The 54,692-nt window shown below is 63.8% G+C and carries 57 protein-coding genes and 1 tRNA gene (1 of these 58 running past the window's edge); 28 read left to right on the forward strand and 30 right to left on the reverse strand.

From position 1 onward, the window contains the following. Window positions 1-97 precede the first annotated feature (97 nt). Window positions 98-1,081, reverse strand: a complete 984-nt coding sequence (locus M2S36_RS15050) for a TauD/TfdA family dioxygenase (RefSeq protein ID WP_207830840.1) — start codon at window positions 1,079-1,081, stop codon at window positions 98-100. Between the two features lie 181 nt (window positions 1,082-1,262). Here M2S36_RS15050 and azu point away from each other — a divergent pair, with 181 nt between their 5' ends. Both azu and M2S36_RS15060 read left to right on the forward strand, forming a co-directional pair. Further along, on the forward strand, window positions 1,263-1,712 hold the full coding sequence (azu, locus tag M2S36_RS15055) for an azurin (protein ID WP_233687536.1): 450 nt from the start codon (window positions 1,263-1,265) through the stop codon (window positions 1,710-1,712). Between the two features lie 32 nt (window positions 1,713-1,744). Further along, the gene (locus M2S36_RS15060; RefSeq protein ID WP_333957388.1) at window positions 1,745-3,397 is read left to right on the forward strand and encodes a cyclic peptide export ABC transporter; all 1,653 of its coding nucleotides are present in this window, start codon (window positions 1,745-1,747) and stop codon (window positions 3,395-3,397) included. Between the two features lie 245 nt (window positions 3,398-3,642). Here the strand turns inward: M2S36_RS15060 and M2S36_RS15065 are convergent, their stop codons facing one another. Then, window positions 3,643-4,578, reverse strand: a complete 936-nt coding sequence (locus M2S36_RS15065; RefSeq protein ID WP_063912961.1) for an aspartyl/asparaginyl beta-hydroxylase domain-containing protein — start codon at window positions 4,576-4,578, stop codon at window positions 3,643-3,645. 173 nt (window positions 4,579-4,751) lie between these two features. Then, complete coding sequence (cysK, locus tag M2S36_RS15070) at window positions 4,752-5,726, reverse strand: cysteine synthase A (RefSeq protein WP_207830838.1); 975 nt, start codon at window positions 5,724-5,726, stop codon at window positions 4,752-4,754. Window positions 5,727-5,860: 134 nt separating this feature from the next. Between cysK and M2S36_RS15075 the strand changes: the two genes are divergently transcribed. The 3 genes from M2S36_RS15075 (at window position 5,861) to M2S36_RS15085 (ending at window position 9,200) form a co-directional block, all read left to right on the forward strand. Next, entirely contained in the window at window positions 5,861-6,934 is a 1,074-nt protein-coding gene (locus tag M2S36_RS15075; RefSeq protein ID WP_207830836.1) for a DUF748 domain-containing protein, read from the forward strand. A 228-nt stretch (window positions 6,935-7,162) separates the two neighbouring features. Further along, window positions 7,163-8,008: an AAA family ATPase gene (locus M2S36_RS15080; protein WP_013973748.1), complete on the forward strand. Its 846-nt coding sequence runs from the start codon at window positions 7,163-7,165 to the stop codon at window positions 8,006-8,008. 13 nt (window positions 8,009-8,021) lie between these two features. Beyond that, window positions 8,022-9,200, forward strand: a complete 1,179-nt coding sequence (locus M2S36_RS15085) for a vWA domain-containing protein (protein WP_013973749.1) — start codon at window positions 8,022-8,024, stop codon at window positions 9,198-9,200. Window positions 9,201-9,314: 114 nt separating this feature from the next. On the opposite strand, the gene M2S36_RS15090 is transcribed toward M2S36_RS15085, so the two are convergent. Genes M2S36_RS15090 through M2S36_RS15105 form a run of 4 tightly spaced genes read right to left on the reverse strand, consistent with a single transcriptional unit; the run spans window position 9,315 to window position 12,987 of the window. Beyond that, on the reverse strand, window positions 9,315-10,232 hold the full coding sequence (locus tag M2S36_RS15090) for a biotin-dependent carboxyltransferase family protein (RefSeq protein WP_207830834.1): 918 nt from the start codon (window positions 10,230-10,232) through the stop codon (window positions 9,315-9,317). Then, window positions 10,229-10,915, reverse strand: coding sequence for a 5-oxoprolinase subunit PxpB (gene pxpB / locus M2S36_RS15095; RefSeq protein WP_207830832.1), 687 nt, complete (start codon window positions 10,913-10,915; stop codon window positions 10,229-10,231). The genes M2S36_RS15090 and pxpB overlap by 4 nt, the downstream gene beginning before the upstream one ends. After that, window positions 10,912-11,691, reverse strand: a complete 780-nt coding sequence (locus tag M2S36_RS15100; protein ID WP_207830825.1) for a 5-oxoprolinase subunit PxpA — start codon at window positions 11,689-11,691, stop codon at window positions 10,912-10,914. The genes pxpB and M2S36_RS15100 overlap by 4 nt, the downstream gene beginning before the upstream one ends. Before the next feature lie 9 nt (window positions 11,692-11,700). Next, entirely contained in the window at window positions 11,701-12,987 is a 1,287-nt protein-coding gene (locus tag M2S36_RS15105; protein WP_207830823.1) for an MFS transporter, read from the reverse strand. Window positions 12,988-13,115: 128 nt separating this feature from the next. Between M2S36_RS15105 and M2S36_RS15110 the strand changes: the two genes are divergently transcribed. Continuing rightward, window positions 13,116-14,027: a LysR family transcriptional regulator gene (locus M2S36_RS15110; protein WP_063912969.1), complete on the forward strand. Its 912-nt coding sequence runs from the start codon at window positions 13,116-13,118 to the stop codon at window positions 14,025-14,027. A gap of 134 nt (window positions 14,028-14,161) precedes the next feature. Here the strand turns inward: M2S36_RS15110 and M2S36_RS15115 are convergent, their stop codons facing one another. The 3 genes from M2S36_RS15115 to M2S36_RS15125 are packed head-to-tail and all read right to left on the reverse strand — an operon-like array spanning window position 14,162 to window position 15,987. Continuing rightward, a complete protein-coding gene (locus M2S36_RS15115) occupies window positions 14,162-14,683 on the reverse strand; it encodes a DUF2937 family protein (protein ID WP_207830821.1) in 522 nt (173 codons plus the stop codon). Between the two features lie 9 nt (window positions 14,684-14,692). Continuing rightward, window positions 14,693-15,466 (reverse strand): class II glutamine amidotransferase, encoded by a 774-nt coding sequence (locus M2S36_RS15120; protein ID WP_013973756.1) that lies wholly within the window; start codon window positions 15,464-15,466, stop codon window positions 14,693-14,695. A 14-nt stretch (window positions 15,467-15,480) separates the two neighbouring features. After that, window positions 15,481-15,987, reverse strand: coding sequence for a hypothetical protein (locus M2S36_RS15125; protein ID WP_063912972.1), 507 nt, complete (start codon window positions 15,985-15,987; stop codon window positions 15,481-15,483). Window positions 15,988-16,113: 126 nt separating this feature from the next. On the opposite strand from M2S36_RS15125, the gene M2S36_RS15130 reads away from it, so the two are divergent. After that, window positions 16,114-18,156, forward strand: a complete 2,043-nt coding sequence (locus tag M2S36_RS15130) for a S9 family peptidase (RefSeq protein ID WP_333957393.1) — start codon at window positions 16,114-16,116, stop codon at window positions 18,154-18,156. A gap of 158 nt (window positions 18,157-18,314) precedes the next feature. Here the strand turns inward: M2S36_RS15130 and M2S36_RS15135 are convergent, their stop codons facing one another. Beyond that, window positions 18,315-18,593, reverse strand: a complete 279-nt coding sequence (locus M2S36_RS15135; RefSeq protein ID WP_207830815.1) for a hypothetical protein — start codon at window positions 18,591-18,593, stop codon at window positions 18,315-18,317. A 132-nt stretch (window positions 18,594-18,725) separates the two neighbouring features. On the opposite strand from M2S36_RS15135, the gene M2S36_RS15140 reads away from it, so the two are divergent. From M2S36_RS15140 to M2S36_RS15150, 3 genes are all read left to right on the forward strand, one after another. Continuing rightward, window positions 18,726-19,097 (forward strand): YajD family HNH nuclease, encoded by a 372-nt coding sequence (locus M2S36_RS15140; RefSeq protein WP_003259546.1) that lies wholly within the window; start codon window positions 18,726-18,728, stop codon window positions 19,095-19,097. Window positions 19,098-19,169: 72 nt separating this feature from the next. Further along, window positions 19,170-19,640 (forward strand): RNA methyltransferase, encoded by a 471-nt coding sequence (locus M2S36_RS15145; RefSeq protein ID WP_015271348.1) that lies wholly within the window; start codon window positions 19,170-19,172, stop codon window positions 19,638-19,640. Between the two features lie 62 nt (window positions 19,641-19,702). After that, window positions 19,703-20,041: a DUF2892 domain-containing protein gene (locus M2S36_RS15150; RefSeq protein WP_207830813.1), complete on the forward strand. Its 339-nt coding sequence runs from the start codon at window positions 19,703-19,705 to the stop codon at window positions 20,039-20,041. A 130-nt stretch (window positions 20,042-20,171) separates the two neighbouring features. On the opposite strand, the gene M2S36_RS15155 is transcribed toward M2S36_RS15150, so the two are convergent. After that, entirely contained in the window at window positions 20,172-21,380 is a 1,209-nt protein-coding gene (locus tag M2S36_RS15155) for a hypothetical protein (RefSeq protein ID WP_233687531.1), read from the reverse strand. 41 nt (window positions 21,381-21,421) lie between these two features. Beyond that, complete coding sequence (locus M2S36_RS15160; RefSeq protein WP_063912977.1) at window positions 21,422-21,871, reverse strand: YcgN family cysteine cluster protein; 450 nt, start codon at window positions 21,869-21,871, stop codon at window positions 21,422-21,424. A 144-nt stretch (window positions 21,872-22,015) separates the two neighbouring features. Between M2S36_RS15160 and M2S36_RS15165 the strand changes: the two genes are divergently transcribed. Continuing rightward, a complete protein-coding gene (locus M2S36_RS15165; protein WP_241105915.1) occupies window positions 22,016-22,609 on the forward strand; it encodes a nitroreductase family protein in 594 nt (197 codons plus the stop codon). Between the two features lie 131 nt (window positions 22,610-22,740). Here M2S36_RS15165 and M2S36_RS15170 read toward each other — a convergent pair whose 3' ends face one another. The 5 genes from M2S36_RS15170 to M2S36_RS15190 all read right to left on the reverse strand — a co-directional run bounded on the left by M2S36_RS15170 (window position 22,741) and on the right by M2S36_RS15190 (window position 27,467). Next, window positions 22,741-23,673, reverse strand: a complete 933-nt coding sequence (locus M2S36_RS15170) for a D-2-hydroxyacid dehydrogenase (RefSeq protein ID WP_207830807.1) — start codon at window positions 23,671-23,673, stop codon at window positions 22,741-22,743. Window positions 23,674-23,675: 2 nt separating this feature from the next. Next, on the reverse strand, window positions 23,676-23,969 hold the full coding sequence (locus M2S36_RS15175; protein ID WP_063912980.1) for a YcgL domain-containing protein: 294 nt from the start codon (window positions 23,967-23,969) through the stop codon (window positions 23,676-23,678). Continuing rightward, on the reverse strand, window positions 23,966-25,099 hold the full coding sequence (gene rnd / locus M2S36_RS15180) for a ribonuclease D (RefSeq protein ID WP_207830805.1): 1,134 nt from the start codon (window positions 25,097-25,099) through the stop codon (window positions 23,966-23,968). Before rnd ends, M2S36_RS15175 begins: the two co-directional genes overlap by 4 nt. Before the next feature lie 200 nt (window positions 25,100-25,299). Then, window positions 25,300-26,937, reverse strand: a complete 1,638-nt coding sequence (locus M2S36_RS15185; RefSeq protein ID WP_233687529.1) for a phosphoethanolamine transferase — start codon at window positions 26,935-26,937, stop codon at window positions 25,300-25,302. A 164-nt stretch (window positions 26,938-27,101) separates the two neighbouring features. Further along, the gene (locus M2S36_RS15190) at window positions 27,102-27,467 is read right to left on the reverse strand and encodes a 5-carboxymethyl-2-hydroxymuconate Delta-isomerase (protein ID WP_063912983.1); all 366 of its coding nucleotides are present in this window, start codon (window positions 27,465-27,467) and stop codon (window positions 27,102-27,104) included. A gap of 117 nt (window positions 27,468-27,584) precedes the next feature. Between M2S36_RS15190 and M2S36_RS15195 the strand changes: the two genes are divergently transcribed. Then, window positions 27,585-27,821, forward strand: coding sequence for a YdcH family protein (locus M2S36_RS15195; RefSeq protein WP_063912984.1), 237 nt, complete (start codon window positions 27,585-27,587; stop codon window positions 27,819-27,821). 123 nt (window positions 27,822-27,944) lie between these two features. Here the strand turns inward: M2S36_RS15195 and M2S36_RS15200 are convergent, their stop codons facing one another. Next, window positions 27,945-29,126 carry a trans-sulfuration enzyme family protein gene (locus M2S36_RS15200; RefSeq protein ID WP_063912985.1) on the reverse strand — a complete coding sequence of 394 codons (1,182 nt, stop codon included), beginning with the start codon at window positions 29,124-29,126 and terminating at the stop codon, window positions 27,945-27,947. Window positions 29,127-29,218: 92 nt separating this feature from the next. On the opposite strand from M2S36_RS15200, the gene M2S36_RS15205 reads away from it, so the two are divergent. Next, on the forward strand, window positions 29,219-29,680 hold the full coding sequence (locus M2S36_RS15205) for an Lrp/AsnC family transcriptional regulator (protein WP_046616476.1): 462 nt from the start codon (window positions 29,219-29,221) through the stop codon (window positions 29,678-29,680). A gap of 115 nt (window positions 29,681-29,795) precedes the next feature. On the opposite strand, the gene M2S36_RS15210 is transcribed toward M2S36_RS15205, so the two are convergent. After that, window positions 29,796-32,126, reverse strand: a complete 2,331-nt coding sequence (locus M2S36_RS15210) for an FdhF/YdeP family oxidoreductase (RefSeq protein WP_333957396.1) — start codon at window positions 32,124-32,126, stop codon at window positions 29,796-29,798. 339 nt (window positions 32,127-32,465) lie between these two features. On the opposite strand from M2S36_RS15210, the gene moaA reads away from it, so the two are divergent. Beyond that, entirely contained in the window at window positions 32,466-33,470 is a 1,005-nt protein-coding gene (gene moaA / locus M2S36_RS15215; RefSeq protein ID WP_333957397.1) for a GTP 3',8-cyclase MoaA, read from the forward strand. A gap of 20 nt (window positions 33,471-33,490) precedes the next feature. After that, window positions 33,491-34,390: a bestrophin family protein gene (locus M2S36_RS15220; RefSeq protein ID WP_207830788.1), complete on the forward strand. Its 900-nt coding sequence runs from the start codon at window positions 33,491-33,493 to the stop codon at window positions 34,388-34,390. A gap of 119 nt (window positions 34,391-34,509) precedes the next feature. Here the strand turns inward: M2S36_RS15220 and moaB are convergent, their stop codons facing one another. Further along, complete coding sequence (gene moaB, locus M2S36_RS15225) at window positions 34,510-35,049, reverse strand: molybdenum cofactor biosynthesis protein B (protein WP_003259533.1); 540 nt, start codon at window positions 35,047-35,049, stop codon at window positions 34,510-34,512. A gap of 140 nt (window positions 35,050-35,189) precedes the next feature. Between moaB and M2S36_RS15230 the strand changes: the two genes are divergently transcribed. Then, on the forward strand, window positions 35,190-36,077 hold the full coding sequence (locus M2S36_RS15230) for a LysR family transcriptional regulator (RefSeq protein ID WP_333957399.1): 888 nt from the start codon (window positions 35,190-35,192) through the stop codon (window positions 36,075-36,077). Here M2S36_RS15230 and M2S36_RS15235 read toward each other — a convergent pair. Continuing rightward, complete coding sequence (locus tag M2S36_RS15235; protein WP_207830783.1) at window positions 36,065-36,847, reverse strand: AraC family transcriptional regulator; 783 nt, start codon at window positions 36,845-36,847, stop codon at window positions 36,065-36,067. The genes M2S36_RS15230 and M2S36_RS15235 overlap by 13 nt on opposite strands. 378 nt (window positions 36,848-37,225) lie before the next feature. Here M2S36_RS15235 and M2S36_RS15240 point away from each other — a divergent pair, with 378 nt between their 5' ends. The 5 genes from M2S36_RS15240 to M2S36_RS15260 all read left to right on the forward strand — a co-directional run bounded on the left by M2S36_RS15240 (window position 37,226) and on the right by M2S36_RS15260 (window position 43,768). Continuing rightward, window positions 37,226-38,842 (forward strand): APC family permease, encoded by a 1,617-nt coding sequence (locus tag M2S36_RS15240; protein ID WP_333957400.1) that lies wholly within the window; start codon window positions 37,226-37,228, stop codon window positions 38,840-38,842. A 23-nt stretch (window positions 38,843-38,865) separates the two neighbouring features. Further along, window positions 38,866-39,792, forward strand: a complete 927-nt coding sequence (locus M2S36_RS15245) for a 4-hydroxyproline epimerase (RefSeq protein WP_207830780.1) — start codon at window positions 38,866-38,868, stop codon at window positions 39,790-39,792. Window positions 39,793-39,836: 44 nt separating this feature from the next. Next, the gene (locus M2S36_RS15250; RefSeq protein WP_063912993.1) at window positions 39,837-40,784 is read left to right on the forward strand and encodes a dihydrodipicolinate synthase family protein; all 948 of its coding nucleotides are present in this window, start codon (window positions 39,837-39,839) and stop codon (window positions 40,782-40,784) included. 156 nt (window positions 40,785-40,940) lie between these two features. Next, the gene (locus M2S36_RS15255) at window positions 40,941-42,518 is read left to right on the forward strand and encodes an aldehyde dehydrogenase (NADP(+)) (protein ID WP_233687525.1); all 1,578 of its coding nucleotides are present in this window, start codon (window positions 40,941-40,943) and stop codon (window positions 42,516-42,518) included. A gap of 2 nt (window positions 42,519-42,520) precedes the next feature. Next, a complete protein-coding gene (locus M2S36_RS15260; RefSeq protein WP_233687524.1) occupies window positions 42,521-43,768 on the forward strand; it encodes an NAD(P)/FAD-dependent oxidoreductase in 1,248 nt (415 codons plus the stop codon). A gap of 123 nt (window positions 43,769-43,891) precedes the next feature. Here the strand turns inward: M2S36_RS15260 and xenA are convergent, their stop codons facing one another. Beyond that, window positions 43,892-44,983 carry a xenobiotic reductase XenA gene (gene xenA / locus M2S36_RS15265; RefSeq protein WP_333957401.1) on the reverse strand — a complete coding sequence of 364 codons (1,092 nt, stop codon included), beginning with the start codon at window positions 44,981-44,983 and terminating at the stop codon, window positions 43,892-43,894. A gap of 50 nt (window positions 44,984-45,033) precedes the next feature. Between xenA and M2S36_RS15270 the strand changes: the two genes are divergently transcribed. After that, a complete protein-coding gene (locus tag M2S36_RS15270) occupies window positions 45,034-45,369 on the forward strand; it encodes an ArsR/SmtB family transcription factor (RefSeq protein ID WP_207830768.1) in 336 nt (111 codons plus the stop codon). Window positions 45,370-45,536: 167 nt separating this feature from the next. Here M2S36_RS15270 and mqo read toward each other — a convergent pair whose 3' ends face one another. Both mqo and M2S36_RS15280 read right to left on the reverse strand, forming a co-directional pair. Then, a complete protein-coding gene (mqo, locus tag M2S36_RS15275; RefSeq protein ID WP_207830766.1) occupies window positions 45,537-47,174 on the reverse strand; it encodes a malate dehydrogenase (quinone) in 1,638 nt (545 codons plus the stop codon). A 328-nt stretch (window positions 47,175-47,502) separates the two neighbouring features. Continuing rightward, complete coding sequence (locus M2S36_RS15280) at window positions 47,503-47,694, reverse strand: YhfL family protein (protein ID WP_003254720.1); 192 nt, start codon at window positions 47,692-47,694, stop codon at window positions 47,503-47,505. 254 nt (window positions 47,695-47,948) lie between these two features. Here M2S36_RS15280 and M2S36_RS15285 point away from each other — a divergent pair, with 254 nt between their 5' ends. The 5 genes from M2S36_RS15285 (at window position 47,949) to M2S36_RS15305 (ending at window position 50,466) form a co-directional block, all read left to right on the forward strand. Then, window positions 47,949-48,566 carry a LysE family transporter gene (locus tag M2S36_RS15285; RefSeq protein WP_063913001.1) on the forward strand — a complete coding sequence of 206 codons (618 nt, stop codon included), beginning with the start codon at window positions 47,949-47,951 and terminating at the stop codon, window positions 48,564-48,566. A 333-nt stretch (window positions 48,567-48,899) separates the two neighbouring features. Further along, a complete protein-coding gene (locus tag M2S36_RS15290) occupies window positions 48,900-49,163 on the forward strand; it encodes a hypothetical protein (protein ID WP_333957406.1) in 264 nt (87 codons plus the stop codon). Window positions 49,164-49,301: 138 nt separating this feature from the next. Next, complete coding sequence (locus M2S36_RS15295; protein ID WP_025340252.1) at window positions 49,302-49,574, forward strand: DUF3077 domain-containing protein; 273 nt, start codon at window positions 49,302-49,304, stop codon at window positions 49,572-49,574. A gap of 299 nt (window positions 49,575-49,873) precedes the next feature. Further along, window positions 49,874-50,119: a type II toxin-antitoxin system RelE/ParE family toxin gene (locus tag M2S36_RS15300; RefSeq protein ID WP_370464315.1), complete on the forward strand. Its 246-nt coding sequence runs from the start codon at window positions 49,874-49,876 to the stop codon at window positions 50,117-50,119. Then, window positions 50,116-50,466, forward strand: a complete 351-nt coding sequence (locus tag M2S36_RS15305; RefSeq protein ID WP_085590631.1) for an addiction module antidote protein — start codon at window positions 50,116-50,118, stop codon at window positions 50,464-50,466. The genes M2S36_RS15300 and M2S36_RS15305 overlap by 4 nt, the downstream gene beginning before the upstream one ends. A 97-nt stretch (window positions 50,467-50,563) precedes the next feature. Here the strand turns inward: M2S36_RS15305 and M2S36_RS15310 are convergent. The 5 genes from M2S36_RS15310 to dapA form a co-directional block, all read right to left on the reverse strand. Further along, window positions 50,564-50,653, reverse strand: a tRNA-Ser gene (locus M2S36_RS15310). Between the two features lie 91 nt (window positions 50,654-50,744). Next, window positions 50,745-51,455, reverse strand: a complete 711-nt coding sequence (gene purC, locus M2S36_RS15315) for a phosphoribosylaminoimidazolesuccinocarboxamide synthase (protein ID WP_004375217.1) — start codon at window positions 51,453-51,455, stop codon at window positions 50,745-50,747. Between the two features lie 30 nt (window positions 51,456-51,485). Next, window positions 51,486-52,244: an MBL fold metallo-hydrolase gene (locus M2S36_RS15320; protein ID WP_207830762.1), complete on the reverse strand. Its 759-nt coding sequence runs from the start codon at window positions 52,242-52,244 to the stop codon at window positions 51,486-51,488. Further along, window positions 52,245-53,366, reverse strand: coding sequence for an outer membrane protein assembly factor BamC (bamC, locus tag M2S36_RS15325; protein WP_063913005.1), 1,122 nt, complete (start codon window positions 53,364-53,366; stop codon window positions 52,245-52,247). It lies immediately after the preceding gene. 15 nt (window positions 53,367-53,381) lie between these two features. Next, window positions 53,382-54,269, reverse strand: coding sequence for a 4-hydroxy-tetrahydrodipicolinate synthase (gene dapA, locus M2S36_RS15330; RefSeq protein ID WP_063913006.1), 888 nt, complete (start codon window positions 54,267-54,269; stop codon window positions 53,382-53,384). A gap of 259 nt (window positions 54,270-54,528) precedes the next feature. Here dapA and M2S36_RS15335 point away from each other — a divergent pair, with 259 nt between their 5' ends. Further along, window positions 54,529-54,692: the beginning of a glycine cleavage system protein R gene (locus M2S36_RS15335; protein WP_013973793.1), read on the forward strand. The gene runs 397 nt beyond the window's last position; 164 of the gene's 561 nt are visible here — the first part of the coding sequence; the start codon lies at window positions 54,529-54,531; its stop codon lies beyond the right edge, outside the window.

Here is a 54,692-nt window from a genome sequence, read left to right on the forward strand (position 1 = left end):
TGGCCCGAAACAGATGTAGGAGCGAGCTTCGCTCGCGATGCGCCGCGCGGGCGGCGCTCGATCTCACAGGCGCCACACCTGCCAAGGCGAACACCTGTCAGCCCAACACCTCCCTATGCCCCTGCGCCATCGCCACCACCACCTTGCGCTTGCCGGTAAACGGCGACCGCGCATGCGCCGCGAGCATGTTATCCAGCATCAGCACATCGTTCTCCAGCCAAGGGAAGCTGATGGTGCATTCATCCAGCACCCCACGCACTTCATCCAGCAGCGAATCCTCGATGGTCGTACCGTCGCCGTAATACACGTTACGCGGCAGGTCCTCTTCCTCGACGATGTCCATCAACGACTCGCGCACTTCTGGCTGCAGGTTCGACACATGGAACAGGTGCGCCTGGTTGAACCACACGTCCTCCCCGGTCACCGGGTGACGCGCCACCACCTGGCAGCGCTGACGGGTGCGCAATTCGCCGTCATCCTTCCAGATGCACTCGATGGCATGCGCCCGGCAATAGGCCTCGACCTGGCGCGGGTCCTCAGTGTTGAACACCTGCGACCATTCCACATCAAGGCCGTTGCCGTAGTTGCGCACGTACATCAGCCCCTTCTCCACCAGCCGCTCACGAATACGCACCGGCATGCGCCGGTACACCTCGCGGCTGTCGGCAATCGGCGTCTGGCCACCGGTCTCGGCGGGGATCACGCTGTAGAACCAGATCTTCATCGGCCATTCCAGGGTATAGGCCTGCTCGTTGTGCAAGGGGATGCTCTGGTGCGCCGGGTACTCGGTGGAGGTGTACACCCCCTTGGTCACGTTGCTGCGCGGGGTGGAGCCAAATTCGTAATTGAGCAACGGGTGGCCGAAAGAAGCGGCGAACTGGCGGAACGCTTCGGCGCCACCCACCTCGAACCCGCGAAACAGGATGCCGCCGGCCTGCAGCAGGTGCTGGTCCACCAGCGGCTGCAACTCGGCAAAGGCTTCCAGCAGGTCGATACCCGGCTCCGGCGCGCGTACCAGCAGCGGCAGGTTGCCGCGCGCGGCGTCCAGGGGTTCGATCGCAAAGCTCAGCAGTTCACTCATGTCCGGTCACCTCAAGCCAGGGCCGCATAGGCGGCGAAATCGGGATGTGCGCCATGTCGGCGCCTGACTAGATGAACGAGCGGGGCATAGGGAAATTCACCAGGGCCACACACACAGGTAAAGCTGGCACGCGCCGGTTCGTCTGAACGATGTGCACCCGTTTATCGCCCAGGAACCGTACATGACTCGCCAGCTTCTGCTCCTCGCCCTGCTCGCCGCGCCCCCTGCCGCGTGGTCGGCAGAGCCATGCGCCGTGGAAATCCATGGCACCGACCAGATGACCTTCGACAAGGCCGCCATCAGCGTGCCCAAGGCCTGCACCGCGTTCACCGTCACCCTCACCCACCCCGGCGCCATGCCGAAGAACGTGATGGGCCACAACTGGGTGCTGAGCACCCAGGCCGACATGCAGGGCGTGCTCGACGACGGCCTGAAAGCCGGCGAAGCGCAGGACTACGTGAAGCCCGGCGACACCCGGGTCATCGCCCACACCCGCCTGATCGGCGGCGGTGAAACAGACAGCGTCACCCTCGACACCCGGTCGCTCAAGGCCGGTACCGCCTACAGCTTCTACTGCTCGTTCCCGTTCCACAGCACCTTGATGAAGGGCACCCTGACCCTCGGCAGCTGACCCCGCCCACTTCACCAGCGAGATCACGCTTCATGAAAACCTCCTCCCCCGGGGCCATCCGCGAATTGCTGGGCCTGCTGAAACCCTACCGCCCGGCGGTAATCGTCTCGGTGCTGCTGGGCATGCTCGGCGGCCTGGCCGTGACCGCCCTGCTGGCCACCGTCAACCAGGGCCTGCATGCGGCGGGCGGCATGAGCCAGGGCGTGATCCTGGCCTTCGCCGGCCTGTGCGTGCTGGCCTTGGTCAGCAGTGTGGCGGCCGACAGCGGCACCAATTACGTAGGGCAGAAAGTCATCGCCCGATTGCGCAAGGACCTCGGCGCCAAGGTGTTGTCAGCGCCAATCGAACAGATCGAGCGTTACCGCACCCACCGCCTGATCCCGGTGCTGACCCGCGACGTCGACACCATCAGCGACTTTGCCTTCGCCTTCGCCCCGCTGGCCATCTCGCTCACCACCGTGACCGGCTGCATGGCCTACCTGGCCTGGCTGTCGTGGCCGATTTTCCTCATCACCCTGGCAGCCATCGGCATCGGCAGCGGCGTGCAGTACATCGCCCGGCAAAAAGGCGTTGCCGGTTTCAACGCTGCCCGCGATGCCGAAGACAACCTGCAAAAGCACTACTCGGCCATCGCCGAGGGCGCCAAGGAGCTGCGCATCGACCGCCGCCGCCGCCACGCCATGCTGACCCGCAACATCCAGGGCACCGCCGACTTCATCGCCAACACCCATATCCGCGCCATCAACATCTTCGTCGCGGCCAAGAGCCTGGGGTCGATGCTGTTCTTCGTGGTCATCGGCCTGACCCTGGCCCTGCAATCGCTATGGCCGAGCAACGACCCGGCGGTGATGAGCGGCTTCGTGCTGGTGCTGCTGTACATGAAAGGCCCGCTGGAAACCTTGATCGGCAACCTGCCTATCCTCGGCCGCGCCCAGGTGGCGTTCCGCCGCATCGCCGACCTGTCCGAGCGCTTTTCCTCGCCCGAGCCGCACCTGCTGCTGGAGCCGCCGGTCAAGCGCGCCGCCCCGGCCAGCGCGCACCTGGAGCTGCACAACGTCGAGTACGCCTACCCGCCGGTGGACGGCAACGAGCCGTTCCGCGTCGGGCCGGTGAACCTGAGCATCGAGCCGGGCGAGATCCTGTTCATCGTCGGCGAGAACGGCTGCGGCAAGACCTCGCTGATCAAGCTGCTGCTGGGCCTGTACACCCCGCAACGCGGCGAAGTGCGCCTGAACGGCAAGGCCGTCGGCCCGGAGGGGCTGGATGACTATCGCCAGCTGTTCACCACGGTATTCGCCGACTATTACCTGTTCGACGACCTGCCCGAGCACGAGCACAGCCTGCCCAGCGATGCCACGCGCTACCTGGAACGGCTGGAGATTGCCCACAAAGTGAGCGTGCGCGATGGCGCCTTTACCACCACCGACCTGTCGACCGGCCAGCGCAAGCGCCTGGCACTGGTCAATGCCTGGCTGGACGGGCGGCCGGTGCTGGTGTTCGACGAATGGGCGGCGGACCAGGACCCGACCTTCCGCCGGGTGTTCTACACCGAGCTGCTGCCGGACCTGAAGCGTTTGGGCAAGACCATCATCGTGATTTCGCATGATGACCGGTATTTCGATACGGCGGACAAGGTGGTGCACCTTAGCCGAGGGAAAGTGGTCGAGGCGTTGGAGCCGGCTTGAGACAGCAAAGGGGGGCTGCGCGCCCCCTCATCAACCACAATCTGTAATCGCTCTATAGTCTGTCTATAATTCCCTATAAACACCGAACCAGAGTGGTTTCCTGAGAGGACGCCGGGGGCGCTTTGCACCCCTATCGCGACACAAGGCCGCTCCCACAGGTGCTGCGCAATTCCAGGGAGTGGCGCGGTAGCTGTGGGAGCGGCCTTGTGTCGCGATGGGCTGCAAAGCAGCCCCAACAGGCAGAATCAGAACAACCAGCGATACAGCAGATACGCCACCACCGCCGCCAATACAGGCCGCAGCACGCGGTAGGCCTTGGGGTTGGCGCGCTTGAACTGCTTCACCTGGCCACTGATCCGGTTGCTGAAGCGCTTGCTCCAGGCATACGCCTGGTTGATCCCGCCCACACGCTCGTCATCGGTGTTCTGCGGCGCAGTAGCACGGCCGAGGAAGGCGCTGACCTGGCGGTTGATGCGGGTCATCAGCGGGCTGCTCAGCGGGCGTTCGATGTCGCAGAACAGGATCACCCGGGTGACGTCGGTCTCGTTCTTGACCCAGTGCACGTAGGTTTCGTCGAACATCACATCCTCGCCATCACGCCAGGCATATTCCTCGCCATCGACGTAGATGCGGCAAGCATCGGAGTTGGGGGTGGACAGGCCAAGGTGGTAGCGCAGGGAACCGGCGAACGGGTCGCGGTGCGGGTTCAGGTGGCTGCCGCCGGGCAGCAGGGCGAACATCGCACCCTTGACGTTGGGGATGCTGCTGACCAGCTCGACGGTGCGCGGGCACAGGGTTTCGGCAGAAGGCAACGGTTTGTCGTACCACTTCAGGTAAAAGCGCTTCCAGCCTTTCTTGAAGAACGAACCAAAGCCGGCGTCGTTATCCTTCTCGGCGGCGCGGATGTAGCCCTCGTCGAACAGGCGCATGGCCTCTTCGCGGATTTCCTGCCAGTTGTCCTTCAGCACGTCCAGCTCGGGGAAGCGCTGGCGGTCCAGGTAGGGCTTGGACGGTACGCCGGAGAACAGGTACATCAGGCTGTTATAAGGGGCGAACAGCGCCGAATGGTTGACGAACTGGCGCAACACCGGCAGGCGAGCCTTGCCGCGCAGGTGCACGAACAGCACGCTGCCGAAAAACACCAGCAAGACACCCGCCTTGGCTGCAAAGGAAAAGGTCATGCTTTCACTCCTTGAGGAAGCAACAGGGGTACGCACCCTGCTCTCCGATAAATCATCCTGCCATCATAAACTGATGCCGCCGAGGTAAAAACAACCTGGGCGGCAACTCAATCATGAAGATTTTGCAATGAACCAAGCCGCCAAACGTTGCGCCGGATCAGCGGCAAGGCCGATTACTGCTGGTTTTCCTGCTCGCTGAACATGTCGCTGAACAGCATGCTCGACAGGTAGCGCTCGCCGGAGTCCGGCAAAATTACGACGATGGTCTTACCCTGCATTTCCGGCTTTTCGGCCAGGCGCACGGCTGCCGCCATCGCCGCACCACAGGAAATACCGCAGAGGATGCCCTCCTCCTGCATCAGGCGGATGGCCATGGCCTTGGACTCTTCATCGGTTACCGTCTCCACCTGGTCGACAATCGACAGGTCGAGGTTCTTCGGCACGAAGCCGGCGCCGATGCCCTGGATCTTGTGCGGGCTCGGCTTGAGTTCTTCGCCGGCCAGGGTCTGGCTGATCAGCGGCGATGCCGCTGGCTCCACTGCCACCGACAGGATCGCCTTGCCCTGCGTATGCTTGATGTAGCGCGACACACCGGTGATGGTGCCGCCGGTACCGACGCCCGCCACCAGCACGTCGACCGCGCCGTCGGTGTCGTTCCAGATTTCCGGGCCGGTGGTTTTCTCGTGGATCGCCGGGTTGGCCGGGTTTTCGAACTGGCCCGGCAGGAAGTATTGGGCCGGGTCGGAGGCGACGATTTCATTGGCCTTCTCGATGGCGCCCTTCATGCCTTTGGCCGGATCGGTCAATACCAGTTCGGCGCCCAGCGCCTTCAGCACCTTGCGGCGCTCCAGGCTCATCGAGGCGGGCATGGTCAGCATCAGTTTGTAGCCACGGGCAGCGGCAACGAAAGCCAGGCCAATGCCAGTGTTGCCCGAGGTCGGCTCGACGATGGTCATGCCCGGCTTGAGCTTGCCGCTGCTTTCGGCGTCCCAGACCATGTTCGCGCCGATGCGGCATTTGACCGAATAACCCGGGTTACGCCCTTCGATCTTGGCCAGGATGGTCACGCCGCGCGGGGCAATGCGGTTGATCTGCACCAGCGGCGTGTTACCGATGGAGTGGGCGTTGTCTGCAAAGATACGGCTCATGGCAGGGGTCCTTGGCATGAATAAAAGCAGGGAAAGACCTCAAGGGTAAGCCCGGGCCGGTGGCCCGTAAAGCCTGTTCGAACTCAGCCAGACACGTTGCGGTCAACCGCACATCCTGCCTTGGAGACACTTCGATGAGAGCCCGTTATCGCTGGCCGTTGATCGGCCTGGCCAGCCTGATCGTGCTGTTGGTGGCGCTGCACCTGGCCCTGCCCTATCTGGTGCGCGACTACCTCAACGACAAACTGGCCGACATGGGCGACTACCGTGGCCAGGTGGCCGATGTGGACCTGGCCTGGTGGCGCGGCGCGTACCAGATCAACGGGCTGAAGATCGTCAAGACCACCGGCAAGGTGCCGGTGCCGTTTCTCGACGCGCCGCTGATCGACCTGTCGGTGAGCTGGCACGCCCTGTGGCACGACCGCGCAGTGGTTGCCGAAGTGGTGTTCGACCGGCCGGAGCTCAACTTCGTCGATGGCGGCAACAAACAGAACTCGCAGACCGGTCAGGGCACCGACTGGCGCCAGCAACTGGAAAAACTGCTGCCGATCACCCTGAACGAGGTTCGCATCGACAAAGGCGTGCTGACGTTCCGCAACTTCAACTCCAGGCCACCGGTCAACCTCAAGGCCACACAGCTCGATGCCAGTATTCGCAACCTCACCAACATTCGTGACGAAAAGGGCCGACGCGATGCCAGCTTTGATGGCACCGCGCTGATCGTCGGCGAGGCCAAGGTGGAAAGTCGCGCCACTTTCGACCCCTTCAGCGATTTCGACGACTTCGAGTTCCGCCTGCGCGCCACCGGTATCGAGCTGCGCAAGCTCAATGACTTCGCCAGCGCCTACGGCAAGTTCGACTTCAATGCCGGGCACGGCGATGTGGTGATAGAGGCCGAGGCGACCGACGGCCGATTGAACGGGTACATCAAGCCACTGTTGCGGGATGTGGATGTGTTCGACTGGCAGCAGGATGTGCAGGAAAAGGACAAAGGCTTCTTCCGCTCAGTCTGGGAAGCGCTGGTGGGTGCGACCGAGACGGTATTGAAAAACCAGCCAAAGAACCAGTTCGCGACCCGTGTCGAGCTCAGCGGGAGCGTGCACAAGCAGGATATCAGCGCCTTCGAGGCGTTTTTGCAGATACTGCGCAACGGGTTCATTCAGGCGTTCAATGCGCGGTATGAGCGTGACGCGCCGGATTCCGACTAGGAGCGCGTGACGGGGCATTCAGGGACTGAATACCTGGTCTGCGTTTCCAGTCGGCGAACCCCGCGTTATAGTCGGTGACAAATCAAAATATGTACTGCTTGTGCTGGCCTCTTCGCGGGTAAACCCGCTCCCACAGGTACCCCACCTTTCTTGAGGTTTGTGGAATACCTGTGGGAGCGGGTTTACCCGCGAAAGGGCCGGTGCAGGCTTCCAGCAGAGGACAGACCCATGAAGTTCGAAGGCACCCGCGACTACGTCGCCACAGACGACCTGAAACTGGCGGTAAACGCGGCCATCACCCTCGAACGCCCCTTGCTGGTCAAGGGCGAACCCGGCACCGGCAAGACCATGCTCGCCGAGCAGCTGGCGGCCTCGTTCGGTGCGCGCCTGATCACCTGGCACATCAAGTCCACCACCAAGGCCCACCAGGGCCTCTACGAGTACGACGCGGTCAGCCGCCTGCGTGACTCACAACTGGGCGTGGACAAGGTCCACGACGTGCGCAACTACCTGAAAAAGGGCAAGCTGTGGGAAGCCTTCGAGGCCGAGGAACGGGTCATCCTGTTGATCGACGAAATCGACAAGGCCGACATCGAGTTCCCCAACGACCTGCTGCAAGAGCTCGACAAGATGGAGTTCTACGTCTACGAAATCGACGAGACCATCAAGGCCAGACAGCGCCCGATCATCATCATCACCTCCAACAACGAAAAGGAGCTGCCGGACGCCTTCCTGCGTCGCTGCTTCTTCCACTACATCGCCTTCCCTGACCGCACCACCCTGCAGCAGATCGTCGACGTGCACTACCCGAACATCAGCCAGTCGCTGGTCAGCGAGGCGCTGGACGTATTCTTCGACGTGCGCAAGGTACCGGGCCTGAAGAAAAAGCCCTCCACCTCCGAACTGGTCGACTGGCTCAAGCTGCTGATGGCCGACAACATCGGTGAAGCGGTGCTGCGCGAACGCGACCCGACCAAGGCCATTCCGCCGCTGGCCGGCGCGCTGGTGAAGAACGAGCAGGACGTGCAGCTGCTCGAACGGCTGGCCTTCATGAGCCGGCGCGGCAACCGCTGACAGGAGCCGGGCCATGCTGCTCAACCTGTTCAATGAAATGCGCGCGGCCAAGGTGCCGGTGTCGGTACGCGAACTGCTCGACCTGCACCAGGCCCTGCAAAAGCGCGTGGTGTTCGCCGACATGGACGAGTTCTACTACCTCGCCCGCGCCATCCTGGTGAAGGACGAGCGCCACTTCGACAAGTTCGACCGGGCCTTCGCCGCCTACTTCAAGGGCCTGGAGAACCTCGACCGGCACATCGAGGCGCTGATCCCCGAAGACTGGCTGCGCAAGGAATTCGAGCGTTCGCTGACCGACGAGGAGCGCGCGCAGATCCAGTCGCTGGGCGGCCTGGACAAGCTGATCGAGGAGTTCAAGAAGCGCCTCGAAGAGCAGAAGGAACGTCACGCCGGCGGCAACAAGTGGATCGGCACCGGCGGCACCAGCCCGTTCGGCTCGGGCGGTTTCAACCCCGAGGGCATCCGCGTGGGCGAGGCCGGCAAGCGCCAGGGCAAGGCGGTGAAAGTGTGGGACCAGCGCGAATACAAGAACCTGGACGACCAGGTGGAGCTGGGCACGCGCAACATCAAGCTGGCGTTGCGCCGGCTGCGCAAGTTCGCCCGTGAAGGCGCTGCCGAAGAGCTGGACATCGACGGCACCATCGACCACACCGCACGGGATGCCGGGCTGCTGAACATCCAGATGCGCCCCGAGCGGCGCAACACGGTGAAGCTGCTGTTGCTGTTCGACATCGGTGGCTCGATGGACGCCCACGTCAAGGTCTGCGAAGAGCTGTTCTCGGCGTGCAAGACCGAGTTCAAGCACCTGGAGTACTACTACTTCCACAATTTCGTGTACGAGTCGGTGTGGAAGAACAACCTGCGCCGCACCTCGGAGCGCTATTCCACCTTCGACCTGCTGCACAAGTACGGTGATGACTACAAGGTTGTGTTCGTCGGCGACGCGGCCATGGCGCCCTACGAGATTACCCAGCCGGGTGGCAGCGTGGAGCACTGGAACGAAGAAGCCGGGTATGTGTGGATGCAGCGTTTCATGGAGAAGTTCAGGAAGATCATCTGGATCAACCCGTATCCCAAGCAGGCCTGGGACTACACCGCATCGACCCATCTGGTGCGGGACTTGATCGAGGACAAGATGTACCCGCTGACCCTGCAGGGGTTGGAGGAAGGGATGCGTTACCTGTCCAAGTGATGTTGCCGGTACCGGCCCTTTCGCGGGTGAACCCGCTCCCACAGGTATTGCGCAAGCCTTGAGGCCTGTGGGGTACCTGTGGGAGCGGGTTCACCCGCGAAGAGGCCGGCAGCCTTAACGCCAACGGTCCAGGTATACCTGCTGCTCCCGCCAGGCCTCGTCCTGCACCACCGCCCTGAACCGCACCACAGCCCCCGGCATGCACTGCGCCAGTTGCGCCAGCGCCAACGGCGTCAACGCCCCCAGCCGCGGATAGCCGCCAATGGTCTGCCGGTCATTGAGCAACACGATCGGCTGCCCATCCGGCGGCACCTGCACCGCCCCCAGCGGAATCCCCTCGGAAATCATCGGCGCACCCTGGTAGACCAGCTGCGGCCCCAGCAGGCGGATGCCCATGCGGTCGGCCCGACTGTCCAGCCTCCACTCACGGTTGAACGCCTCGAACAGGCTGGTACCGCTGAAGTCACCGATCTGTGCGCCCATCACCAGGTCAAGCACAGGCTTTTGTGCGTACTGTGGCCGCAGCGCTTCCGGTACCTCACGCAGGGTCGCCGACGTGCCTGAAAATGCCAGCGCCTGGCCTTTGCCGAGCGCAGAGCCGTGGCCATCGATACCGCCCAGTTCTTCGCGCACGACCGTGGCACAACTGCCCAGCACATCCTCGCCCAGAAAACCGCCAGGTGCTGCCAGATACGCCCGCACGCCCTGCTTCGGCTGTTTCAGGCTCAACCGCTGCCCCTTGGCCAAGGCAAAGCTGCGCCAGGGCGCCAGCGGCTGGTCATCGACCCGCGCATCCAGGTCGGCACCGGCCAGGGCCAGCACACAATCCTGTTCAGCGACCACACAGAAACCGCCCAGCGCCACCTCCACCACCGGTGCCGCCAACGGGTTGCCCAGCAGCCAGTTGGCCCAGTGCATCGCCACCCAGTCCAGCGCCCCGCCCTGGGTCACGCCCAGGTGGCGTACGCCAAAACGCCCGGCATCCTGCAACTGGCACAGCGGCGTACTGGCCTCGATCTTCAACTGCTTCATGCTTGTGCCTCCACATCACCGCCCAACGCCAGGAACTCGCTGCGCGAAACCGGCACGAAGCGCACCCGGTCACCGGGTTGCAGCAGGCTGTAGCCCTCGCGTTCACGGTCGAACAGACGCACCGGGGTACGCCCGATCAGGTTCCAGCCCCCCGGCGATACCGCCGGATAGGCTGCCGTCTGGCGCTCGGCAATGCCGACGCTGCCGGCCGCCACGCGCTTGCGCGGGGTGCTCAGGCGCGGGCTGGCCAGGCGTTCGTCCACCAGGCCCATGAAGCCGAAACCGGGGGCGAAACCCAGGGCGAACACCGGGTACTCACGCTGGCTGTGCAAGCGGACCACCTCTGCTTCACTCAAGCCACTACGGGCCGCCAACACCGGCAGTTCCGGGCCGACACTGGCGTCGTACCACACCGGGATCTCATGGCGGCGGCCAGCGCTGCCCGTGTCGGGCTGCAAGCCTTCCAGCGCACGGATGATCAGCGCCCTCGCCTCACCCGGTGGCAGGTCGAACTGCACCATCAGCGTGGTGTAGGACGGCACCAGGTCCAGCAAGTGCTCGCCGAACGCCGCGTGCAAGCGCTGGCTGGCGGCGAGCATCCACGGCATGTTGCCCTCGTCGATACCATCGAACAGGCGCACCATCAGGCTGTCGATGGCCACGACTTCAATGCGCGGTTTCATCGCGACTCCAGGGCATCGAGGGCCTGGCGAATCTGCCGCACTGCCGCCACCGAACTGTCGTTGTCGCCGTGCACGCACAGCGTGCTGGCCACAAGCCTCAAGGCACTGCCATCATCCGCCACCAGCGTATCGCCACGGGCCAGGCGCACGGCCTGCTCCACCACCAGTGCCGGATCGTGGTGAACCGCGCCCGGCAGGCGCCGCGACACCAGATGACCGCTGGCGGTGTAGGCGCGGTCGGCGAATGCTTCGAACCACAGCGGCACGCCAATTTCATCACCCAGGGCCTGGGCGGCGCGGTTGTCGGCAGTGGCCATCAGCATCAGCGGCAGGTCGCCGCCGTAGGCCGCCACAGCTTCCAGTACGGTACGCAGCTTGAGCGGGTCGGCCATCATGTCGTTGTACAGCGCACCATGGGGTTTCACATAGGCCACGCGGCCGCCCAGCACTTTGCAGATACCCTCCAGCGCACCGATCTGGTAGTGCAGCAGGTCGCGGATTTCCTCCGGGCTGCAGGCCATGGAACGGCGGCCGAAGCCGACCAGGTCCGGGTAGGCCGGGTGCGCGCCGATGGTCACCCCGTGCTCCAGCGCCAGCGCCACGGTGCGGCGCATGATGCCGGGGTCCCCGGCGTGGTACCCGCAGGCGATGTTGGCGCAATCGATGTAGGGCATGACCTCGGCATCCAGGCCCATGCGCCAGCTGCCAAAACTCTCGCCCATGTCACAATTGAGTAGCAGGCGTTCCACCGCGCGGCCTCCATTGTCGTTGTTCATATGCCTACCTTACCGCGCCTGCAGCTGTTTGCCGCGGGTTTCCGGCAGGCTCAGCGCCGCCACGATCACCACGCCGTAGGACACGGCGGAGAACACGCCGATGCCCAGGCCCAGCGGCACTTTCTGGCCGAGCACGCCGATCAGCAGCGGGAACAGCGCCGCGATGACCTTGCCGATGTTGTAGCAGAAGCCCTGCCCCGAACCGCGGATACGCGTGGGGAACAGTTCGGTGAGGAACGCGCCCATGCCGCTGAAGATGCCCGAGGCGAAGAAGCCCAGCGGGAAGCCCAGCCACAGCATCACGCCATCGCTGACCGGCATTTGCGTGTACAACAGCACGATGACGAACGAGCCCACGGCGAACAGGATGAAGTTCTTCTTGCGCCCCAGCAGGTCGGACAGGTACGCACTGACCACATAGCCGACGTAGGAGCCGACGATCACCATGGCCAGGTACCCACCAGTGCCCAGCACGCTCAGGCCGCGCTCGTTCTTGAGGAAGGTCGGCAGCCACGAGGTGATGGCGTAGTAGCCACCCAGTGCGCCGGTGGTCAGCAGAGACGCACGCACGGTGGTCCAGAGCATGCCCGGGGCGAAGATTTCGTAGAACTGTGCAGGTGCCTCGGCGTTTTCCACCGCCTTGGCTTCGCGGTACACCTCGGGGTCCTTGACCAGGCGGCGGACAAAGATCACGAAGATCGCCGGTACCAGGCCCAGCAGGAACAGCGCGCGCCAGGCCTGCTCTGCCGGCAGCCAGGAGAACAGCAGCGCGTAGAGGATGGCGGTGAGGCCCCAGCCAAGGGCCCAGCCGGACTGCACCATGCCCACCGCCTTGCCACGGTCCTGGGCGCGGATCACCTCGCCGATCAGCACCGCGCCGGCGGTCCACTCACCGCCAAAGCCAAAGCCCATCAGGGTACGGGCAATCAGCAGCTGTTCGTAGTTCTGGGCGAAGCCGCAGAGGAAGGTGAAGAAGGCAAACCACAGCACCGTCAGTTGCAGGGTGCGTACGCGGCCAATACGGTCGGAGAGTATGCCGGCCACCCAGCCACCCACGGCCGAGGCGATCAACGTGCTGGTATGGATCAGCCCGGCTTCGGTGGTGGTGATGCCCCACAGCATGATCAGCGTGGGGATGACGAAACTGAGCATCTGCGTGTCCATGCCGTCCAGGCCATAGCCGATCTTGCAGCTCCAGAATGTCCGGCGTTGCTGTGAGTCGATGTCGCGGTACCAGGCGAAAGGCCCGGACGAAGAGGGGGTACTGACCTGCTGCTGCACGCCGGTAGGGTTCATGCTTGCCTCGGCTTGTTGGTATTGTTTTATAGGCGACAAAGGGTCGCGGCCTGAGCGCCATTGTTCAGAGGCCGCGCCACCTGCGTCCAACGAGAAAAACCGCCGGTCTGGAACAAGAAAAACTGATCATGAACCTTCGCTTCCTCGAAACCTTCGTCTGGGTCGCCCGGCTCAAGAGCTTCCGCCTGACCGCGGAGAAGCTGTTTACCACCCAGGCCTCGGTGTCCAGCCGCATTGCCGCGCTGGAAGCCGACCTGGGCGTGAAGCTGCTGCTGCGCGACTCACGCGGCGTCAGCCTGACCCCGGAAGGCGGCAAGGTGCTGGAATATGCCGAGCGCATGCTGGAAACCGCCAAGGCCATGAAACAGTCGCTGGACAGCGACCGGGCCAAGGTCGGGCGCATCCGAATCGGGGTGATGGACACGGTGATCCACACCTGGATGAGCGCGCTGGTGGCGGAGCTGACCGAGCGTTACCCGCAGGTGGAGATCGAACTGGTGGCCGACACGGCGCTGAACCTTCGCGAGCAATTGCAGAAGGGCTTTCTCGACGTGATCCTGCAGACCGACCTGCTGCGCGAGCAGTCGATCCGCAGTCTCGACCTGGCGCGCTACCCGATGGGTTGGGTGGTGGCCGCCGGCTCGCACCAGCACCGCGACTACGCTTCACTGGCCGAGCTTGGGCGGGAACGCATCATCACCTTCTCGAAGAACTCGCGGCCGCACCAGGAAGTGCTGAGCCTGCTGCAGGGCGCGGGGGCCGAAGCGCCGCGGCTGAACTGCGTGAACTCGGTGGCGGCGATTACCCGGCTGTTGCGCGACGGGTTTGGCATTGGCGCACTACCCCCGGCGCTGGTGGATGCCGAGTTGAGCCGGGGTGAGCTGGTGTTGCTGCAAGGGTTGCAACCGCCGCCAAGCCTGGAGCTGGTGGTGGCCTGGCAGACCGGGGTGGCGTTGGTGGATGAAGTGGTCGGGGTGTGCCGGCAGGTGCTGGAGGGGTATGCGCGGGATGTGGGTGGGCAACGGATTGTGTTGGTCTGACAGATTTGCAGTGCCTGTGCTGGCCTCTTCGCGGGTAAACCCGCTCCCACAGGATCACCACAGATCTTGAAGGCTGCGCTGTACCTGTGGGAGCGGGTTTACCCGCGAAGAGGCCAGCACAGGCACAGGATGCCTTAGCGCCAGCTCTCTTTCACCGCCCCACGCCGCCCGCCCAGGATCACCCAGCCAATCCCCAGCAACAGGCTCTCGACCACGAAGGCCAGCACAAACCCTGCACCAAGCCCCCAGCCAACCGCCTCGGGCACCAGCAGGATCTGGTAGCTGTAGCCATTGAGGGTTTCTTCGCGCAACTGCGGGTCGGCCTGCACCAGCACATGCCAGGTACGCTGCACCCATGGCCCTTGCAGCGCCTGCCATTCGTTTTCCAGCAGTTCGTTGCGGATCATCAGGCTTTCGATGCTGTTGGCATCACTGTTGAAGACCGGGTCGTCGCTAGTGCGGTAATGCCGCAGCAGCGCCTGCAGGTCGCCATTGAAGAAGCGTTCGGCGGTCTGCCGGAAGCCGTCGAGCGCCTCGCGCGACTCGAACAGGTGCGCCTCGACCCGCTGGCTGTAGTCCTTGACCAGCCCCGGGACCTGGATACCGGCCAGCAAGCCGAAGGTGAACAGCAGCAACCGCAGGTAACTTCTGAACATGCCGCGTCCTTAGCTCTGGCCGTGTGCCACGCACTCGCCGTGCCGCCACAGGGCCCACTGACCCGGCTCGTAGCGCTGCCAGGTCTCGTTCTCGGTCAGGGCTTCGGTGGCGATTACCGTGACCACGTCGTTGGGGGTGGTTTCGGTGTGAAAATCGACGATCAGGTCGACATCCTTCAACCGCGCCGCACCAAAAGGTGCACGGCGGGTGATGTGCACCAGCTTGGTCGAACAGAAGCAGAACAGCCAGTCGCCGTCGCTGAGCATGCAGTTGAACACGCCCTGGCCACGGTAACCGGCACAGGCCTCGACCAGCACCGGCAACAGCTGCTCCACCGGCACGGGCTCGGGGAAGGCGCTGCGGATGCGGTTGAGCAGGTCGCAGAAAGCCGCCTCGCTGTCGGTGTCGCCCACCGGCCGGTAGAAACTGGCCTGGCCCTTGAAGTCGCCCAACTGGCCGTTGTGCGCAAAGCACCAGTTGCGGCCCCACATTTCCCGCACGAAGGGGTGGGTGTTGGACAGGCACACCTTGCCGACGTTGGCCTGGCGGATATGGCCGATGACCACTTCGCTCTTGATCGGGTAGCGCTGTACCAGGTTGGCCACCTCCGACTCGCTGCTGGCGGCCGGGTCCTGGAACAGGCGCAGGCCTCGGCCTTCGTAGAAGCCGATACCCCAGCCGTCACGGTGCGGGCCGGTACGGCCACCGCGCTGCATCAGGCCGGTGAAGCTGAAGACGATGTCGGTGGGGACGTTGGCACTCATGCCCAGCAGTTCGCACATAGGCGTGTCTCCGCTTACAGACGGGGCTCGACCCGGCCACCGCCACGAGTGGCGGCTGGGGCGGCAGGGGGTGGCGCGTCACGGTAACGGTCGCGGCGCTCGGCGGCCAGCGGGGCATGGGCACCGAGCTGTTCATCTTCGGCCGCCTGGCGCTGGGCAGCGGCCTCGGCCTGTGCACGGCGCTCGCGGGCGCGTTTTTCCAGCGGAAAGCGCAGCAGTACGAAGAGGAAATACAGGGAAAAGGCGCCCATGCCGTACATGGCGAAGTCGGACACCGCGCGCCAGGCGTTGTTGCCGACCTTGAAGGCGACATCCAGGGCGGTGATGGCGATGGCCGGGGCGAAACTGTCCTTGACCGGGTCGACGATGGTCGGGGTCAGCAGCAGCACCGCCAGCACCACCCGCAGCGGTTCGCGCAGCCAGCGCCACATCCAGCCGGTGAGCTTGAAGCCCACCAGCAGGCAGCCCAGGGCGGCAACCGCGTAAAGGCCCCAGGCGAGGGTGTAGTCGTTCTCGGTCATGGTGTTCGTGCAAGCCAGGCAAAGAGATGCCTATGATAAACACTTTTCCGGGCGCAGACAGTGTTTGCCTGTACCGGCCTCTTCNNGAAGAGGCCGGTACAGGCACCCCCAATCAAGAGATCCTCAATGCCAACCAAGCCCCAACCCCCGATTGCCCACCAGGCCCAGAACGCCGACCCGTACGCCTGGCTGCAACAGCGCGACACCCCCGAGGTGCTTGCCTACCTGCAGGCCGAGAACGCCTACCAGGAAGCCTGCCTGGCCGATCAGGCGCCACTGCGCGAGCAACTGTTCGAAGAGATCAAGGGCCGCATCCTGGAAACCGACCTGTCGCTGCCGGCGCCCTGGGGCCCCTACCTGTACTACACCCGTACCACCGCAGGCGACGAATACCCGCGCCACTACCGCTGCCCGCGCCCTGCCGATGACTCCAACACGGTCGATGAAAGCCAGGAGCAACTGCTGCTTGACCCCAACGCCCTGGCCAACGGCGGCTTCCTGTCCCTTGGCGCGTTCAACGTCAGCCCCGACCACCGCCTGCTGGCCTACAGCCTCGACACCAGCGGCGACGAAATCTTCACCCTGTACGTCAAGGACCTGGCCAGTGGCAGCGTCACCACCCTGCCCTTCGACGACTGCGACGGCAGCCTGACCTGGGCCAACGACAGCCAGACGCTGTTCTTCGCCGAACTGGACGACACCCACCGCCCGTGGCGCCTGCGTCGCCACACCCTGGGCAACGAAGGCGCGCAGACCGTGTTCGAGGAGCCCGACGGGCGCTTCTTCCTGCATTGCTACCGCACCAGCTCCGAGCGCCAGCTGGTGCTGCTGCTCAACAGCAAGACCACCAGCGAGGCCTGGGTGCTGGACGCGGAAACCCCGCAGGCACCGTTCACCTGCCTGGCGCCCCGCGTCGAAGGCCACGAGTACTTCCCCGACCACGGCCAGCTCGACGGCCAGTGGCGCTGGTTCATCCGCACCAACCAGGACGGCATCAACTTCGCCTTGTACCACGCCCCGGTCGCACCGGTGCCCAGCCGCGAGCAATGGCAGTTGCTGGTCGCGCACCGCGACACGATCATGCTCGAAGGCCTCAGCCTGAATGCCGGGGCGCTGACCCTGAGCCTGCGCGAAGGTGGCCTGCCGATCATCGAGGTACGCCCGCAGGGCCTGGCGGCGTACCGCGTCGAGCTGCCCGACGCGGCCTACAGCCTGTACGTGCAGGACAGCCTGGAGTTCGCCAGCCCACGCCTGCGCCTGCGCTATGAAGCACTCAACCGCCCCGCCCAGGTACGCCAGCTGGAGCTGGCCAGCGGTGCCCAGGCGGTGCTCAAGCAAACCCCGGTGCTGGGGCCGTTCGATGCCGACGACTATGTCAGCGAGCGTCTGTGGGCCACTGCAGCGGACGGCACCCGGGTACCGATCAGCCTGGTGCGTCGCCGCCAGGACCTGGGCCGGACCGTACCGCTGTACCTGTATGGCTACGGCGCCTATGGCGAAAGCCTCGACCCGTGGTTCTCGCATGCGCGCCTGAGCCTGCTGGAGCGCGGCGTGGCCTTTGCCATCGCCCATGTGCGTGGCGGTGGCGAACTGGGCGAAGCCTGGTACCGCGCCGGCAAACAGGAGCACAAGCACAACACCTTCAGCGACTTCATCGCCTGTGCCGAGCACCTGATCGCCGAAGGAGTGACGGCTGCCGACCGCCTGGCCATCAGTGGCGGCAGTGCCGGTGGCCTGCTGATGGGCGCGGTACTCAACCTGCGCCCCGAGCTGTTCCGCTGTGCGATTGCCGAAGTGCCGTTCGTCGACGTGCTCAACACCATGCTCGACCCCGAGCTGCCGCTGACCGTGACCGAGTACGACGAATGGGGCAACCCTGAGGAGCCGCAGGTGTATGAGCGGATCAAGGCCTACGCGCCGTATGAGAACGTGAAGGCACAGGCCTACCCGGCGATGCTGGTGGTGGCGGGCTACAACGACAGCCGCGTGCAGTACTGGGAGGCGGCCAAGTGGGTGGCGCGGCTGCGCACGCGCAAGACCGACAGCAACCTGCTGCTGCTCAAGACCGAAATGGGGGCTGGGCATGGCGGGATGAGCGGGCGGTATCAAGGGATCAAGGATGTGGCCCTTGAGTATGCGTTCGTATTCGCCGAGCTAGGTATCGTTTGATATGGCTGGGGGCGCCTTGCGCCCCTTTCGCGACACAAGGCCGCTCCCACAGGTACCGCGCATGCCCTGAATCCTGTGCGATCCCTGTGGGAGCGGCCTTGTGTCGCGATGGGCTGCAAGGCAGCCCCAAAATCCCACAGCCAACACAGCCCTCTCAGTCAGTCATCCTGCACCGGCTGCTTCGGCGGATCCTGGCGCAACCCCGGCAATGGCTGGTCCTTCGGCGGCCCGGGCACCGGCATCGGCGGCAACAGGGGCGCCCCCGGCTGGTTGTCGTAGGCCTTGGGCGGCGTACTCGGGGTAATCTGCGGGTATGGCGTAGGCGTAGGCGTACCCGGTGCACCGGGCACCGGCGTGGTCAGCCGGGGTGGCGTGCTGGCAGCTTCGGCCATGGACAGGCCGGCCAACAACAGCACAGCGAGGATCGCGCGAAACATCAGCAACCTCCTGTCGGGAACCTTCCTACAGGCTACGCCTAAATCGAAGCTTTCGCCTGTCCCCCGGCCCCGCAAGCGCGCTAGACTCAATGGCATAACCGTCATCTGCCTGATCAGAACAAAGGAAACACCATGAGCTCCACCTCTTCTGCCGCCGCCACCGCGCGCCTGGACCGCATCCTGGCCGATGCCAAGCGCGACAAGGAAATGGGCTACCGCGACAAGGCCCTGAAAATGTACCCGCACGTCTGCGGCCGCTGCGCCCGCGAGTTCTCCGGCAAGCGCCTGAGCGAGCTGACCGTGCACCACCGCGACCACAACCACGACAACAACCCGCAGGACGGCTCCAACTGGGAGTTGCTGTGCCTGTACTGCCACGACAACGAGCACTCGCGCTACACCGACCAGCAGTACTTCAGCGAAGGCTCCACCAGCACCCCGAGCATCGCCAAGGCCACCCACAACCCGTTCGCCGGGCTGGCGGGCATGCTGAAGAAAGACTGACCATCGATTCGCCCCCCGCTGCTACCGGGCAGCCCGTATAATCGCGCTTTTTTTCGCGAAGGGCCCCGGTACGTGGCAAACAAACGATACAGCTGCATCGGCCTGTTCAACCCCAAGTCGGCAGAAAATGTCGGCTCGGTGATGCGCGCCGCGGGTTGCTACGGCGTCAACTCGGTGTTCTACACCGGCAAACGCTACGAGCGCGCCCGTGACTTCGTCACCGACACCAAGCGCGTGCACTACGACATCCCGCTGATCGGCATCGACGACCTGCAGCGCATCATCCCGCTGGGCTGCACGCCGGTGGCTGTAGAACTGGTTGAAGGTGCGCGGCCATTGCCGGAGTACACCCACCCGGACCGGGCCATCTACATCTTCGGGCCGGAAGACGGCAGCCTCAGTGCCGATGTACGGGCGTGGTGCGAAGAGACCATCTACATTCCGACCGAAGGCTGCATGAACCTGGCGGCGACAGTGAATGTGGTGCTGTATGACCGCATGGCCAAGGGGCTGAATACCCGTTCGGGGCCCAGGTTCAAATAGCCGACTGAACGATGACGGTGGCCGACAGGTCACCTGCATACACTTCAGACGGAGACCTTGCCATGCTTGATATCCATTCGGCAGCAACATCGCAGGACAACAACGTTCGTGGCCTGGAGCGCGCCAGTTCGCTGGCTGGTGGCGCGTTGATGGTAAGCAAGGGGTTGCGCCACGGCGGCCTGGTCGGGTTGTTGCAGATCGCAGTTGGCGGCCTAGCACTGGCTCGGGGCTTCAGCGGGCGTTGTGCGACCAAGGCCTGGTGGCAGCGGCATCGGCAGGAATATCACCGCTTGCGTTCGGACATCGAGCGCAGCGCGGCGGAGCTGAAGGCATTGAAGGCCAGTGCCGACGCAGCGACGCGGGGGGTGACGGTGACCGGGAAGGATCCCTTGGCCAATTGATTTTGCACTGCCTGTGCCGGCCCTTTCGCGGGTAAACCCGCTCCCACAGGATCACCAAGGCTTCGGCCTCTTCGCCGTACCTGTGGGAGCGGGTTTACCCGCGAAGAGGCCGGCACAGGTACAGAGATGGCTAGCGCAACGCCTTGCTCTGCAACACCTCGGAGCGCCGCCCCAGCACGTTCTCGCTGATCTGCACGAAGTCTTCGGTGCTCACGCTTGGCAAGCGCATCAGCCCGCGTGCCACATCGTCCAGCGAGCGTTTGGCCTGGGTGTGGATGCGGATTTCCTTGTCCAGCGCCTGCAGTAACATCACCCCACGCGCCACCTGCGCCGGGGTAGCATGCTCGCCCTTGAGCCGGGTGACCTTGGCGCCCTGCTTGCTCAGGCGCGCCTGCCAGGCCTGGTAACGGTCATCACTCACCCCGCCCGAGCGACGCAGCAACTCGCTGGCGTAGTAGTCGGTCAGGCTTTCCACCAGCCAGTCACTGCCGTCACGCCCACGGATCTGCGCAAACAGTTGCACCACCTCGCGCAGCAACGGGCTGCTGCCGTTCTCGCTGATCATCGGCCGGGCACTGTGCAGGTACAACGAGCCCTGCGCAGCCATGGCCCCGCGCCACATGCCGTCGCGGGCGCCGACCAACAACAGCTTCGGCGGATTGCGCGGGAAAACCGCCTGCAATTGCGGCCAGACAAAAGTCAGCAAGGTCAGGTTGTCCATGCGCCGCATACCCTGCCCCACCGGGGCGGCCACAGTCACCTCGGTTTCGCCCAGGCGGGCGCGGCGGCTGCCCAGGTCGCCGGCGAGCATCCAGCCAGTGGGCCGGTCGAACAGCCGCGAAACGTTGTCGATGCGGAACTTGTCCTTGCCGATGCGCGGCCACGAGGTCTCGATGCTCTTCCAGCCCTCGGGCAGGTCGAACGCCAGGCGCGCCACCAGCTCGGTGCCATCCTGCTGGTCGAGCCGTGCAGGCGGTACCAGCTGGTCGCCGAGGAACAGCGCCCAATGCGGGGTAATGCGCGAAGAATAGGCGCCGCTGCCGCGCTTCTGGTCCAGTTGCACGCGGTAGCTGAGGCTGGTCTTGCCGGCCGCCGGTTGCCACACGCCGCGCTGGCCTTGCAGATGCCATTGGCCATCAGCCTGGAAGCCGCTGTAGGCTCCGGCCTTGCCCAGGTCGAAGTCCAGGCTGCGCACGGCACTGCCTTCGGCCAAGGTGAGGCGGACTTCCGCCTGGCCACTGGCCGGTAACAGGCGCACCTGATAGTCGAGGTCGACCTTTTTCGCCCAGGCCGGCGAACTGGCCATCAGGCCCAACAGCAACAACAGCTGGCAACGCATACAGAAACTCCTTGTTTCCCCGTGGCAGCGGGCCGCGCCGGTCAGCTGGCGCGGAAGATCAGGTGGTCTTCCCAGTCGTCTTCGTGCACATCATGCTCACTGAGCATGCGCCCCGACTGGGAAATGCGCTGTTCATGGACCTGCTGGCGATCGCCGCAGACCAGGTGATGCCAGGCCGGCAGGTCCTTGCCCTCGCTGACCAGGCGGTAGCCACAGGTGCTCGGTAGCCACTTGAACTGGTCGGCCTTGCCCGGGGTGAGCTGGATGCAGTCAGGTACCTGGGCGAAGCGGTTGGGGTAATCGCTGCACTGGCAGGTGTCCAGATCCAGCAGTTTGCAGGCGATGCGCGTGTAATAGACGCTGTTGTCGTCCTCGTCCTCGAGCTTTTGCAGGCAGCACAGGCCACAGCCGTCACACAGCGACTCCCACTCTTGCGGGCTGAGTTGCTCGAGGGTCTTGCGCCGCCAGAACGGCGCGTTTTCAGCGATCATGACACGGGTTTCCTGCATTCATCTTGGGGCCACGGCGCGCGGCGGCGCCAGTCTAGAGCCTGGCCTTCGGCAAAGCCAGACCGCTTGTCAGTCGCGACGCGACGCAGTAGCGTGCGCGTTTCCCGTCCTTTTGCAGGAGCCGCCATGAGCGCCAACCCCCGCATTGCCGATTACGCCATCAACGAGCAGTTCATCAACCGCTGGTCGCCACGCGCCTTCACCGCCGAGCCGATCAGCGAAGAAACCCTGCTGAGCTTCCTTGAAGCCGCACGCTGGGCGCCGTCGGCGAACAACTCGCAACCTTGGCGCTTCCTCTATGCCCGCCGTGACACGCCGAACTGGGAGCGTTACCTGAACCTGCTGGTGCCGGCCAACCGCAGCTGGGCGCAACAGGCTTCGGCACTGGTGCTGGTGATTTCCAAGACCACCTACGCCGCCCCGGGCACCACGGAAGAAAAACCGGCGCTGTGGCACACCTTCGATACCGGCTCCGCCTGGGGGCACCTGGCCCTGCAAGCCAGCCTCAGCGGCTGGCACACCCATGGCATGGCCGGTTTCGACCAGGCGCTGGCGCGTCAGGAGCTGAAGGTGCCTGAGGGCTACGTGCTGCATGCCATGGTGGCGATCGGCAAGCTGGGTGACAAGGCCAGCCTGAACGAAGCCCTGCAGGCGCGTGAAGTGCCGAGCCCGCGCAAGCCACTGAGCGAGCTGGCTGCCGAGGGTGATTTCAGCCTGTAAGCCTTGCACTTGCTGTACTGGCCTCTTCGCGGGTAAACCCGCTCCCACAGGTGCCCCACAGAACCTGAGGGCCATGGAGACCCTGTGGGAGCGGGTTTACCCGCGAAGAGGCCGGCACAGGCATTGCAAATTCAGTAGCCCCGGGCGAAGTCCACTTCCCCACGCAATGCCTGCCCCGCCGCAAACGCCCGCACATTCTCGACAAACAACCGCACCATCGCCGCCGGCGAGGTAGGCGCCGAGCTGTGCCCGGTCAGCAGCAGGCCCCACGCCGTCCAGAACGGATGCTGCCTGGGCAGTGGCTCCTGCCGGCAGACATCGATCACCGCCCCCGCCAGGTGCCCTTCCTTCAGCGCTTCGACCAGGTCGGCGTCGACCACCGCCACCCCACGCCCGGCATTGATGAACAGCGCCGTGGGCTGGAAGCATTTGAACAACGCCGCGTCATACAGGTCGTGGGTGGCCGGGGTATCGGGCAGCAGGTTGAGCACGTAGTCGGCCTGGCCAACCATGCGCGGCAGGTCGGCCAGCGCCGCTACCTCGACGAACGGCGCCTGCTCGCGGGCGCTGCTGGCAACGCCATACAGCACCACGCCGAACGCCTGCAGGAACTCGGCCACCCGCTGACCAATGTCGCCAGTGCCGACGATCAGCACCTTGCGCCCCTCCAGGGTACGCCCCGGGCGATCATCCCACCGCCGCTCCACCTGGCTGACCAGGCGCGACAGCACCTCGCGCTCATGGCCGAGCATGTAGGTGAGCATGTACTCGGCCATCACCTGGCCAAAGATGCCCACGGCGCGGGTCAGGCGATAGTCACGCGGCAGGCCCTCGGCCAGCAGCGGAGTGATACCGGCCCAGGTGGATTGCATCCAGCCCGGCTTGTGGCCCTGGCGCAGCAGGCTTGCCAGCAGGTCCGGCTGGCCCAGCCACACCGGGCACTGCGGCGCCTGGAGGGCCAGTTCGGCGGAGTCACCGCTGGTGAGGATTTCCAGTTCAGGCGCGGCTGCGCGCAAAATCTCGGCGTATCGAGCATGATCATGCTCAGCAATCAGTACTCGCATGATCAGGCCGGGTCGTTACGTCGCAGCAACTCTTCGGGCAGGTGCTCGATGTAGTCGTCTTCCGGCGGCGGCATCTGCAGGTGGTAACCCTGGTTGTCGAGGTTTTCCAGCACCTTGGCGATGTCCTCGCGGGCCAGCTTGCGCTCGGGGGTCAGCACCAGGTCAAAGGCATGCATGGGCGTGCCGAAGAACGGCAGCAGGCCTTCGGGCACGCGCTCCAGGCCGTCGGCCTTGAGCACGTAAAGGTACATTTCGTTCTTGCGGGGGCTCTTGTAGATAGAGCAAATGCGTTTCATCGGGTCTCTCCGGCGCCTGCCAGGCTGTCCAGCAGGGCCTGGCCCATACGCTCACGGCGCCAGCCGCGCAGCGAATCGGGCAATTGATAGGGGCCATTGGGGTAGCCGCTCTTGAGCAGCGCTTCCAGGGCTTTCTTGCGCAGCATCAGCTCGGGGGCAATGCCCAGCCGCTCGCCTTCGGCCTGGCCGATGGCACGCAGCTGCTTGAGGATACCGGCGGCCTCGATTGGCAAAGGCTCGGGCAAGGCCTGGGGCCATTGCTCGGCTGGCAGGCTGGCGGCACGCTTGATCAGCTGGATGAGGAACTCACCGTCCTGACGAATGGTGCGCGGATGCATCTCGTCGATCTTGGCCAGCGCCGACAGGTTGTTCGGCTGGCTCTTGGCCATGGGCCACAGCGAGTGTTCCTTGAGGATGCGGTTGCGCGGCACGTCGCGGTTGCGCGCTTCACGCTCGCGCCAGGCGCACAGCTCACGCAGCACTGCCAGTTGCTGGGGGGCCAGCTTCCAGGCCAGCTTGACATCGCGGTACAGGCTCTCAGGCTCGACTTCGCGGCGCAATGCGGCCACCAGCTCGGCGCCGTCCTCCAGCACCCAGGCGTACTTGTCGTCACTCAGGCGCGGGCGCAACACAGTGAACAGCTCGGCCAGGTGCACGGCATCTTCGGCGGCATAGCTGACCTGGGTATCGGACAGTGGGCGCTGCAACCAGTCGGAGCGGGTTTCGCCCTTGGGCAGTTCGATGCCCAGCACTTCCTGCACCAGGCGCGAATAGCCCATGGAGAAGCCCAGGTTCAGGTAACCGGCGGCCAGCTGGGTGTCGAACAGCGGCTGTGGCAGTTTGCCGGTCAGGCGCAGCAGCACTTCGAGGTCTTCGCTGCAGGCATGCAGCACTTTGACCACCCCGCTGTCATCCAGCAGTTCGGCCAAGGGTTGCCAGTTGCCGATCAGCAGCGGGTCGATCAGGAAGGCACGCTGGCCGTCGCCGATCTGGATCAGCCCGGCTTTCGGGTAGAAGGTGTCGACCCGCATGAATTCGGTGTCGACGGCGACAAAGGGCAGCTGGTGCCAGTCGCGGCAGTGTTCGGCCAGGCTCTGGTCGTCACGGATCCAGTGTATTTCGATAGCCACGAGGCTCTCCCACTAACATTGGCGCGCAGTATATACGGCGCGGGCACTGCTGGTGAAACCCGGGCCATCCTTGATATCGATCAGTGGTGCTGTTGTGCATGTTCAGTGCGCAATATCCGCAAGCTTCGCGATCCCTGTGGGAGCGGGCATGCCCGCTCCCACAAAGACCGCGCAAGCCCAAGTATGGAACGCGCTTCGACTCAGCGCTTGGCGGCCAGCCACGGCCGGCAGCTGGCGAACATGTCCAGCGACTGCTGGTAGACCTCGGTGTGCACCTGCAACAGACCGAGCATCGAGTGGAACAGGTTGTCCTGCGACAGCGGCGCATCGCTGAGCTTGGCCAGGCAGTCGGTGTCGACGCCGAAGTCCTCCTTGTAGCTGTCGGAGAACCAGGTCAGCAGCGGCACGTGCTTCTGCTGCTCGGGGGCGATGGCGTAAGGCGTGCCGTGCAGGAACAGGTTGTACTCACCCAGCGACTCGCCATGGTCGGACAGGTAGATCATCGCCGTGTCGACCTTGTCCTGCTTGCTGCGCAGGGTGTCGATCAGCGAGGCCAGCACCTTGTCGGTATAGGCCAGGGTGTTGTCGTAGCCGTTGATGATTTCCTGCTCGCTGCACTGGTCCAGCGCGTTGCTCTGGCACACCGGGGCAAAGCGCTGGTCGGCGCCGGGGTAGCGCTTGAAGTATTCAGGCCCGTGGCTGCCCATCTGGTGCAGCACCAGCACGGTGTCCTTGTCGAGGTTGTCGAGCAGCTCACCCAGGCCCTGCAGCAGGATCTGGTCATGGCATTCTCCGTCAGCGCACAGCTGCGGGTCCTTGAGGTTGCTGACATCGATGAACTGCACACGGTCGCAGGTGCCCTTGCAGCCCGACTGGTTGTCACGCCACTGCACCGCCAGGCCGGAGCGCTGGAGGATGTCCAGCAACCCTTCGCGGTTCTTCGCCACGCGGGCATCGTAGTCCTTGCGCTTCATGCCAGAGAACATGCACGGCACCGAGACGGCGGTTTCCGTGCCGCAGGAGTGCACATCGGAGAACGCCAGCAGGCCCTGCTCTTTGGCAAGGTTCGGCGTGGTATCGCGGTTGTAGCCGAGCACGCCGAAGTGGTCTGCCCGCGCACTTTCGCCTACCACCAGCACGGTCAGCGACTTGCGTTCATGTTTTTGCCAGGCGGCATCGCGCTTGGCATCTTCGCCATAATGCTGGAAGGGCCGCGATGCGGTACCGAGGCGCTCGCTGACATAACCGATGGAGGCACCCACGATATTGCTGGGGGTGAGCATCAGGCGCAGTTCGTGATGATTGCGAAACAGCGACGACAGGCCCTGGTAGTTGATCAGTGCCACCGAGCCCAGGGCCACCACGCAGACACCGCCAACCACCAGTTTGCCGAGCAGTTCACGGTGCCAGGCGCGGTAGGCGATCGGCGCCTTCCACAACAGCACCGAAGGCACTACACCGAGGCCCAGGATATACAAGGCAAACTTCAGCGAGAGCAAGTCACGCACTTCCGCCACGTTGGTTTCCGCCATATTGCGGAACATACCCGCGTCGATAAGTACACCGTATTGGTTCATGAAGTAAGCCACACCCGCACCACTCATGAACAACACGATAAGTATCGGTTTCAATACATACCGGAAGGCGAACAAGGTAAGGATCAGGTTGAATGCGAACAACATCAGCACGGCAAACGCCAGGCTCAGCCAAAGCCCCGGCAAACCGGACGGAACGATCTGTTCAAGGTGTTGCCAGAGGAAGACATTGAAGCCGATCAGCAGGTAAAGGCTGGCCAGCAGCGTGACCCATTCAGTCCGCAGGGATTTGAAGTTGAGCATTAGTGTTCGCAATCAAGAGTGATTATCAGCCCAAGGGCCTGCGCGGCACCGGGGAAATTTGGCTGAACTCTAGAAAGCGCACCATCAATTTTTTGTGAAAAAGACGCCAACAAATTCGTGAGCAGGCGCCTTTTCTACATTAAAAGAAGTTCATTCGGCACTGTTCAGCCTGGCAGGCGCGCCTTGGCGTATGGCTCGCGGTCGATGTCCAGCACTTCCACGCACAGCTGAATGTCCAGCCCGGGTTGCTCGGGAATGGCTTCACGCAGTACCTCCAGCAGGCTGGCGGACAGTTGCGTCTTCACCTCTGGCGAGCGCCCGCTGAGGATGGCCAGGCGCACATGGGCAAAGGCGCGCTCGCCTGGCGCGGTGCCCACCCGATAGTGCTTGAAGGCTTCGGCGCGGCTTTTGATATCAGCCTCGTCGGCGAACTGGCCACTGCCGACCAGGGCGTGGTTCAGACGCAGCAGCAGGACGTCGACTTTGAGCTCGCGCAGGTTGTCGCTGTATTCCAGGTTCAGGTGGGGCATGGTGCAGGTTCCGGGTCACGGGAGAGATGCGACAGCCTAACCCAGACCCCTACCTGCGCAAAGGCGACTATCCTCAAAGGTCAGAACCATTCGCCAACCCCCGACAGAGGTGAAGAAATGCCAGTTCCGCATGATCTGCTCGCTGACCTGCACGTTACCGCTGATGCATTCCAGGCGCTCATCGACAAGGACCAGACGCTGCACTCACTGCACAAGGAATACAACGCCAAAGACAAGGAGGTAGTCGCCGCCGAAGGCAACGGTACCAACGACGAGGCCGTCAACCGCCTGCGCAAGGAGCGGTTGCTGATCAAGGACAAGATCGAACGGATCATTCATCCGCCCAAATCCTGACAGGAATTCATTGAATCCACCGACCTCTTCGCGGGTGAACCCGCTCCCACAGGTACAGCGCCAGCCCTGATGGCAGCCGAGTCCCTGTGGGAGCGGGTTTACCCGCGAAGAGGCCAGCAGCCCTTACACAGCAGCCGCAGCCTTCAACGCCCCATCCAGGTCTTCGACCAGGTCACGGTAATCCTCGATCCCCACCGACAACCGCAGCAGGTTCTCGCTGATCCCCATCACGCCCTTCTGCTCCGGGCTCAGCGAGCAGTGCGACATGCTCCAGGAGTGGTTGATCATGCTCTCCACCCCGCCCAGCGAGTCGGCCAGCACGAAAATCTGCAGCGCCTCGACCAGCCGGTTGAGCGCGGCCCGGTCGCCCTTGACCTTCATCGCCACCACCGCCCCGCCACTGCGCATCTGGCGTTTGCACAGCTCATGCTGCGGGTGGCTTTCCAGCCCCGGGTAATACACCTGCTCGATCTGCGCGTGGCTTTCGAGGAAGCGCGCTACCTGCAGGGCATTAGCACACTGGCGCTCCATGCGCACATCCAGGGTCTTCAGGCCGCGCAGGGCCAGATAGCAGTCGAACGGCCCCTGCACCGCGCCAATCGCCATGCTGATGCGGCGCAGGCGCGCCAACAGCGCATCATTGGCGGCTACCACCACGCCACCGGTAAGGTCGGAGTGGCCGCCGATGTACTTGCTGGCCGAGTGCATCACCAGGTCCACACCGAGGGTGATGGGGCGCTGGTTCCATGGCGAGCAGAAGGTGTTGTCGATGCAGGTAAGGATGCCCCGCGCCTTGGCCAGGTCGCACACAGCCTTGATATCGACCAGGTGCAACAAAGGGTTGGTCGGCGATTCGATCCAGATCAGCTGGGTTTCCGGCTTGATGGCGGCAGCCACCGCCTCGAGATCGTTGAGGTCGACGTAGGTGGTGGTCAGGCCCGAGGTGCGGCTACGGTAGTCTTCGAGGATGCGGAAAGTACCGCCGTACACACCGTTCATCACCACCACGTGGGCATCCTTGGGCAGCAGCTCCAGCACGGTGGCGGTGGCGTTCACACCCGAGGCGCAGGCAACCGCGCCCACCCCTTCTTCCAGGGCGGCGACACAGGTTTCGTAGGCATGCCGGGTGGGGTTGCCGACGCGGCTGTAGGAGTATTCCGGTTTGTCATCCAGGCTGCGCTTGGTGAACGAGCTGGCGGTGACGATCGCCGGGAAAATAGCGTTATCGGCGACGCTGAACTGCTCACCGGCGTGAATGGTACGGGTGGCGAAATTGCGCGGCTTGTCGGACATGGTCAGGCCCATTGGCAGAATGAAAGTTGCCACTATCGCACAACCCAAATCTTCTGGCCTTGGGGTAATCTGTGAAAAATTTTTCTCCACGGCCCACATGCAATATGGACAGCTTCGACCAGCACATTCTCACCCTGCTTCAGCGCGACGCCTCGATCTCGCTCAAGGACCTGGCAGAGGCCGTCAACCTGTCCACCACGCCATGCTGGAAGCGGGTCAGGCGCCTGGAGGAGGACGGCTACATTGTCGGCCGCGTTGCCCTGCTGGACCCGCAACGGCTGGGGCTGGGGCTGACGGTGTTCGTCCAGCTCAAGACCCAGCGCCACGACAGCGCCTGGCTGGAGCAGTTTGCCGCGACCGTGACCGGGTTCGAGGAAGTGATGGAGTTCTACCGCATGTCGGGGGACTGGGATTACATGCTGCGGGTGGTGGTGGGGGATATTGCGGCGTATGACCGGTTCTACAAGAAGCTGATTACCAGTACTGATGGGCTGTCGAACATTACTTCCAGTTTTGCCATGGAGCAGATGAAGTACACCACGGCTTACCCGGTGCATCGTTCCTGATCGGTGCTGGATTCTTCGCGGGCTTGCCCGCTCCCACAGGAGTACCACAGTGCTGAAACTGTGGGGTCCCTGTGGGAGCGGGTTTACCCGCGAAGAGGCCAGCACAGGCAACCCATCATTCCGAAGCAAGCACCGCCGCGATCCGGTTCCCCGCCTTGGCCTTCTCCACCTTGATCGCCACGAACTTCGAGGTCGGCGTATAGGTCCCCTCGCCGTAGCTTTCCAGCGGCACCAGCGGGTTGGTCTCCGGGTAATAGGCCGCCGCCTGCCCTTCGGGCACGTCATACGCCACCAGGCGGAAGCCCGACACCCGCCGCTCCACGCCATCCTCCCACAGCGACACCAGGTCCACGTGCTCGCCTGGCTCGAAGCCCATCCGGCGGATGTCGACCTCGTTGACGAACACCACTTCCCGCAGGCCGAACACCCCGCGATAACGGTCGTCCAGGCCATACAGGGTGGTGTTGTACTGGTCGTGCGAACGCAGGGTCTGCAGGATCAGGTCGGGCTTGTCACCGCGCGCCAGCACCTTGGCATTCACCAGCTGCTCCGGCAGCAGGTGCGGGCTGAAGCGCGCCTTGCCAGTGGCCGTGCGCCAGGTACGGTCGGCGGCGTTGTTGCCCAGGTAGAAGCCGCCCGGGTGTTGCAGGCGCTCGTTGAAATCGGTAAAGCCGGGGATCACATCGGCAATCATGCTGCGGATACGGCCGTAATCGGCAACAGCGTACTCCCAGTCGATCGGCTGCTTGCCCAGGGTCGCCTGGGCCATGCCGGCGATGATCCAAGGCTCCGAGCGCAGGTGCGGCGAGCGCGGGCGCAGTTGGCCGTGGGAGATGTGCACCATGCTGAAGGTGTCCTCTACGGTCACGCCTTGCGGCCCGCTGGCCTGCATGTCGATTTCGGTACGGCCCAGGCACGGCAGGATCAGTGCGTCGCGGCCGGTGACCAGGTGCGAGCGGTTGAGCTTGGTGGAAATCTGCACGGTCAGCGCGCAATTGCGCATGGCCGCATGGGTGCGCGGCGTATCCGGCGTGGCCTGGGCAAAGTTGCCACCCAGGCCGATGAACACCTTGGCCCGCCCCTCTTCCATGGCCTTGATCGCCAGCACCGCGTTGTGCCCGTGGGCGCGCGGCACGCGGAACCGGAAGCGTTTTTCAATGGCATCGAGCAGTGCCGCCCCGGGCTTCTCGTCGATGCCCATGGTGCGGTCGCCCTGCACGTTGCTGTGGCCACGCACCGGTGACAGGCCGGCGCCGGGCTTGCCAACGTTACCGCGCAGCAGCTGCAGGTTGACGATTTCCTGAACGGTCGGCACCGAGTGGCGGTGCTGGGTGACACCCATGGCCCAGCACATGATCACCCGCTCGGCCTTGCGGTACATGCGCGCGGCCAGTTCGATCTCGGCCTGGGTCAGGCCCGACTGCTCGACGATGTGCGCCCAGGGCGTGGCATCCACGGCTTCCAGGTATGCGTCGATGCCACTGGTGTGCTCGGCGATGAAGGCATGGTCGAACACCGCCGGTTCGCCCTTGGCCTGGGCTTCACGCTCCCACTGCAGCAGGTACTTGGCAATACCGCGCATCACCGCCATGTCGCCACCCAGTGCCGGGCGGAAGTAGGCAGTGTTGGTTGGCTCGGAGCCATTGCTGAGCATCTCGAACGGGTGCTGCGGGTGCTGGAAGCGCTCCAGGCCGCGCTCCTTGAGTGGGTTGAAGCAGACCACCTGGGCACCACGCTTGACCGCTTCACGCAGCGGTTCGAGCATGCGCGGGTGGTTGGTGCCGGGGTTCTGGCCGATGACGAAGATGGCATCGGCCAGTTCCAGGTCGTGGAACACCACGGTGCCCTTGCCCACGCCCAGGGTTTCCGACATGCCCACGCCGCTGGCCTCATGGCACATGTTCGAGCAGTCGGGGAAGTTGTTGGTGCCGTAGGCGCGGACGAACAGCTGGTAGAGGAACGCCGCCTCGTTGCTGGCCCGGCCCGAGGTGTAGAACTCGGCCTGGTCGGGCGATTCGAGTGCGCGCAAATGTTGGGCAACCAGCGCGAAGGCTTCTTCCCAACTGGTTTCCACATAGTGGTCGGTGGCCGCGTCGTAGCGCATCGGGTGGGTCAGGCGGCCCTGGTACTCCAGCCAGTAGTCGGTCTGCTCGGCCAGCGCACTGACGCTGTACCTGGCGAAGAACGCCGGGTCCACCGAGCGGCCGGTGGCCTCCCAGTTGACCGCCTTGGCGCCGTTTTCGCAGAACTTGACCATGTCGTTTTCCGGCGACTCGCCCCAGGCGCAGCCGGGGCAGTCGAAGCCGCCGTTCTGGTTGGTCTTGAGCATGGCCCGCAGGTTCTTGAAGGCATTGTCGCTGCCCAGCCAGCTCTTGGTCACGCTCTTGAGCGCACCCCAGCCGGCGGCGGCGCCTTTGTAATCCCTGATATGTTGGTCCTGGCTCATGCGGTGAATCCTCACGCTTCGATGCTTTTTTTCAGCCTATGGAGCGTGGGGTAGAGCCGTCCAATCGAAAGATCTTACGGGGTGATAGGCGGTTTCGATCATGGGCTGGAACCGCGTCACGGCCTTCGCGGGTGAACCCGCTCCCACAGGGCCCCCACAGGTTTCGAGTCCTGCGCTTTACCTGTGGGAGCGGGTTTACCCGCGAATTGGGCGACGCGATGAAATACGTGGCCTGCAGCCATGATAGAGGCCATCGATCAATCGGTCGGACAAAGCAATTTGACGGCCCTGCGCCCAAGTTATAGCTTGAATCGAGTCCCAAGCCATTCGAGCGCGAACGTGGAACAGAACAGCCGGGCCCTGATCGACGGCTTCAACCGGAAAATCGACTACCTGCGGATGTCGGTCACCGACCGCTGCGACTTCCGTTGCGTGTACTGCATGGCCGAAGACATGCAGTTCCTGCCGCGCCAGCAAATCCTCAGCCTCGAGGAACTGTTCCAGGTGGCCGAGCGCTTCGTCGCCCTTGGCACCCGCAAAATTCGCCTGACCGGTGGCGAGCCTCTGGTGCGCCGGGGCATCGTCGACCTGTGCGGGCGCATCGCCGCCCTGCCCGGCCTGCGCGAGTTGTGCCTGACCAGCAACGGCTCGCAACTCGGGCGCCTGGCCCAGCCGCTGTTCGACGCTGGCGTGACGCGCCTGAACATCAGCCTCGACAGCCTGGACGCCGACCGTTTCAAGCAACTGACCCGCACCGGCGACCTGCACCAGGTGATCGCCGGCATCGACGCCGCCCGCCAGGCCGGCTTCAAGCGCACCAAGCTCAACTGCGTGGTCCTCAAGGGCCGCAACGACCATGAACTGGTCGACCTGTTGCGCTTTGCCATCGACCGCGAGCTGGACATCACCTTCATCGAAGAAATGCCCTTGGGCGTGATCAGCGAACATGAACGCGGCGAGTCGTTCTGCTCCAGCGATGAAGTACGCGCGCTGCTGGCCGAGCAGTTCACCCTGGTCGAGTCGACCGAGTCGTCCCAGGGCCCGGCCCGCTACTGGCGCCTGGCCGAAGCTGCCAATATTCGGGTCGGCTTCATTTCGCCACACAGCCACAACTTCTGCGCCACCTGCAACCGCGTGCGCCTCACCGTCGAAGGCCGCCTGCTGCTGTGCCTGGGCAATGAACACTCGGTAGACCTGAAACAGGTGCTGCGCGCCCACCCCGGCGACCCCGAACGCCTGGAAAAGGCCATTCGTGACTCGTTGCACCTCAAGCCCTACCGCCATCACTTCGAAGTCGGTGGCGACGTGCAGATCCTGCGTTTCATGAACATGACCGGCGGCTAGGCAGCCGTCCCTGGATTTCCATGATCGTCCATCCCACCCCCGATGTGCTGCGTGTGCTGTTCACACTCAAGGGATCGATCGTCAAGCGCATTGCCCTGCGCTGCCTGACGATCACCCTGCTGGCCGCGCTGATCGTGTTGGTCGAGCGGCATTTCCCGGCGTTTTTCTACCCGGTCAGCGCCACCCCGTTCACCTTGCTGGGCCTGTCACTGTCGATTTTCATGAGCTTTCGCAACAACGCCTGCTATGACCGCTGGTGGGAGGGGCGCAAGGCCTGGGGCAAGCTGATCATCGAAACCCGCTCGTTCGTGCGCGAAAGCCTGGTGATTACCGACGAACCGCTGCGTGCCGAACTGTTGCGCAGCCTGTGCGGCTTTGCCCATGCGCTGAATGCTCGGCTGCGCAGCGAGGACGAACTGGCCGCCGCCCGGCCCTGGCTGGCCCGCCCCGAGGTGATCAGCCCGCACAATGTATGCGACGCTATCCTTCGCGAAGTTGGCGGGCATTGCTCGCGGCTGGCTGAGCGGCAGCAGATCAGTGACTGGCGCTACAGCCTGCTGGAGCAGCGGCTGGTGGGCCTGACCGAAGTGCAGGCCACCTGCGAGCGGATCAAGGGCACGCCGTTGCCATTCCCCTACACGCTGTTGCTGCACCGCACCATCTACATCTTCTGCCTGCTGCTGCCGTTTGCCCTGGCCGAGCCGCTGGGCTGGCTGGCACCGCTGTTCACCACCATCGTGGGGTACACGTTCTTCGGGCTGGATGCGATTGGCAACGAACTGGAGGACCCGTTCGGGCGCGATGAGAACGACCTGCCGACCGATGCCATGGTACGGACCGTGGAGCGCGATGTGCTGGCGGGGTTGGGAGAACAACAGCTGCCGCCGGCGTTGTTGCCTGTAGACCATGTATTGAGCTGACCGAATGCAGTGGCCTGTGCCGGCCCTTTCGCGGGTAAACCCGCTCCCACAGGTTTCGAACCCTGCGCGTTACCTGTGGGAGCGGGTTTACCCGCGAAGAGGCCAGGACAGGAGAAGACTCAGCCCCGGCTTGCGCAGGCCTCGATCGGTTTCAGGTGCTTGACGAAGTTGCACGGCCGGTGCCGCGCATCCAGCTGCTCCGCCAGGATGCCCTCCCACGCCGTACGGCAGGCCCCGGTGGACCCCGGCAGGCAGCACACCAACGTGCGGTTGGACAGCCCGGCCAGCGCCCGGCTCTGCACGGTCGAGGTACCGATATCGAGAATCGACAGGGCCCGGAACAGTTCGCCAAAGCCATCGATGCGCTTGTCCAGCAGGCACTCGACCGCTTCCGGCGTGCTGTCACGGCCGGTAAAACCGGTACCGCCCGTGATCAGCACCACCTGCACCTGCTCGTCGGCAATCCAGGTGGCGACCTGGGCGCGAATCTTGTAAAGGTCGTCCTTGAGCAACGCCCGCGCCACCAGGCGGTGACCAATCTCTACCGAGCGGCTGGCCAGCAGCTCACCGGAGGTGTCGTTGTCGTAGGTACGGGTGTCGCTGACAGTCAGCACGGCGATATTGAGCGGTACGAAGACCGCGTCGGGTTGGACACGCACGGGGAGGCTCCTTGAGTGGCATTGCCGCCACGCTAGAGGCATGGCCCAGGAGCGTCCAATCGATATGGCGTACCGACTGATCAATGACATCTATCGCAGACGTGGGTTAAGGTCTGCACAACCCGCTACCAGGCACTTCCATGGACATCAAGCAGCTCAAATTCCTCATCGCCCTCGACCAGACCCGCCACTTCGGCCAGGCGGCGGCGCTGTGCCATATCACCCAGCCGACGCTGTCCATGCGCCTGCGCAACCTGGAAGACGAACTGGACCTGGTGCTGGTCAAGCGTGGCCAGCGCTTCGAGGGTTTCACCGAGGCCGGCGAGCGCATCCTGGCCTGGGCCCGCACCCTGCTCGCCGCTCACGACGGCCTGCAGGCCGAAGCCGCCAGCTGCCGTGGCCAGGTGGTCGGCAGCCTGCGCCTGGGCACGGTGCCGCTGGCCAGTTTCAACCCCATGCACCTGTTGCTGCCGCTGCGTGAAAAATACCCTGAACTGCACTTCCAGCTCAGTTCGCTCAGCTCGGAACAGATCATCGACGGACTCAGCCGCAACCAGCTCGACCTGGGCATCTGCTACCTCGACCAGGTCAACACCAGCTTCTTCGAAGTGATCGAACTGGGCACCACCACCATGGGCCTGCTGCACGATACCCGGCACTTCCAGTTCACCAGCGCTACCCTGCGCTGGGACGAGCTGGGCGACATTCCGCTGGGCCTGCTGAGCAAAGGCATGCATTACCGCCAGTCGCTGGACCTGAGTTTCCGCAGCCGTGGCCTGGAGCCGAATGCGGTGCTGGAAAGCGACTCGAGCTTCCAGCTGATCCAGGCCATCAACACCGGCATGTGCTGCGCGGTCATGCCACTGGGCTGCGGCCTGGAAGACCTGAGCGAGCACCTGCGCATCCTGCCGGTGGCCGACGCCGCGATCCACAGCCCGGTCGGCCTGCTGCTGCGCCGTAGCGAGCCGCGTTCGGCCATTGCCGAGCAGTGCTTCGATGAGGCGCGGGCGCTGTTTCAGGCCAGCTGAGCGCTGGTCGCCTGGCGGTACTGGCGCGGGGTGAAGCCGGTCAGCTGCTTGAACTGGCGGCTGAAGGCGCTGTGGTCGGTATAGCCGCAGCGCATCGCCACATCAGTGATCGGCATTTCCGAGTGCAGCAGGCGGTGAGCGTGTTCCAGGCGCGCCTTGTGGATCATCTGCCTTGGCGTGAGGTGGAACACTCGCTTGCAGTAACGCTCCAGCTGGGCCACGGAGATGCCGGCGATACGGGTCAGCTCGCCCATGCTGATCGGCTGGTGGAAATGCCGGCGGATATGCTCGTCCACCGCGGCCAGGCGCTGGTACGCGGGGTGGCTGTCGGCGGCTGATTGCAAATCGACCGAGATGCCGACCAGGCCGATGATCTCGCCGGCCTGGTTGTACAGCGGGCGCTTGTGGGTCAGGCACCAGCCGGGTTCGCGGCTGCCGTACAGGTGCAGTTCCAGCTGGTCTGCCAATACCAACCCTTCCTTGAGTACACGACGATCCTGCTCGGTGTAGCCGGGGCCCAGCTGTGCCGGGAACACTTCGGCACTGGTCTTGCCTAGCAGCGGTTGCAGGCGCTTGAGGCCGCAGCGCTGGACCAGGGTGTTGTTGGCCAGCACGTAGCGGGCGGCCGGGTCCTTGATGAAGATCGCGGCGTTGGGGATGGCGTCGAGGATTGGCAACAGCAGGGATACGCCGGCGAGCAGCGCCTCGAGGCTGGCGGGGCGGTGCTGGTCGAGGGACTGGTACAGGGTTGCCAGGGGGGTGTTGGTCATCTGCTCTGTCTCGGTCTGCTGTGCCGGCCCTTTCGCGGGTAAACCCGCTCCCACAGGTACTGCGCAGCCCTCGAAGCTGCGGGGGTACCTGTGGGAGCGGGTTTACCCGCGAAAGGGCCGGCACAGCGAGTAAATGTCTACAACCCTTATGCGGTATGGCTTACAGCCTATTCACCCGCCGTTCCTCTCGCCACTGTTTTTCTGCAACTGTGCCGATTTCGTCATCAGCCCTGCAGAAAACCATCAAGATCCGCCGCCCTGATCGGTCCACTCTATGCCCCACGCAAGCCGCCCCAAGTCCTACAAGAGCGCGGCCCAAAAAGCCGCATCTCGTGACATCAGACCTGCCTATCCAATAACCAACAAAAAGGCGAACCCATGTCAGGCAAATTCAAAAAACAGTTGTCATTGCTGGACCTCACCTTCATCGGCCTAGGCGCCATCTTCGGCTCCGGCTGGCTGTTCGCCGCCAGCCACGTCTCGGCCATCGCCGGCCCGGCCGGCATCCTGTCCTGGTTCCTTGGCGGCTTCGCCGTGCTGTTGCTGGGCATCGTCTATTGCGAACTGGGCGCTGCCCTGCCGCGCGCCGGGGGCGTGGTGCGCTACCCGGTTTACTCCCACGGCCCGCTGCTGGGCTACCTGATGGGCTTCATTACCCTGATCGCCTTTTCCAGCCTGATCGCCATCGAAGTGGTCGCCTCGCGCCAATACGCCGCCGCCTGGTTCCCCGGGCTGACCAAGGCCGGCTCCAGCGACCCGACCGTGCTCGGCTGGCTGGTGCAGTTCGCCCTGCTGGGGCTGTTCTTCTTCCTCAACTACCGCAGCGTGAAAACCTTCGCCAAGGCCAACAACCTGGTCAGTGTGTTCAAGTTCATCGTGCCGCTGCTGGTAATCGGCGTGCTGTTCACCTTCTTCAAGCCGGAAAATTTCGAGGTCCAGGGCTTTGCCCCGTTCGGTCTGTCCGGTGTTGAAATGGCGGTATCGGCCGGTGGCATCATCTTCGCCTACCTGGGCCTGACACCGATCATTTCGGTGGCCAGCGAGGTGAAGAACCCGCAACGCACCATCCCGATCGCGCTGATCCTCTCGGTACTGCTGTCCACCGCGATCTACGCCCTGCTGCAACTGGCCTTCCTTGGCAGCGTGCCAACCGAAATGCTGAGCAACGGCTGGGCCGCCGTGACCAAGGAACTGGCCCTGCCCTACCGTGACATCTCCCTGGCCCTGGGTGTGGGTTGGCTGGCCTACCTGGTGGTGGCCGACGCAGTGATCTCGCCCAGCGGCTGCGGCAACATCTACATGAACGCCACCCCGCGCGTGGTCTATGGCTGGGCGCAGACCGGCACCTTCTTCAAGTACTTCACCCGCATCGACGCCGAGTCCGGCATCCCGCGCCCGGCGCTGTGGCTGACCTTTGGCCTGTCGGTGTTCTGGACCCTGCCATTCCCGTCCTGGGAAGCACTGATCAACGTGGTTTCCGCCGCCCTGGTACTGAGCTACGCCGTGGCCCCGGTCACCGTCGCCGCCCTGCGCCGCAACGCCCCCGACATGCCGCGCCCGTTCCGGGTCAAGGGCATGGGCGTGCTCGGCCCGCTGTCGTTCATCATCGCCGCGCTGATCGTGTACTGGTCGGGCTGGAAGACCGTGTCATGGCTGCTGGCCCTGCAGATCGTGATGTTCGTGCTGTACCTGCTGTGCGGCCGCTTCGTGCCGACCCAGCACCTGTCGCTGGCCCAGCAAGTGCGCTCGTCGGCGTGGCTGATCGGCTTCTACGCAGTGACCATCCTGCTGTCGTGGCTGGGCAGCTTCGGCGGCCTGGGAGTGCTCGGCCACCCGTTCGACACCGTGGTCGTGGCCGCTTGTGCGCTGGGCATCTACTACTGGGGCGCGGCCACCGGCGTGCCTGCCCACCTGGTGCGCCTGGAGGGTGAGGATGAAAGCGAAGCCTCTGCCGAAAGCTACCCAGGCCAGCGCCCTGCCGCCGTCGCCTCCTGACCCACTCCGGAATGGACAAGCTCATGAAACAGATTCACGTCATCGACTCCCACACCGGCGGCGAACCCACCCGCCTGGTGATGAAAGGCTTCCCGCAACTGCATGGCCGCAGCATGGCCGAGCAACGCGACGAACTGCGCGAGCTGCACGACCAATGGCGCCGCGCCTGCCTGCTGGAACCACGTGGCAACGATGTGCTGGTCGGTGCGCTGTACTGCCCACCGGTGTCGGCCGACGCCACATGCGGGGTGATCTTCTTCAACAACGCTGGCTACCTGAACATGTGCGGCCACGGCACCATCGGCCTGATCGCCTCGCTGCAACACCTAGGCCTGATCGCACCGGGCGTGCACAAGATCGACACCCCGGTCGGCCAGGTCAGCGCCACCCTGCATGAAGACGGCGCCATCACCGTCGGCAACGTGCCGTCCTATCGCTACCGCCAGCAGGTGCTGGTGGAGGTGCCCGGCCATGGCCTGGTGCGCGGTGACATCGCCTGGGGTGGCAACTGGTTTTTCCTCGTCTCCGAACACGGCCAGCGCATAGAGCTGGACAACCGTGAGGCGCTGACCGAGTACACCTGGGCCATGCTCAAGGCCCTCGAAACCCAGGGCATCACCGGTGAAAACGGTGCCCCCATCGACCACGTAGAACTGTTCGCCGACGACGCCAACGCCGACAGCCGCAACTTCGTGATGTGCCCCGGCAAGGCCTACGACCGCTCGCCCTGCGGCACCGGCACCAGCGCCAAGCTGGCCTGCCTGGCCGCCGACGGCAAGCTCGACGAAGGCCAGACCTGGGTTCAGGCCAGCATCACCGGCAGCCAGTTCCATGGCCGCTACGAGCGCGACGGCGAACGCATTCGCCCGTTCATCACCGGCCGCGCCTACATGACCGCCGACAGCACCCTGCTGATCGACGAACAGGACCCGTTCGCCTGGGGCATCTGACCCCGGCTTTTTCCAAAAAACGAATAGTGCGAGGAGTAACAACAATGACCAACAATATCTTCACCGGCACCATGCCCGCCCTGATGACCCCCTGCACCGCCGAGCGCAAGCCGGACTTCGACGCCCTGGTGCGCAAGGGCCGCGAGCTGATCGAGGCCGGCATGAGCGCCGTGGTGTACTGCGGCTCGATGGGCGACTGGCCGCTGCTGACCGAGGCCGAGCGCCAGGAAGGCGTGGCACGCCTGGTGGCCGCCGGCATCCCGACCATCGTCGGTACCGGCGCGGTGAACACCCGTGAGGCGGTATCTCACGCCGCCCACGCGGCCAAGGTCGGTGCCGCCGGCCTGATGGTCATCCCCCGCGTACTCAGCCGCGGTGCCTCGCTGATTGCCCAGAAGCACCACTTCTCGGCCATCCTGGCAGCCGCGCCGAAGCTGCCGGCGGTGATCTACAACAGCCCGTACTATGGCTTCGCCACCCGCGCCGACCTGTTCTTCGAACTGCGCCGCGAGTTCCCCAACCTGATCGGCTTCAAGGAGTTCGGCGGTGGCGCCGACCTGCGTTATGCCGCCGAGCACATCACCTCCAAGGATGACGACGTGACGCTGATGGTTGGCGTGGACACCCAGGTGGTGCATGGCTTCGTCAACTGCAACGCCACCGGCGCTATCACCGGCATCGGCAACGCCCTGCCGCGTGAGGTGCTGCACCTGGTGAGCCTGAGCAAGCAGGCGGCCAAGGGTGACGCCAAGGCCCGCCGCCTGGCACGGGAACTGGAAGCGGCGCTGGCGGTGCTGTCGTCGTTCGATGAGGGCTGCGACCTGGTGCTGTACTACAAGCACCTGATGGTGCTGAACGGCGACAGCGAATACAGCCTGCACTTCAACGAAACCGACCTGCTGACCGACGCCCAGCGCAATTATGCCGAGCAGCAGTACGCGCTGTTCCGCACCTGGTACGCCAGCTGGTCGGCTGAGCAGAACATCGCCTGATCGCCTGATTCAGGCCGAGCCGCAGCCCCTGTGGGAGCGGGTTCACCCGCGAACACCGGCGAAGCCGGTGCCAGGCACCGAGTCGCCTGCTTCGCGGGTAAACCCGCTCCCACAAGAGCTGCGGTCTCCCTTGATATTGATTCCAAAGGAGGCCCCATGACCCTCACAGGCAACCTGCTGATCGGCCAGACACCGGTAACCGGCAGCCGCGAAGCCATCCGTGCCATCGACCCGGCCACCGGCCAGGCGCTGGAACCGGCCTACCTCGGTGGCAGCAGCGAACACGTAACCCAGGCCTGCGCCTTGGCCTGGGCGGCGTTCGATAGCTACCGCGAAACCTCGCTCGAACAACGGGCACAATTCCTCGAAACCATCGCCGCGCAGATCGAAGCGCTGGGCGATGCCCTGATCGACCGCGCCGTGGCCGAAAGCGGCCTGCCCAAGGCGCGCATCCAGGGCGAACGTGGCCGCACCTGCACCCAGCTGCGCACCTTCGCCCGCGTGGTACGGGCCGGCGAATGGCTGGATGTGCGGGTCGACAACGCGCTGCCCGAGCGCCAGCCCCTGCCGCGTGCCGACCTGCGCCAGCGCCAGGTGGCCCTGGGGCCGGTGGCCGTATTCGGCGCCAGCAATTTCCCCTTGGCCTTCTCGGTGGCCGGTGGCGACACCGCCTCGGCCCTGGCTGCCGGTTGCCCGGTGGTGGTCAAGGCCCACGGCGCCCACCCGGGCACCAGCGAGCTGGTAGGCCAGGCAGTGGCACAAGCAGTGAAGCAATGCGGCTTGCCGGCCGGCGTGTTTTCGCTGTTGTACGGCTCCGGTCGTGAAGTGGGCATTGCGCTGGTCAGCGACCCGCGCATCAAGGCCGTTGGCTTTACCGGCTCGCGCAGCGGCGGCATTGCGCTGTGCCAGGCGGCCCAGGCCCGCCCGGAGCCAATCCCGGTGTACGCCGAAATGAGCTCGATCAACCCGGTGTTCCTGTTCGACGGTGCCCTGCAAGCCCGCGCCGAGGCACTGGCGCAAGGCTTCGTCGCCTCGCTGACCCAGGGCGCCGGCCAGTTCTGCACCAACCCCGGCCTGGTGATAGCCCGCCAAGGGCCCGACTTGCAGCGTTTCATCAACGCCGCCAGCGAACACGTGCGCCAGGCTGCTGCACAGACCATGCTCACCCCAGGCATCTTCAGTGCCTACCAGGCCGGTGTCGGCGCCCTGGCCGCAAACGCCAATGCCCAGGCCGCCGCCAGTGGCCAGGCCGGGCAAGGCCCCAACCAGTGCCAGGCGCAGCTGTTCGTGACCCAGGCCGAAGCGTTCCTTGCCGACCCGGCGTTGCAGGCCGAGATCTTCGGCGCGGCGTCGCTGGTGGTGGCCTGCGCCAACGATGAGCAGGTCCGCCAGGTGGCCGAGCATCTGGAAGGCCAACTGACCGCCACCCTGCAACTGGACGATGCCGACATCGACAACGCCCGCGCCCTGCTGCCGACCCTTGAGCGCAAGGCTGGCCGCATTCTGGTCAATGGCTGGCCGACCGGTGTAGAGGTATGCGACGCGATGGTCCACGGCGGGCCGTTCCCGGCCACCTCCGACGCCCGCACCACCTCGGTGGGCACGGCGGCAATCCTGCGCTTCCTGCGCCCGGTGTGCTACCAGGACTTCCCCGATGCCCTGCTGCCGCCGGCGCTGAAACACGGCAACCCGCTGCAACTGCGGCGCCTGCTCGACGGTAAACGGGAAGGCTGAGCATGGTCGAAACCGCTGAAACCGATATCGCCGTGGTCGGCGCCGGCATTGTCGGCGTCGCCTGTGCCCTGCAACTGGCCCGCCAGGGCCGCCGGGTAACCCTGGTCGACCGCCAGGCACCCGGCCAGGGCGCGTCCTACGGCAACGCCGGGCACCTGGCTACCGAGCAGGTATTCCCGATTGCCGACCTGTCGATCCTCAAACGCCTGCCGCGCATGCTGCTGGACCCGATGGGCCCGCTACGCCTGGACTGGAAGTACCTGCCCAAGGCCATGCCCTGGTTCACCCGCCTGCTGCTCAACCTGCGCCCGGGCCCATTTCAGCGCAGCGTGGCCGGCATTCGCACATTGAACGAAGGCAGCCTGGGTGCCTGGCAGCGGTTGCTGGGTTCGATCGGGCGCAGCGAACTGTTCCAGGAAGATGGCTCGTTGCTGGTGTTCGAACGGCCTGAGTCGCGCCAGGCGCTGGAGGCCTTGCGCGCACGCTTGCAACAGCAGGCGGTGCCGGTGGACTTCTGGTCGGCCGACACCGTGCGCGAGGCGGCGCCGCAGTTGAGCCCGTCACTGTTGGGCGGGCTGTTCTTTCCGCGTACCGGCCACTTCATCGATCCCTACCGGGTAGTGTGCGAATTGTTCGAAGCTGCCAAGGCCAGTGGTGTGCGCTTTGTCCAGGCACAGGTCGATGGCGGGCGGCTGCACAGCGGCGGAGTCAGCCTGGCCAGCGACCTGGGCACGCTCGATGCCCGTCAGGTGCTGATCAGTTGTGGCGCGCACTCTGCGCGGTTGACCGGCGCGCTGACCGGCAAGCAGGTGCCACTGGATACCGAGCGCGGCTACCACCTGATGTTGCCTGGCGAGCATCAGCGCCTGCCGTTTGCAGTCACATCGCTGGAACGCAAGTTCATCATGACGCCCATGGCCGAGGGTTTGCGCCTGGCCGGCACCGTGGAATTCGCCGGGCTGGACGCGCCGCCGAGCATGCAACGAGCGTGGCAGTTGCACCGGTTGAGCAAGGGCTTGTTCCAGCGGGACTTGAGTGTGGAGGGAGCGACGCCGTGGATGGGCTTCCGGCCTTCGTTGCCGGATTCGTTGCCGGTGATCGACCGGGTGTGTGACGGGCGGGTGCTGTTGGCGTTCGGGCATCAGCACCTGGGGTTGACCCAGGCGGCGGTGACGGCGGAGTGGGTGGGGCGGTTGGCTGACAGGGACAGTGGGGCTGATATGGCGGCTTACCGGTTGGACCGGTTTTAGCCTGTACTGGCCTCTTCGCGGGTGAACCCGCTCCCACAGGGATCGCACAGGCCTTGAGGGCAGTGGAGATCCTGTGGGAGCGGGTGTACCCGCGAATGGGCTGCAAAGCAGCCCCTTCATGCCTCAGCGATAACGCTCCAGCCAGTGCGCATACGGTGCCGGCAAGGTCCAGGAGGCTTTCTCCACCCCCAGCTCCTTGGCCGCAAAATATGCCCAGTGCGGGTCAGCCAGGTGCGCACGCCCTACCGACACCAGGTCCAGCTGGTTGGCCTGCAGCGCTGCTTCCGCCAGTTGCGGCGTACCAAAACCCCACGCCGAAGTCACCGGCAGCTTCGCCTCGCGGCGCACACGCTCGGCAATCGGCCCCATGAACGCCGGGCCCCACGGGATCTTGGTGTCAGGAATGGTGAAGCCGACACTCACGCTCAGCAGGTCAAGGCCACCGGCCTTGAAGCGGCGCGCCAGTTCGATCGACTCTTCCAGGGTCTGCTCATCGCGGCCATCGTATTCCAGCACACCAAAACGCGCGGTCAGTGGCAGGTTTTCTGGCCATACCTCACGCACCGCTGCCAGGGTTTCCAGCAAGAAGCGGCTACGGTTGTCGAAGCTGCCACCGTAGGCATCGGTACGCTTGTTGGAGTGTTCGGAGAAGAAGCTCTGACCCAGGTAGCCATGGGCAAAGTGCAGTTCGATCCACTCGAAGCCGGCATCACGCGCCCGGCGGGCGGCATCGACGAAGTCCTGCTTGACCCGGGCGATGTCGTCCAGGGTCATCTCGCGCGGCACTTGCGGCAGGTGTGCACCGAAGGCGATGGCGGACGGGGCGATGGTTTCCCAGCCGCGGGGGTCGCCGGCAGCGATGTGGTCATCACCTTCCCACGGGCGGTTGGCGCTGGCCTTGCGCCCGGCATGGGCAATCTGGATACCCGGCACGGAACCGGCGGCCTTGATTGCCTGCACCACTGGCACGAAAGCGTGGGCGTGGGCATCGCTCCAGATACCGGCGCAACCGGGGGTGATGCGCCCTTCCGGGGCTACTGCAGTGGCCTCGACCACCAGCAGGCCGGCACCGCCACGGGCCAGACCGGCCAGGTGCACGTGGTGCCAGTCGTTGATCATGCCGTCCTCGGCCATGTACTGGCACATCGGCGGGATGGCAATGCGGTTGCGCAGGGTAACGTCCTTGAGGGTGTACGGTTCGAACAAGGCGGACATGGGCAAGCTCCTGGGCTATTTGATTACGATAGTTCGATCATAATCGAACTATGGCAATTAATGATAGCCCCGTTATCATGAACACCATGCGAGCTTATCAACATCCCAATTCCGAAGACCTCACCCTGGAACGCCTGCTCTATGCCCTGAGCGACCCGGTGCGCCTGGGTATCGTGCGCCACCTGGCGGGCGTGGCCGAAGCCAGCTGCGGCGAGCTGGACGGCGGCCGGCCGAAGTCGAGCATGTCCCACCACTTTCGCGTGCTGCGTGATGCGGGGTTGGTGCATACCCGCAATGTGGGGACTACCCATATGAATTCGTTGCGTAGCGAGATGCTGGGGGAGCGGTTTCCCGGGTTGCTGGACTGCATTCTGCGGCAGCAATGATTTTCCTGTGCCGGCCTCTTCGCGGGTAAACCCGCTCCCACACGGACCGCGTTGGCCACAGGCTTGGCGCTATCCCTGTGGGAGCGGGTTTACCCGCGAAAGGGCCGGAACAGGCAAAAAAAAAGCCACGAGGTCTCCCCCGTGGCTTCTGTCACAACAATGGCCGATTACAGCGCCATGTCATTCTCAGGCTTGCTCTCGACCGGCTGGCTCGGTGCAACCGCAGTGCCGACGCTTTCGTCGATCACCGGTGGCTTCTCCAGCTGCAGCACTTCAGCGGTGTAGTTCCACTCTTTCTGGGTGGCCGCCGCCGAGTCGTTCAGCTTGGTGCCATAGCTCGGCACGATCTGCTTGATCTTGGCCTGCCACTCAGGGGTAGCGACCTTCTCCTTGAACACGGTTTCCAGCACGTTCAGCATGATCGGTGCAGCAGTCGAAGCACCTGGCGATGCACCCAGCAGGCCGGCAATGGTGCGGTCTTCGGAAGCGACCACTTCAGTGCCCAGCTTCAGCACGCCGCCCTTCTCGGCATCACGCTTGATGATCTGCACGCGCTGGCCGGCCTGCCACAGGCGCCAGTCTTCCTTCTTGGCGTTCGGGAAGTAGGTGCGCAGGGCTTCGAAGCGGTCGTCGTCAGACAGCATCAGCTGGCCAGCGAGGTACTCCACCAGCGGGTACTGGTCGATGCCGACCTTGGTCATCGGCCACACGTTGTGGGTGGTGGTGCTGCTCAACAGGTCCAGGTACGAGCCGTTCTTCAGGAACTTGGTCGAGAAGGTGGCGAATGGGCCAAACAGGATCACGCGCTTGCCGTCCAGCACGCGGGTGTCCAGGTGCGGTACCGACATGGGTGGTGCGCCGGTCGAGGCGATGCCGTAGGCCTTGGCCATGTGCTGCATGGCCACGGTCGGGTTCTCGGTCACCAGGAACGAGCCACCCACCGGGAAGCCTGCGTATTCCTTGGCTTCAGGAATGCCCGACTTCTGCAGCAGCTTCAGCGCGCCGCCGCCGGCACCGATGAACAGGAACTTGGCGTCGGTGGCCGATTCGCTACCGTCCTTCAGGTTCTTGTACTCGACGTGCCACGAACCGTCCTTGTTGCGGGTGATGTCCTGCACTTCGCTGGACAGCTTCAGGTCGAAGTTTTCCTGGGTTTTCAGGTGGCCGACGAACTGGCGGGTGATCTCGCCGAAGTTGACGTCAGTGCCGATCGGCGTCCAGGTCACGGCCAGTTTCTGGTTCGGGTCGCGGCCTTCCATCATCAGCGGGACCCACTTGGCGATCTGCGCGTGGTCCTCGGAGTACTGCATCGGGCGGAACAGCGGGCTGGCCTGCAGCGCGTCATAACGCTTCTTCAGGAACTTGATGTTGTCATCGCCCCACACGAAGCTCATGTGCGGCGTGGTGTTGATGAACGAGTGCGGGTTCTTCAGCACGCCCTGGCGGACCTGCCACGCCCAGAACTGGCGGGAGACCTGGAAGGCTTCGTTGATTTCGATGGCCTTGGCGATGTTGACGTTACCGTCTTTGTCTTCCGGGGTGTAGTTCAGCTCGGCCAGCGCGGAGTGGCCGGTACCGGCGTTGTTCCAGCCGTTGGAGCTTTCTTCGGCCACGCCATCCAGGCGCTCGACCATTTCCATCGACCAGCTTGGCTCCAGCTCGTGCAGCCACACGGCCAGTGTCGAACTCATGATGCCGCCGCCGACCAGCAGCACATCTACTTTCTTGGTTTCTGCGGCGTGCGCTTGCATGACGCTTGCAGCGACAGCCAGACCCAGCAAGGTCTTGCCAGCTTTCTTGAACATTGATCGATTCCAGTCAGGAGAACAGAGGGCGGGCCTGTGGCTGGCCCAGGTAAAGCGTGTTCTGCAGCGCAGGCTTGTTGTTGATCGTTATTCAGCAGCCAGAGAACCAGAAAACGACTCGGCCTTTTGTCGAATTGACCGACAAGGCTGAATCGTTTTTCCGATTGTAGCTCAAATGCCAGCACAAACAAATTGCCGCCCGGAACGTCAAGGCGACGGGTTGCCTCAGTGGCAGAATGTCACGCCGAAAAACAAAAACCCCCGATCATGTACATGACCGGGGGCCTTGGATCACGCCGCAAGCGTCGCGATCAGGGTACCGCCAAGATTACTGCTGCTGAGGCAGTTTATCGATCGGGCCGCAGCCACCGATGATCTTGGAGATGGAAACCGAAGGGTGGAACAGGTAGTCGTAGGTGCAGTTTTTCGGCTGGTTGTAAACCTGGCCGGTGCAACCCGACAGCAGGGCAACACCCGAAACGACAGCAACGGCTACGGTAGCCTTGAACAGCTTTTTCATACTAAATCCTTTAAATGAATCATCTTCGGCCATCGTCTGATGGCGGCGGGATGATACAGAACCTGGGCATTGGATCCAAGCAGCGGATGGCACTTGTTCGTTGCAGCCGCGCAACAATACGTTGCGGTTGCAAGCAATGTCTCACTTTCCTGAAACCGGATGTTATGTCCAATTCGCAATGCATGGTTGAAAAGTGAGCGGGTGGCGACGATAGTCTTGAACGCTGCTTTTTCACTGCCCTACAGGAGTTCCCCATGCTCGGCGTCACCGACTACGGCGCGTTCGTCATCGCCTTCATCATCGTCCTGGCCATCCCCGGCCCGGGCAACTTCGCCCTGATCACCGCCACGGGCAAGGGCGGGATCAAGGCCGGCATGGCTGCGACCTGTGGGGTAATCCTGGGTGACCAAGTGCTGCTGTGGCTGGCGGTGGCTGGCGTTGCCACCCTGCTGGCCGCCTACCCTGCCGCCTTTCATGTGGTGCAGTGGGCCGGTGCCGCGTACCTGGCGTACCTGGGCCTGCGCATGCTGCTGAGCAAACCCGGTGGCGCACCGCGGGCCAGCCGCATGGACAACGGCCAGTACCTGCGCCAGACCATGATGATCACCCTGCTCAACCCCAAGGCGATCATGTTCTACATGGCGTTCTTCCCGCTGTTCGTCGACCCGGTGAAACACCAGGGGCTGGTGACCTTCGGCTTCCTCGCGGCGACGGTGGCGGTGGTGACCTTCCTGTACGGGTTGATTGCGGTGGTGCTGACGCACCAGTTGGCCGAACGCATGCGCGCCAATCCGCGGATATCCAATATGTTCGAGCGGTTGGCGGGGGCTTGCCTGGTGGGGTTTGGCATCAAGCTGGCGGCGATGCGCTGAGGGCCCTGGGGGGCGCGTTGCGCTCCCGGTCCTACAGTTGAAACTCAGAATAATCCCCTTCCTTGTAGGCCATTTCCCAAACATACTGCCAACCCGCTCAAACTGTTGCGACGGATTGGGTCGCGCTCTAGTCTCGGTTTGTCGTTGCAAAATCAACGACCGGCTTTGACAGGCCGACTACTCAAGTTTCCGTTGCAGCGCGTTATGGCAGCTGTGCATGGGGCACATTCGTGTGCGCCGGGTCTTGGGTAACCGGTCTGTCAACCCATGTATAGCTGCCCCCATTCGTTTGACAGCGTTGCCAGGCGGCTCCACTTACCCAAGGAGCTTTACATGCGCAAGATGGTCCCCGATCCACCCCACTCCCTCGATTCCACCCAGGCTCTGCAAGACACCCTGGTCCAGTCCTCAGAGTACGTACTCTGCGCCCTGTTCGTGGTCCGCCAATCCGTGCAACTCAAACCCACGGCCCCAAGTTCGATCGTGATGCAGGCTGTGATCCATGAAATGGAAGCAGTACAGGGCCTGGTCGAGTCGGCATTGATGCAATTGCAGATGCAGGCCCATTTACCGGTTGAGCCGCGCACCTTGCACTAAGCAGGTCTGGCCTCTTCGCGGGTAAACCCGCTCCCACAGGGGTAATCATTGCCCTCAAGTACTGCGCCGTACCTGTGGGAGCGGGTTCACCCGCGAAGAGGCCTGTACAGACACCCAAAATCCCAGGGAGATTCACCAATGCCCACCGACGACACAAAACAACCCACCACAGTCGGCAAGACCTGCTTCTACCAAGGCGAAAACAACACCCACCCGCTGTTCCGCATCGAGCCCGGCATCCCCTGCCAGGACGCCCGCGAACAGGCATCGGAACTGATGGGCTACGTCCGCGACCTGATCATCACCGGTTTGATGGATGGCGACCAGAAGCTGATCTGGGCCTCGCATTACCTGAGTGCGATGGCAAAGGCGCTGCTGGATGATGCTGAATTGGGGATGATGAAAAAATAAGAAAAAAGGAAGCCCTTGGAAACGCATAACACCCAGGGGCTTCATTCATCGCATCTCGTCGCGATCACACTCAAATACGCTCCGGCCCCACGCGGTAATGCGACCCCTTCCATCGCGATGTAGTCCATTTCCCAAACAAACAGCAAACCCGCTGTATTCGTTGCCAGTGCACAGCCCGCACCTTAGCCTCGTCTCTTCATCGCCATTCAAGACCAACGCAGGAAGGCGATCATCAGGCTAGGCGCAACCAACCATTGCGTAATGGCCTCCACCTCGTTTCCGCAGGGCCACTCGGTCAAATCGGCAGAGGTGCTGTCACCTCAAGGATTGCCAGAGCCGAAAATGACAGCTTCGGTGATATCGAATCGGTTGGCGATGGTGTCAGTGAGATGCGCGTGTTTGTCGGCCCCGGATATCGAATCTACTTCGTACGAACGGGCCCAACCCGCTACCTGATGCTCTATGGCAGCGATAAAACGGATCAACACAGAGCCATCAAACGAGCCAAGGAAATTCTTGATGCGGTACGAGGTAAAAAACGATGAGCGACAAATCCACCCCTGAAGACATGCCAATCCTTGATCTGGACTTGAGCAATACCAAACGATTCGAGGCATCCCGGTTTCTCGACAGCCCAGAAACCATCGCAGCATTTCTGGCAGAGGCTATGAAGGCTAACGATGCTCAAATCCTGATGCATGCCCTGGGTGAAGTGGCAAAAGCCAAGGGCGTTAACCAGTTTGCGCAAGACGCAGGCGTCAACCGCGAGTCTCTCTACAAAACTTTGAAGGGCGGCGATAAAACCCGTTTTTCTACAATTCAGAAGCTGATGCTTGCCCTGGGCGTAGAACTCACCGTCAGGCCGCTCAAGAAGCTCCCCGCGTCTTCATAGGCTCGCACGCGCAAATGGGATGCTCGCTACAAACAACTTCGCGCCACACAACGAAAAAGCCCCTGAAAACTTTCGTTCCCAGGGGCTTCATCTTGTATGGCGGAGAGATAGGGATTTGAACCCTAGGTACTGTTGCCAGTACAACGGATTTCGAATCCGTCCCGTTCGACCACTCCGGCATCTCTCCAATGCCGCGCATCATACCAGCGTTCTTTTAAAACGCAAACCTTTTTTTCAAAAAAATCGCGTGGTATCAGGCGCTTGCGTGAACGTGCCGCTTACAGCGGCACGCCCAGGCGCTTGGCAACTTCTTCGTAGGCTTCGATCACGTCGCCCAGACCCTGGCGGAAGCGGTCCTTGTCCATCTTCTTGCGGGTCTCTTTGTCCCACAGGCGGCAGCCGTCCGGGCTGAACTCGTCGCCCAGCACGATCTGGCCGTGGAATACGCCGAATTCCAGCTTGAAGTCGACCAGCAGCAGGCCGGCGTCATCGAACAGCTTGCTCAGCACTTCGTTGACCTTCAGCGACAGCTTTTTCATTTCGGCCAACTGCTCGGCGGTGCCCCAGCCGAACGCGACAACGTGGGATTCGTTGATGAAGGGGTCGCCCTTCTCGTCGTTCTTCAGGAACAGCTCGAAGGTGGACGGCTCCAGCTTGATGCCCTCCTCCACGCCCAGGCGCTTGACCAGGCTGCCGGCGGCGTAGTTGCGCACCACGCACTCGACCGGGATCATGTCCAGCTTCTTCACCAGGCACTCGTTGTCGCCCAGCAGCTTGTCGAACTGGGTCGGCACGCCGGCTTCTTCCAGTTTCTGCATGATGAAGGCGTTGAACTTGTTGTTCACCATGCCTTTGCGGTCGAGCTGTTCGATACGCTTGCCGTCGAACGCCGAGGTGTCGTTACGGAACAGCAGGATCAAGCGGTCGGCGTCGTCGGTCTTGTAAACCGATTTGGCCTTGCCGCGGTAAAGTTCGTCGCGTTTTTCCATGATTGGGCTCCGCTTGCTTGAGGTGTTGGGCTAGGCGATTTCGCGCCAGTCGAGCCCGTGTTCCTGATTCGCCACCTGGAGCCAGTCCGGGTCGCACCCAAGGGTGTCGACGAAGCACTGGCGAGCCAAGTGTGGCAGGTTGTTCTTGCTGCTGAGGTGGGCCAGCACCAGGTGCTGCAGGTTGTGCCAGCCCAACTCATGCACCAGGCGCGCGGCCTGGTGATTGTTCAAATGCCCTTGCATGCCACCCACCCGCTGCTTCAGGAAGGCCGGGTAGTGACCGCGTGCCAGCAGGTCGCGGCAGTGGTTGGCCTCGATCAGCAGTGCATCCAGGCCCTGGTAACGCTCCAGCAGCAGCGCGTCGTACGAACCCAGGTCGGTCAGCATGCCGAAGCGCCGCTGGCCGTCACTGACCACGTACTGCAGCGGCTCGTAGGCGTCGTGCTCGACCCGCGCCGCGGTCACTTCCAGGCTGCCGATACGCAGGCTGTCGCCACAAGCGAGAAAACCGGCCACCTCCACCGGCTTGCGCATGCCGCGCAAGGTCCCTTGGCTGAGGTAGACCGGTACATTGTAGCGCCGTGACAGCAAGCCGACCCCATGCACGTGGTCGGCATGTTCGTGGGTGACCAGTACCGCACTGAGCTGGGCCGCCGACACGCCGAGCAGCGCCAGGCGCCGCTCGGTCTCGCGCAGGGAAAACCCGCAATCGACCAGGATGAACGTGTCACCACTGGCGATCAGCGTGCCGTTTCCCTGGCTGCCGCTTCCGAGTACCGCGAAGCGCACTTAGCCCAGGTGGTCCTGAATGGCGCTCAGCACGCGGCGGGCGACATCGGCCGGAGCCACGGTGTTGATGTTCTTCTCGACCGTGACCTGCACGCTCTCACCCACCTTGCTCAGGCGAACCTGGTAGCGCTCGGCACGGGCTTCACGCTCTTCCTTGGTCGGCTCGCTGCCGAACATGCGGCCAAAGAAGCCAGGCTGGTTCTGCTTGTCGTCAGGCTTTTCCGACAGGTTGATGTAGTAGAGGCCCAGGCTGCGGTTGATGTCCTCGACACGCCACTGGCCACCCTGCTCCAGGGCACGGCCCACGCTGGACCAGGCGCGGTCCAGGTCGGCGCCCAGGTACAGCACCGGGTTGCCGCTGCCGTCTTCGCTCAGGCTCACGCGGCTCGGCGCGTCGAAATCGCGCGCGGCCAGCAGCGACACCGAACCGCCCTTCTCGGCGCTGCGGTTCATGCTGGCAAGCATTTCGTCGACCAGCAGGGCATCGGCACCGGTGTTGCTGGAGGTGGACGGGAAATCGGGCTCGGCAGTGCTGCCGGCCGGGCGCTCGACGCTGACCACATACACCTCGGAGGTGTTGCGCTGCACGCCAGGCTCCATGCGAACACGCACGCGCACTTCGCTGTCAGCGCTGCTGGCAGTGCTGGCCAGACGCTGGCCGAGCGATGCCGACAGTTCGTCGAAACGCTGCCAGGTCGTGTTGAATTCGCCGGTCTGCGGGCGCTCTTCGGCGATGCGGAAGCCGTTGTCCTCGAAGAACTGGCGGGCCACCGGCCATACTTCGGCCGGCGAATGCTGGGCCAGCACCCAACGGCTGCTGCCGCTGCGCTGCAGGCTGTAGTCGGTAATCTGGGCGGCGCCACCGGTCATCGGTTGCGGGCGCGGCACCTCGAACTCGCCGGTGGCGCTGTCGTCGGCGACGTTACGCGGGATCGGCAGCAGCGGGTCAAGGCGCTTGACGTTGCTGGCGTCCGGCGGCAGTTGCATAGGCGCGGTCGGGCGCGCCTGCAGGTAATCGCTGCCGCGGTCGCGGAAATAGCCATCCTCGCCCCACAGCCAGCCACACCCGCTGGTGCTGGAGATGATCAGGGCAAGGGCGGAAAGACCAGCCAGTCGCTTCATGCGGTGTACTTCCTCTTAAACCAGTACGCCGGACTGGCGCAAGGCAGTACGGACTTTTTCGTGGCAGCCTTCGCTCAACCAGGTCAGCGGCAGGCGAATGCCTTTGTGCATCAGGCCCATTTCGACGAGTGCCCATTTCACCGGGATCGGGTTGGACTCGCAGAACAGGTCTTTGTGCAGCGGCATGAGTTTTTCGTTGATTGCGCGGGCCTTCTCGGCATTGCCCTCAAGGGCGGCCTCGCACAGGTCGGCCATTTCGCGCGGGGCGACGTTGGCGGTGACGGAAATGTTGCCCTTGCCGCCCATCAGGATCAGCTCGACGGCGGTCGGGTCGTCGCCGGACAGGACGATGAAGTCGCTATCGACGCCATCGAGGATCGCCTTGGCGCGTACCAGGTCGCCGGTGGCTTCCTTGATACCGATGATGTTCTTGACCTTCGACAGGCGGATCACGGTATCGGCCTGCATGTCGCAGGAGGTGCGGCCGGGTACGTTGTAGAGGATCTGCGGGATGTCGACGGCTTCGGCAATGTGCTTGAAGTGCTGGTACAGGCCTTCTTGCGTCGGCTTGTTGTAGTACGGCACTACCAGCAGGCAGGCGTCGGCACCGGCGCTCTTGGCGTTCTGGGTCAGGTGCACGGCTTCGGCAGTGGAGTTGGCACCGGTACCGGCGATGACCGGGATGCGGCGGGTGCTGCGCTTGACGCGCTCGACCACGTGCTTGATGACCAGGATATGTTCTTCGACATCCAGCGTGGCGGACTCACCGGTGGTGCCGACAGCGACGATCGCATGGGTGCCGTTTTCCAGGTGGAAGTCTACAAGTTTGTCGAGGCTGTCCCAGTCAAGACGCCCTTGTGCATCCATGGGAGTGACCAATGCCACCATACTGCCCGCAATCATGTAACTGCTCCTGCCGGAAAAAGAGAGCGGTAATGGTACTGGGGGCATCGGCCTTGCACAAGCGAAGCAGGCGGGTGGAGCATTCCCCTCGGCGCCTTATTTCGCTACCCTTGCTGCTTTGATCGGTGCAGCGCGGCCCGCCGGGCCGTCGACCTTGCTCCCCGCCAGCGTCCACGACCTCGCATGCGAGCCCCGGGCCCTGCCGACTGGAGGCTTTCGCCCGTCCTGTGCCGACCGCTCATCGCTTTAGGAATGCTGCATGTCCACCCCCACCGTCCGCGAACAATTCCTTGTCATCAGCGCCTTGGGCCCCAACCCCATGGAGCTGGCCAACGTCCTCAGCCGCGCTGCCTTCGAAAACCGCTGCGCGGTGGTCACCTCGCGCCTGAGCCGCCACGGCGAGACCAGCGCCCTGGTACTGCA

This window comes from Pseudomonas sp. SF2 (assembly GCF_036858055.1).
Taxonomy (GTDB): domain Bacteria; phylum Pseudomonadota; class Gammaproteobacteria; order Pseudomonadales; family Pseudomonadaceae; genus Aquipseudomonas.

Excerpts from the sequence above, each read along its gene's own strand:
- M2S36_RS15050 (WP_207830840.1), bottom strand. The coding sequence starts at position 1,081 with ATGAGTGAACTGCTGAGCTTTGCGATCGAACCCCTGGACGCCGCGCGC.
- azu (WP_233687536.1), top strand. The coding sequence starts at position 1,263 with ATGACTCGCCAGCTTCTGCTCCTCGCCCTGCTCGCCGCGCCCCCTGCC.
- M2S36_RS15060 (WP_333957388.1), top strand. The coding sequence starts at position 1,745 with ATGAAAACCTCCTCCCCCGGGGCCATCCGCGAATTGCTGGGCCTGCTG.
- M2S36_RS15065 (WP_063912961.1), bottom strand. The coding sequence starts at position 4,578 with ATGACCTTTTCCTTTGCAGCCAAGGCGGGTGTCTTGCTGGTGTTTTTC.
- cysK (WP_207830838.1), bottom strand. The coding sequence starts at position 5,726 with ATGAGCCGTATCTTTGCAGACAACGCCCACTCCATCGGTAACACGCCG.
- M2S36_RS15075 (WP_207830836.1), top strand. The coding sequence starts at position 5,861 with ATGAGAGCCCGTTATCGCTGGCCGTTGATCGGCCTGGCCAGCCTGATC.
- M2S36_RS15080 (WP_013973748.1), top strand. The coding sequence starts at position 7,163 with ATGAAGTTCGAAGGCACCCGCGACTACGTCGCCACAGACGACCTGAAA.
- M2S36_RS15085 (WP_013973749.1), top strand. The coding sequence starts at position 8,022 with ATGCTGCTCAACCTGTTCAATGAAATGCGCGCGGCCAAGGTGCCGGTG.
- M2S36_RS15090 (WP_207830834.1), bottom strand. The coding sequence starts at position 10,232 with ATGAAGCAGTTGAAGATCGAGGCCAGTACGCCGCTGTGCCAGTTGCAG.
- pxpB (WP_207830832.1), bottom strand. The coding sequence starts at position 10,915 with ATGAAACCGCGCATTGAAGTCGTGGCCATCGACAGCCTGATGGTGCGC.
- M2S36_RS15100 (WP_207830825.1), bottom strand. The coding sequence starts at position 11,691 with ATGAACAACGACAATGGAGGCCGCGCGGTGGAACGCCTGCTACTCAAT.
- M2S36_RS15105 (WP_207830823.1), bottom strand. The coding sequence starts at position 12,987 with ATGAACCCTACCGGCGTGCAGCAGCAGGTCAGTACCCCCTCTTCGTCC.
- M2S36_RS15110 (WP_063912969.1), top strand. The coding sequence starts at position 13,116 with ATGAACCTTCGCTTCCTCGAAACCTTCGTCTGGGTCGCCCGGCTCAAG.
- M2S36_RS15115 (WP_207830821.1), bottom strand. The coding sequence starts at position 14,683 with ATGTTCAGAAGTTACCTGCGGTTGCTGCTGTTCACCTTCGGCTTGCTG.
- M2S36_RS15120 (WP_013973756.1), bottom strand. The coding sequence starts at position 15,466 with ATGTGCGAACTGCTGGGCATGAGTGCCAACGTCCCCACCGACATCGTC.
- M2S36_RS15125 (WP_063912972.1), bottom strand. The coding sequence starts at position 15,987 with ATGACCGAGAACGACTACACCCTCGCCTGGGGCCTTTACGCGGTTGCC.
- M2S36_RS15130 (WP_333957393.1), top strand. The coding sequence starts at position 16,114 with ATGCCAACCAAGCCCCAACCCCCGATTGCCCACCAGGCCCAGAACGCC.
- M2S36_RS15135 (WP_207830815.1), bottom strand. The coding sequence starts at position 18,593 with ATGTTTCGCGCGATCCTCGCTGTGCTGTTGTTGGCCGGCCTGTCCATG.
- M2S36_RS15140 (WP_003259546.1), top strand. The coding sequence starts at position 18,726 with ATGAGCTCCACCTCTTCTGCCGCCGCCACCGCGCGCCTGGACCGCATC.
- M2S36_RS15150 (WP_207830813.1), top strand. The coding sequence starts at position 19,703 with ATGCTTGATATCCATTCGGCAGCAACATCGCAGGACAACAACGTTCGT.
- M2S36_RS15155 (WP_233687531.1), bottom strand. The coding sequence starts at position 21,380 with ATGCGTTGCCAGCTGTTGTTGCTGTTGGGCCTGATGGCCAGTTCGCCG.
- M2S36_RS15160 (WP_063912977.1), bottom strand. The coding sequence starts at position 21,871 with ATGATCGCTGAAAACGCGCCGTTCTGGCGGCGCAAGACCCTCGAGCAA.
- M2S36_RS15165 (WP_241105915.1), top strand. The coding sequence starts at position 22,016 with ATGAGCGCCAACCCCCGCATTGCCGATTACGCCATCAACGAGCAGTTC.
- M2S36_RS15170 (WP_207830807.1), bottom strand. The coding sequence starts at position 23,673 with ATGCGAGTACTGATTGCTGAGCATGATCATGCTCGATACGCCGAGATT.
- M2S36_RS15175 (WP_063912980.1), bottom strand. The coding sequence starts at position 23,969 with ATGAAACGCATTTGCTCTATCTACAAGAGCCCCCGCAAGAACGAAATG.
- M2S36_RS15185 (WP_233687529.1), bottom strand. The coding sequence starts at position 26,937 with ATGCTCAACTTCAAATCCCTGCGGACTGAATGGGTCACGCTGCTGGCC.
- M2S36_RS15190 (WP_063912983.1), bottom strand. The coding sequence starts at position 27,467 with ATGCCCCACCTGAACCTGGAATACAGCGACAACCTGCGCGAGCTCAAA.
- M2S36_RS15195 (WP_063912984.1), top strand. The coding sequence starts at position 27,585 with ATGCCAGTTCCGCATGATCTGCTCGCTGACCTGCACGTTACCGCTGAT.
- M2S36_RS15200 (WP_063912985.1), bottom strand. The coding sequence starts at position 29,126 with ATGGGCCTGACCATGTCCGACAAGCCGCGCAATTTCGCCACCCGTACC.
- M2S36_RS15205 (WP_046616476.1), top strand. The coding sequence starts at position 29,219 with ATGGACAGCTTCGACCAGCACATTCTCACCCTGCTTCAGCGCGACGCC.
- M2S36_RS15210 (WP_333957396.1), bottom strand. The coding sequence starts at position 32,126 with ATGAGCCAGGACCAACATATCAGGGATTACAAAGGCGCCGCCGCCGGC.
- M2S36_RS15220 (WP_207830788.1), top strand. The coding sequence starts at position 33,491 with ATGATCGTCCATCCCACCCCCGATGTGCTGCGTGTGCTGTTCACACTC.
- M2S36_RS15230 (WP_333957399.1), top strand. The coding sequence starts at position 35,190 with ATGGACATCAAGCAGCTCAAATTCCTCATCGCCCTCGACCAGACCCGC.
- M2S36_RS15235 (WP_207830783.1), bottom strand. The coding sequence starts at position 36,847 with ATGACCAACACCCCCCTGGCAACCCTGTACCAGTCCCTCGACCAGCAC.
- M2S36_RS15240 (WP_333957400.1), top strand. The coding sequence starts at position 37,226 with ATGTCAGGCAAATTCAAAAAACAGTTGTCATTGCTGGACCTCACCTTC.
- M2S36_RS15245 (WP_207830780.1), top strand. The coding sequence starts at position 38,866 with ATGAAACAGATTCACGTCATCGACTCCCACACCGGCGGCGAACCCACC.
- M2S36_RS15250 (WP_063912993.1), top strand. The coding sequence starts at position 39,837 with ATGACCAACAATATCTTCACCGGCACCATGCCCGCCCTGATGACCCCC.
- M2S36_RS15255 (WP_233687525.1), top strand. The coding sequence starts at position 40,941 with ATGACCCTCACAGGCAACCTGCTGATCGGCCAGACACCGGTAACCGGC.
- M2S36_RS15260 (WP_233687524.1), top strand. The coding sequence starts at position 42,521 with ATGGTCGAAACCGCTGAAACCGATATCGCCGTGGTCGGCGCCGGCATT.
- xenA (WP_333957401.1), bottom strand. The coding sequence starts at position 44,983 with ATGTCCGCCTTGTTCGAACCGTACACCCTCAAGGACGTTACCCTGCGC.
- M2S36_RS15270 (WP_207830768.1), top strand. The coding sequence starts at position 45,034 with ATGGCAATTAATGATAGCCCCGTTATCATGAACACCATGCGAGCTTAT.
- mqo (WP_207830766.1), bottom strand. The coding sequence starts at position 47,174 with ATGTTCAAGAAAGCTGGCAAGACCTTGCTGGGTCTGGCTGTCGCTGCA.
- M2S36_RS15280 (WP_003254720.1), bottom strand. The coding sequence starts at position 47,694 with ATGAAAAAGCTGTTCAAGGCTACCGTAGCCGTTGCTGTCGTTTCGGGT.
- M2S36_RS15285 (WP_063913001.1), top strand. The coding sequence starts at position 47,949 with ATGCTCGGCGTCACCGACTACGGCGCGTTCGTCATCGCCTTCATCATC.
- M2S36_RS15290 (WP_333957406.1), top strand. The coding sequence starts at position 48,900 with ATGCGCAAGATGGTCCCCGATCCACCCCACTCCCTCGATTCCACCCAG.
- M2S36_RS15295 (WP_025340252.1), top strand. The coding sequence starts at position 49,302 with ATGCCCACCGACGACACAAAACAACCCACCACAGTCGGCAAGACCTGC.
- M2S36_RS15305 (WP_085590631.1), top strand. The coding sequence starts at position 50,116 with ATGAGCGACAAATCCACCCCTGAAGACATGCCAATCCTTGATCTGGAC.
- purC (WP_004375217.1), bottom strand. The coding sequence starts at position 51,455 with ATGGAAAAACGCGACGAACTTTACCGCGGCAAGGCCAAATCGGTTTAC.
- bamC (WP_063913005.1), bottom strand. The coding sequence starts at position 53,366 with ATGAAGCGACTGGCTGGTCTTTCCGCCCTTGCCCTGATCATCTCCAGC.
- dapA (WP_063913006.1), bottom strand. The coding sequence starts at position 54,269 with ATGATTGCGGGCAGTATGGTGGCATTGGTCACTCCCATGGATGCACAA.